We start from the raw sequence: 57,671 nt of genomic DNA, 5'->3' as shown, positions 1-57,671 counted from the left end.
AGCGCCCTATACCAAGCATCTCGTGGCCAAGGATGGCGTAAACCAGGCTGCGGCGGTGGTACTGACCAGTGTTGCACGCGCCCTGGAGTTAGGGGTTCCCAGGGAAAAAATGGTATTTCCGGTAACGGGCAGTAATGTGCATGACCGATACCTCGTGCAGCGTCCGAATCTGGCTTCATCTGAGGCGATGAGGATTGCCTACCGGGCTGTTCTCGAGTCTTCGGGCGTGGCGCCGGAAGAGATATCCCTGCTGGACCTGTATAGCTGTTTCCCCATAGCAGTGTTCAATGCCTGCGAAGCCCTGGGCATTGATCCACTTGGTGGAAGGGCACTGACCCTGACCGGGGGGTTACCTTTTTTTGGGGGGCCAGGTAATAACTACTCAATGCACTCTATCGTGAATGTGGCTTCACAGTTGCGAGAAAGACGAACTGGTTACGGGCTCGTGGGAGCCAATGGCGGAGTTCTTTCCAAGCATGCGGTGGGAATGTATTCAGCAGAGCCCCCTGAGAATGGGTGGTCATCCTGTGATCACAAGGCTCTGCAGTCACTGTTCAATAGCGAGCCCTGCCCGGAGGTAGACCCACACGCGTCGGGCCCGGCGGTGATAGAAACCTATTCCATCGATTATAAAAAAGGCATTCCAAAAAAAGCCTATATTGTTGCGAGAACCATAGAGGGTAAGCGTTTTATTGCCCATTCGGATCCGGGCGATGCTGAGACACCCCAGAGAATGCATGCCGATGACCCGATCGGAAATACCGTCTATGTAACCAGCGCAGGCCCCGGTACCCGGTTCAGCTATCTGCAGTTTCCCCCACCTCCGTGAGCTGCAGTATGCAACTCCTCAGCGAGACCGCACAAATAGCCGATACAGTTGAGGCAGTGCGTTTCCCCGCTGATGCGATAAACCGCCTGCTAACAAGCCAGGATATGCAGGAAGGTGTTGCGGCATTTGCCCAGAAACGCAAGCCTCGGTGGCGGGGGAGGTAGAGCCTGTATCTTGTAGGAGCGCGCTATTCCAAGCTTGAGGTGAGACGTGAACAGACAACAGAAAATTCAGATGGCACCGCTGGATGCAATGTGGAGGGTTATGGAAACACACGAGACCCCAATGCATGTCGGCGTGCTGGCACAGTTCAAAATCCCCCCCCGAGCGGCAGAGGGCTACCTGGAAGAACTGGCGGAATACCTGCGGAGCTTTAACAGGCCGGTATACCCCTGGAATCAACGGTGGAGTGCGGGTCCTGACTTTGTCGCGAGATTTGAAAAGATCCGTGACTTCGATATCGAGGAGCATTTCAGACATCACGCCTTGCCAAAACCTGGCGGTGAGCGACAGCTGGGACGCCTGGTGTCTCGGTTGCACAGTATAGCGCTTGGGCCGAACTCGGCCCTGTGGGAGATACACCTGATCGAAGGGCTGGAAGCTCACCGGTTTGCAGTGTATCTCAAAGTGCACAGGGCCTTGGCCAGGGGTATTACAGCAGTGCCACTATTGATGTCCTTCCTGGGCGACAATCCCAGGAAGCGCAAGATAAAACCCTTCTGGACGATTGCCCACACGCCCGACCAGGCATCGGGTGAGGAAGAATATGTTTCCTGGCATTCCCAGGGGGCAAACGACCTGCTTCGATCCACTACCCGGATTGGAAGGGATTTGTTCAGGAGCGTTCAAAACCCCAGGGAAGCTGCGAGCTTTTTGTTACCGGGCAAAACCCCGAGATCGACGCTTAATCGAAAAATCAATCATCAGCGACGCATCGCCACACAACAGTTCGGTATCCAGAGGCTGGCTCGACTCGCCGAGGCCGCAGATAGCTGCATCGAAGATATTCTGATGTATCTGTGTGGTACTGCGCTGAGGCGTTTCTTTATGGAATACAACGCGCTGCCGACGGAGTCACTGATTGCCGGGGTCCCGGTCGAACTGCATGATGAGGATGAACTGGGACCCAGCAATGCGATAGCGGGACTGAGGCTTTCCTTGAATACCCATCTCGGTGACCCAGAGGAGAGGCTAGATGCAATCAAGGGCTCCATGCAAAGCCTGCGTGAGGAAGTGGAGAATCTGCCGCATCATGCGGTAGCTCCGTACACGTTCACTCGCTCACTCCCGATCTACGGTAGCCAACTGCCGGTGGTGGGGAACCTGGTGCCTCCGCTGTTCAATTTATCGATATCTGGCATAGTCGCGGGCCCCAAACATGCCGTCTTTCTTCGAGGCGCCAGACTCGAAGCACTGTACTCCCTGAACGTATTAATGCAGCACAGTGCCCTGAGTATTGATGTCATTCGCTATGGCGATACCTTGAATGTAGCCCTTACCGGTGCGAGGGATACCTTGCCCCGGCTGCAGCGTATTGCGGTTTATATGGGCAGGGCGCTGGATGACCTGGAGAAATTGTACGCCTTGGTAGACGGAGGTCTTCGTGAGTGACATTGATAAGCTTTTATTGAAGCAGTTTAATGCTGCGAACGAGCAGTTTTCCACGCGAGCAGCAAATACGGTTGACTGGCTGTTCAAGAGAGACACCTTGATCAAGTCGGGCCGAACCTGGTTCGAACTGGTTCACGACAGTGACCTGATGACAGTGCGTTACTATGAGCTGCCAGATGATGACAAGATAAGGCTGGCCGACGGCTCCACCAAAAAGGTGGAGCGCAAACGCTATCGCTTGCCCCTGGTACTGGTGCCACCCATCGGTGTGCCCACGGACACCTTCGATCTACTTCCCCAGCGCAGCCTGGTGCGGTACATGGTCGCCCATGGATTCAAGGTATATCTGATTGACTGGGGTAAGCCCACAAAAAAGCATGCCCATCTGGGCATGAAAGATTATTCATACGATATGATGGGAGCGGCACTGAGTGCGGTACGAGAGCACTCGGGAGAGAGAGATATCTCTGTCATGGGATGGTGTATGGGTGGACTGTTTACGCTTTTTTACCAGGGGATGGTGGAAGACAAGCACCTGCGCAATATCATCACGGTCGCCAGCCCTTTCGACATGGCGAGCGGGGCGGGTGTTTTCGCGCAGGCGGCGCAGGTATTGGGTGGGCCGTTGCACCTGGTGGGCAATTACGCCAAGCTGCACAATATCAGTTTCAAGTCCGAGCACTTCTCTTTCCCTCCGTGGCTTTCGAAACTGATGTTCAAGGCCACCAACCCCGTTGGCAGCATGACGACTTACCTGGATTTGGTCACGCGGATGGCAGATCGCCAGTCCCTGGAAGATTATTCAACGACCTCCGATTACATGAATAACCTGCAGCGCTTCCCGGGTGGCGTTGTCCGTGAGATGGGCTCGAGTTTGCTCGCGGAGAACAGCTTGGCGACAGGTGAAGTCAGTGTCGCAGGGATGCCAGTACGCCTGAATCGGATTAAAACCAGTCTGCTGGTCTTTGCCGGCAAGTCAGATAATCTCGTGGCCCCCGAGGTCGCCCGGCGCAGTATAGACGTGACCGCCTCCAAAGACGCTGAATTCCGAATTGCGCCTGGCGGGCATATGGGGGTCTTTATCGGCAGCCGGGCCCAGGGCGCCATGTGGAAGGATGCCGCATCCTGGTTATCCCGTCGCTCTGGCGGGAAGTCGCATTAGGCACATCGGCCCGGGCCCAGGCAATACTGTGGTATTTCAATGAATTTCAACATCCTGATGCTAGCAGCCTGCCTGGCCGTCATTGCCGTTATGGTATACCGGCGGCGAGCTTTTGGCTCCCTGGACGAATCCACCATCCGACAACTTAATCAGGGCGAGATTGTCGGAATTAGATTAGACCGGGATACACACTGTTGGCGTGGTATCCCGTTCGCTGAACCACCGGTTGGCGACTTGCGCTGGTGTGCCCCAAGGCCGGCAGAGCCCTGGGCTGGAACGTTCAAGGCGGGTCACTTCGGCAATAAACCAGTACAGATTGCCGGGATCGGTGGAGGCTATTCCTGGCGAGAATTCGGCGTGCCGTCGGGATCGGAGGATTGCCTGTATCTCAATGTTTGGGCGCCGGTGATGACCGTCGATGAGGTGGCGAACTTGAGCCATCCACTGCCCGTGATGGTATGGATCTATGGTGGGGGAAATGCGGTGGGTGCAAGCGATGTTCCGCTCTACGCACAGTGCTTCCGGGCGGGCATGCAACAGGCAATTGTGGTTTCAATGAATTACCGTCTCGGTGTTCTCGGCTGGTTTCACCATGAAGCGCTGTGCGCTGACGGTGCTTCGGAGGAAGATCAGTCGGGCAATTACGGCACTCTGGATATTATCCAGGCACTGCGTTGGGTGCGGGACAATATCGCCGCCTTTGGCGGCAATCCAGATAATGTCACCGTGTTTGGCGAATCTGCCGGGGGAATCAATGTCACCAGCCTGATGTTGTCGCCACTGGCAAAGGGCCTGTTTCACAGGGCCATTGCCCAGAGCCCGGTCATGAACTCCTACTCAGTGGGCGAGGCGAAAAACTTTGCAGATGACGAGGTCAGGGGGCATCGCAACAGTTCTGGCGAAGTGGTCAATCGCCTGTTGATCCAGGCTGGACTGGCAAGTAGCCGCCAGGCCGCCAAAGACCTGCAGCGGACAATGAGCCAAGAGGAACTGCGGGATTTCCTTTACGCGTTGACTACCGCAGACCTGCTCGCTGTTTTTGACGGGGTTGAGGCGGGGTTGTATTCGACGCCGCGACCAATCGAGGATGGGTACGTCCTTCCCGATGTGTCCTGGCACCAGGCGTTCGCCAGCAGGCGTTGGGTGAATGATGTCCCCTTCATGATCGGTTGTACTGCCGATGAGCACAAGGCGTTCATATGCTGGGACACTGCCGACTACATAGACTTACGGTTTGGCTTAATACCCAGGCCCAGGAATCCGGGGCAGTATGAGTCTGACGCACGCTATGGTTCTCTTTTATGGCAGGCCGTATCCGTGGCGGAACCGGTAGTAAAGTTGAGCCAGTCGATGGACTCCCCCGTATTTGTCTATCGATTTGATTGGCGCGATTGGCCCAAATGGCCCGGTCTGGATTTAAGGGAATTGTTGGGTGCCTTTCACGCTTCTGAACTGTTTTTTCTTTTCGGACTTTTTGCTCGTTACCCCTGGCTCTGGCTGGTCTTCGGCAGGCGGCGTTTTCGGAAGATGCTGGAGTTAAGCCACATATTGCAGTCCTATTGGCTCCAGTTTGCCCGCACCGGTAACCCGGGAAAGGGGGTGGGGGGGGAGCTGCCACACTGGTTGTCAGTCTCTTGCGGGCAGGACAATCTTCCGAATGTAATGCGCCTGGGGGAGAGTGTGGAGGGCCAGGTTCGTTTGAGTGACAGGCTGTCCAGTATTGAAGGTCTGAGAAAACAGTTTCTTTCTGACCCGGAACTGGATTCGCCAGAGCGAAGGGCCAGGCTGTACGCGCGGGTCTTCGCTTATGGATTTCACGGTGCATGGGATGCACCCGATGACGATGCCCTGAAAGATTTTTCTGAACAGGGAGCACAACGTCAACTGGTAGAAGATTTCGCCCAGGATATACGGTTTCTCCCATGATACTGAACCCGAGACAGGAAACTCCAGATGGCAATTAGGAAGCGCTACAAGCTGAATAAACTACAAGGAAGTCTCAGGGAGGCCATGAGTCACGCTGAGTGGTTGTCACTGGCCACTGAGATTGATGAACTGAATGGGGCCGGCCAATGGCGATCATCGGCCAAAAGTCGTTTGTATGACGCCCACCAGATAAAGGTAAGAAGTGATCGCCTGGTGGAATTTCTCGCCGGCAAGGACCGCCGGGAACTCATCTATCATTTAAACGAAGGCCTGCACGGTAATATGGGCGGCATGGGCAAGGATGTCCTCTACCAGAGGGCCTTGACCGGCACCAAGACGCTGATTCAGGACTATATCGAAACGCTGTGCAGGGCGCTTCGAGAAGTGGCCGCTGCCTCCGACACTGAGATACCTTTTGACCAGAAACTGGACTTTTTTCGCAGGGCCAGCCACTGCTACGGCCGCTCTGCCCTGACCCTGAGTGGAGGCGGAGGGTTGATTTATTTCCATCACGGTGTCGTCGATACCCTGTTATCGGAGGGTTTGCTGCCTAATGTGCTATCCGGTGCGAGCGCGGGGTCGTGGATGTGTGCCCAGATCGGTACCCGAACCGATGAGGAACTCGTCGCTTACTTCGATGAAAAACGCTACGACGCAAATGTTGGCGAGAGCAGCCTGAAGCTGTTTTCTGGCATGGCCCAGGAGGCGGCAGTTTCCAGCCGTGAGCGCACGGTTGACGCCTTTGTCGACAACATCACTTTTCAGGAAGCCTTCGAACATACTGGAAGATATATCAATATCTCAATTGCACCTTTCGAGCGTCACCAAACCTCCAGGCTGATGAACGCGATTACATCGCCCAATGTCACCATACGTTCAGCAGCCAAGGCATCGTCCTCTGTGCCGGGACTGGTGACTCCCGTGCAACTGGAGGCCAAGGACTCGCACGGTAACATTAAACCCTATCTCCGTGGGCGATACTGGGTCGATGGCTCCATGAGTGAGGACCTCCCCTTTAAGCGCCTGTCGCGATTATTCGGGGTGAATCATTATATAGTCAGCATGATCAACCCGTTGGCCATACCTTTTCTACGGCACTTTAAGCGAACTCCTGAGGGTTCACTCTCTCAGTCTGTTATGGAAATGGCGGCAGTAACCGCAAAGCATGGCGTCAAAACGGCCAGGCGGTGGTCAAGTCCCATTCCCCACCGCGGCCTGGATCGGGCGCTGAGCACGCTCTACCAGGTACTGGACCAGAGCTATATTGGAGATATAAACATCCTTTTCGATTATCGCCAGGCCAGAAGTGGCAACGCGATCTTCCAGTACAACAACGATGAGGAAATCCGCGAGATGATTCTCAATGGTCGCAGGGCTGTGTGGCCGAAGCTATGCCAGATTCGCAACGCGGTTAAGGTGGGTCAGGCTATCGATGAGATTCTCGCCGAACTCGAGCAGGAATCTGTGATCAAGCCCCACGAGAAGAAACTGGCACATATCACCCAGTAAGCGGACAGCTGGACCCTCCCGACAAATTTGATGAAAGGACCCGATAATGAACAATGAAATCTGCAGAATGCTCGGTTGCGAATTCCCCCTGTTCGCGTTTAGTCACTGCCGCGACGTGGTGGCGGAGGTAAGTAAGGCAGGCGGATTCGGGGTATTGGGTGGAAGCTCATTTACGCCCGAAACCCTGGAAGAGGAACTCACCTGGCTCGATGAACACATTGATGGAAAGCCCTATGGCGTCGATATACTGATTCCGGAGAACATGGGAGATCTAGCGAGTGATGTGTCGATTGAAGAGCTTCAGTCCATGGTGCCAGGGGCACAGCGGCGGTTTACTGTAGATCTTTTGCGAACATATGGTATTGAGGTGCCTGAAGACGAGCTTGTCCAGGCGGAGCTCCCGGGCATTATAGGCGATGTCGGTGAGCAGCTAATGGATGTCGCTTTCAGGCATCCAATCAAAATGATAGCGAACGCCTTGGGGATTGCTCCTCCATCCATGATTTCGAGAGCTCGCGAACACAGTGTTCCGGTTGGGGCGCTGGTTGGCGCTAAAGAACATGCCATTCGCCAGGTCAATGCAGGTGTCGATTTCCTTGTAGCCCAGGGAACTGAGGCGGCGGGGCATTGCGGTGAGGTGTCTACTCTCGTATTGGTTCCGGAGGTAATTGACGCCATCAAAGATATCCGGCCAGTGCCTGTGCTGGCTGCCGGAGGCATCATGAACGGAAGGCAGATGGCGGGGTGTATGGCGATGGGCGCTCAAGGCGCCTGGACTGGCACTATTTGGTTGGCGACACCCGAAGCGGAAACGTCTGAGGCCATTCGCGAAAAGATGGTTGCCGCTTCCTCCCGCGACACAATTCGTTCAACAGCTCGTACAGGCAAACCGTCGAGGCAGTTGCACTCTGCTTGGCACGATGCATGGCACGGCCCCGACTCTCCGGGAACGTTGCCCATGCCCATGATGTCTATGCTGGCGTTGCCATCTTTTGAAAGGATTGATAGGGCTGTGGAGAATGGTAATGAAAAGGCTCATGACCTGGTGAGCTACTGGGTGGGGCAGGGCGTCGGCCTGGTTGGCTCGGTGAAATCTTGTCGAACCATCATGCATGAGTTCAAAGAAGAGTTCGGGGATTCAGTTATATCTATGAATGATGTGCTGGGTATCTAGGTATTTATCGGAAGCTATTGAGCCAATAACTACTAATTTCCAATCAGTTGAGGCGCGCAATAAAAAACAAACATAAATGGTTGAAACGAACATAAATGATTGGTAGTGTTGTCTGCACACTGAGATAAGTCTTCAGTACATGAAGCTCCAGGAAATATAAACACAACAGGAGAACCGTGATGAAATATGCCAAAAGCCCCCTTGCACTTGCTATTGGGTACTTGTGCGCCTCGTCGGTCGCTTCACCCTCACTTGCGCAACCGATGCTTGAAGAGGTGATTGTTACGGCGCAAAAGCGCGTAGAGTCACTGCAAGATGTACCTATCTCCATTGCAGCAGTGTCGGGCGATAATATCGAGCGGGCAGGTATTACGGACCTGGAAGAGCTCAGCTTTACCATGCCGAATATCACGATCACCCAGGAGCAAATCTCCGACCGGATAAATATCCGTGGTATCGCCTCAGGCGGTAATCAGGGCTTTGATCAGTCGGTGGGTCTATTCTCAAATGGCGTCTATCTCGCCAGGGGCACGCAATTTCGCTCTGCCTTTCTCGATGTCGGCATGGTAGAGATCTTGCGCGGGCCACAGGCCACGTTGTTCGGCAAAAACACGATTGCCGGCGCAGTGAATATCACGCCCAGGCGTCCTGACTATGACCTGAACGGCGAAATTCGCGGCAGGTATGAGGCTGAGTATGGTGGTTGGAGCACTTCGGGACACGTAACCGGAGGACTGACAGATACTTTGGCGGCTCGGGTTGCTGTCAAGTACAAGGAAGATAATGGCTGGGTCGACAACGAGCTCATCAATCGCGATGAGCCCGAAGCAGAGGCCACAAACTATCGAGTATCGTTCTTGTGGGAGCCCTCTGCAGATTGGTCGATTAACCTGTCTCACGAAGATTATAGTCTGGAAAAAGATGGGAAGGGATGGGAGGTACTGGGCGCAGAGGTGATCGAGCGCGGTACAGGTGAGGTTCTGGATCCTAATGGCTGTTCGGCACTGGGCCTCATCGAATGTAAGGGAGATTATGTGACCCATGCAACGAATGTCGCGGCTGAAGGTGACCTAAGTAACTATACCGAAGAAGAGTGGTCCGAGGTCGACACTGATCTTACTGCCCTAAACATTGAGTACCAATGGGGTGAATACACGGTTAACTCGGTGACAGGTTGGGCCAATTCTGAGGTAAACGAGCTTAACCCGAGCGCGGCCACACCGATTCCACAGGCGAATACTGTGCAGGAGGAAGATTTTGAGTCCTTCAGCCAGGAACTCCGAATTACCTCTCCTACCGGTAGTACTATCGAATGGCTTGCAGGTCTCTACTATGAAGAAAGCGACTACGATCTCACAGAGCAGATCAATGTCAACGACTACTACTTGTTAGGGCCGTTTGCGACAGGCAGCCTTGGAACGTTTTTAGGATACAACCCAAAAGTTGTCCAGGACTTTGAGCAGGAAGCGGAGACCTGGGCTGTATTCGGCCAGGCTACATGGAATATTTCAGATACCTTTCGGGCAACCTTGGGTCTGAGGTACAGCGAAGAGGAGAAGGAAGCCGCACAAACCTATGTCACCGACCTGCCGCGCCCATTTGACCTCGCATTCGGGGCGGAAAACCATGAAATACCTACCCAGAAGTACGAACAGGATGACTGGTCCCCGTCGCTAAACCTGCAGTGGGACATAAATCAGGATATCATGCTGTATGCCAGTGGGAGCATCGGATACAAGTCGGGTGGATTTGATGCGCGGATTTCCAATGATGGCATCGTGGATGGCCAGATAGACCAGGAGGCATTGGAGGAAAAGTTCGAGTTCGACCAGGAAAAAGCAACGACGTATGAGCTCGGCTTCAAATCCGTTTGGCTCGATGGCTCTGCCGAATTAAACGGCGCATTGTTCTATACCGAATATGAAGATCTCCAGTTCTCGATCTTCGATGGCGGGCTGGCCTTCCAGGTGGACAATGCTGCCGGTGTCGATCTGACTGGTTTCGAGTTTGAGGGGCGTTGGCAATTGTCCGACAATCTTTACCTTAGTGGTGGCGGTGCTTGGCTCGATTTCGAATACACTGACTTTGAAGACGGCCCCTGCGATATCTATCAGCAAACTGCACAAGGCGGGAGCCTGGTCGGGTGTACAACAGATCGCACAGGTGATGTAGGTCCGAATACGCCGGAATTCAGCTTCAATGCGACTTTGGATTGGAGGAGAGCGATTTCAGCAAACCTGGAACTGCAACTGGGTGGAACCGCCGTGTACGAGGATTCATTCTACGTGGCCCCCGATCTGGACCCGCTGCTGGAGCAGGATGCCTATACCAAATTGAATTTGCGGGCGGGCCTGAACAGTCTTAACGGCAATTGGAGTATTGCGATAATCGCCAACAACGTAACGGACGAAGAAACCTTCCATTACGGAACCGATGTTCCTCTGCTGGCCGGCGCTAGATTTGGTCGCTTGGATGCGCCCCGCACCATTACTTTCGAAGGGGTCTATCGATTCTAGGTCCTTCCCTTCACCGATGGGAGCCAAGCGCACCCATCGGATTTTCTCAAAATCTGACCTGCTGTAGACGTTACCAGTCAAGCTTTACAGCCGCACCCCTGGTCGAAGGGAGTCCGCGGTTACTTGGGAAGCAGAACTCGGAGAATCTAGATGAGTGTATCCCCTTACCCCACTTGTGAAGAGCGTATCATGATACGCCAGGCGATTCGCTCGCTAGTGAGCGAGTTTTGGGCGCTCGAGAACATGGAGCACATGACCGAGCGTGCGAATGATCCTGGCAGGTTTCATGAGCTCAACCGGATGCTGGCTGAGCAAGGCTCTCTATTGATGGGCACGGAGCCCGCTTATGGAGGTTGGCGAGACATACTCGCGGTGATGGAAGAGATGGGTCGGGTCGGAGTCCCTTCGGCGTTTCTTTCCGCGGTGCTGGCAAACCTGGCACTAGCTGGATGTGAAGCGGCGGTGCAGCTGGTCGAAGACATTGGCACTGGAGTCGCCGTCGTAAGTTGGGTATTGCCCATCGGCGCCGACACTGTATCGGTAGAGGAATACGGTGGTACCTGGCGCGGGAAGGCCGAGTGTGTCGAGCACGCAGGTGTGAGCAGTCATATTGCTGTGCTGCAAGCAGGTGGTCGATTGGCAGTATTTGACCGGGACAGCGACGCAATCGAAGTTTCAACTACCCCCAGCCTGTCCGACCCGCACTGGTCGAGTGTTACCATGGAAGATGCAAAGCCACTCTTCGAAATCGATCTTGTAGACGAGCGTTCTACAGAGTTATTGCAGTTGGCACAGCTAGGTATGCTGGCCCGCGCGCTGGGGGCTGCAGCGCGAGGTTTTGAACAGGCGACAGATTACGCAAAGGAACGCAGGCAATTTGGCCAGCCGATTGGCCGGTTCCAGGCGGTACAGCACAAGCTGGCAAACAGCTTCATAGAGCTGGCGGGTGTGCGCCTGTTGCTGGACGGCGCGGCACAAAGCCACGACGCGGGAGAAAGCTGCTGGCTGCCACTGGCGCAGGCCGCCCAAGCCTTCGGCTCATCGGCCCTGCGCCAGGTTGCCCTGGAAAACCATCATGTGCTTGGTGCCATCGGCTACTCTGATGAACACGAGGCGACACATCAGTTTCGTCGAATACACAGCGATACCCTGTGTTTGGGTGGCCCCCTACAGGCCAATGCCGGCCTCGCCAGTTACCTGCTTGATCAGGGCTGCACCATGCCCGATTACGATCTTGGAGAAGCGGGTAATGCTAAACGAGAAGAGATCCGGGCCTGGCTCAAAACCAACTGGGACGCCGGTCAGGGTGGTTCCGATTCAGATGCTCGTAAGCTACTGGGCAGCAACGGATTGATCAGTTTCGCATGGCCCACGAAATTTAGTGGTACTGGTGCAACGCCTGTGGAGGAAATGGCGTTACTGGAAGCTTTTGAGGAAGCGGAAATTCCAGAAACCGCGTACGCGAGCCCGCAGATACAGGCACACGCGATTATGGCCTATGGCTCTGTCGAGCAACAGGCCGAGTTTCTACCCAAACTCGCATCTGGCGAAGTGCAATTCTGCCTGGGTTATAGTGAGCCCGGCTCCGGTTCTGATCTGGCGTCACTGCGCACCACAGCCGTTTTGGACGGTGATGAGTGGGTGATCAACGGTGAAAAAATCTGGACTACGTTGGCCGAATCTGCAGATTACATGTGGCTCGCTGCGAGAACCGATCCGGAAGCGAAAGCGCCCCACGCTGGCATCAGTATCTTTATCGTGCCGATGGATTCGCCGGGCATGACCGTCAGGCCGTCTCTGGCGTTGTATGGAAAAACATTTTGTCACGAGTTTCTGGATGATGTTCGCGTACCGGGTGATGCGCTGGTGGGTGAGTTGAATGGCGGCTGGACTGTCCTCACTGCAGCGCTGGCTGTGGAGCGCTCAATAATGGGTGGCTATGTATCCAAGGTGCGAAAAAAGTTCAGCTATCTCTGTAAGGCGGTACGCGACAACCCCAGGCTGGCTTCCAATTTCCAGGTGCGTGATCGCATTGGCCGGATGGCTGCGGAGATAGAGGTGTCCCGTCGCCTGTACGTGGCAGCGCTGCAAATCGCGGAGCAGGGTAACGTACCAATTGTCGAGGCATCCGTGAGCGGCGTTTTCAATAGTGAGTTGATGGAGCGACTCGGAGAGATGGCGCTGGATATCCTCGGCCCGCGCGCCGTGCTGAGTAAGGATAGCGACGGTGCTGTAGCCGGCGATCTGGAGCAGATGCTGCGTCATGCCATTATGATGGTAGTCGGTGGTGGCACCAATGAGATCCAGCGCAACCTGATCGCGCAACGAGGCCTGGGCCTACCACGCTAATAAAAGAGCGGCGAGCTTCGCTGCAGTACGATCAGGTGCCACCAGTCTCTCCCAGGGAATAGGATCATCCATTTCCGCCAAGAACTGGTCTTTGCGAGTTTTCTTGTGGTGTTTTTTAAAGCCATATGCCTAGAGGCATTTGCCGCAGAACCTCTTGCAGAAAAAACATAAGAATTAAGCGCAGATTATGAAGATTGGTAAACCTGGACGGACACTTATAATTGCTAACCAGTTTTAGCAGCGCTGTTTAGCGCGCTTTGCAGATGTTTGCGCAGTCGTCGAGGTAGCTCGTGTAAGGTTTCGCAGCGAATATAGGCGGCGTTGCCGAAGGTTCTTGTTAGCGCCTGGTCGCTTTTATCAGTGCCGATGCTGACACAGGCGCAAACGATACCAAGGTTACGGGCTTCTTCCAGTGCCTTGACGGTATCTGCTTCTGCGTAATGGTCTTCGTAGCCATCGTCATAGGCAAAACCATCGGTCACAAACAGCAGCAGCCGATGATGGGTGAGCCGCTTTTGGCTGATCAGGTAGGTGGCATGTCGGATAGCTGCACCCAGGCGGCTGTAACCGGAAGGTCGGAGCTGTCTGATGCGGCGAGCAACCTGACTGCCGCCACGCTCAGTAAACGCCTTAATGCGCATGAATCGCACCATGCGACTGCCCCAGGAATGAAAGCCGTACATAGCGACCTGATCGCCCAGCTTATAGAGGGCTGTCGCAAGAGCATCGACAAAACTGGCTTGCTGCTCGTGAATACTGACGCCGCTGTCGTTGAAGTCTTTAGTTGAACCAGAGATGTCCAGCAACATCAGGGTGCTGAGATCGCGCCTGCTCTTTCGGGACATACGGTAGATCGACTCATCCGGGCTGTTGCCGCTGTTCAGTGTGATGGCATAGTTTACGATCGCATCAAGGTCAAAATCCTCGCCAGCGGGTTGATGGGAATGGCGCTGGTATTCAACGCCTACACTGCTCATCTGGTGCTGCAGTTGACGGGCGTAGTCGGCGCCATAGCGTTTGAACTCCGCAGGTTCTTCCCAGGGATCGAGCTCGGTGATTAGTGTGAAATCAGGCTTGTAGTGCTGACGACTCTCGTCCCATTCGGGGTACTGGAATTCGGCTGTCGACGGTTCAAACACGCTGGGAAGCGGTGCGTGGTCGCCGGGCATGATCTGGGCGTTGCTCTGGTTGGAGAGAAGTGTCTGCGCCCCGCGTTCCATCGGGACACTGCCATAGCCTTCATCATCGTCGCCCCCTTCGCCTGAGCCGTTGGTGCCGCTGCCTAGAATTTTATTCAGAGTACGGCTAAGTGCATTATTGCCATCGCTAAGGGGGTTTTTGAACATCGCCAGAATACTGGAGGTTTCTGTCTCGGCATCTTCATCGTGTTCGGCCAATTCAGCAATACTAAAGTTTCCCGACAGCTCAGCTTGGCTGAATCTACCGCCCTTGGCGAAACCCTCGTAGGAGCGTATTTTCAATGGGCGAATACGACCAAACTCTACAAGCGGCTTAGGGATATTGCGGCGGTTCTTTGTGGCCAGTACCAGCGAGCCTGCGGGGTTACTAGCTAGCTCCAAACTATCTGGTTTCGGGTAGCGGCTAATCAGCTGTGATGGAAGTTCGGCTTGGTACATGTCCAATGCTCGGTAGATTTCCAAGACCAGATAGCTGCGGGTCAGACCTGGCTGGCCGAGCAACGCTCTGGTGCGCTGTTTTTCGAGGCTGCCGGCTCTGAGTAGTAGAGATTGAAACAGCACTGCGTCCACTTGCTGTACGGGTGTTAGCGATGAATTGATATAGAGGTAGTGTCCATCGGTATAACTGGCATCGTCTTGGTGCAATTCCTGGATATCCAGTGCTTGTCCGGCAATGCCACTGGCGACGAAAGCGAGGCGATGCATAGGCTTGAGTACCTGCTGGCGGTTACCGGAGGGATTCCGGCAGGTAGTTATCAATCATCTCGCTCAGGCCGGCAATGATTTCCAGATCATCGCTCAGCGCAGAGGCAATGCAGGCGATAGCAGCGCGGCGCGGACTAACCCCGCCATTAATGAGGCGAGCCGTTGCGACAATAGTGCGAGTCGAGGCGGCTTCCGAAAGGCCGCTACTGTCGAGACGGCGAATAGCTCCGGCCAGTTTGACTAGATCCAGGCATACGCTCTCATTCAAGCCGGTTTCGCAGACCAGTATATTTGTTTCCACGTCGGCACCTGGGTAATCGAAATCGATTCCAACCATACGCTGGCGGGTCGATTCCTTCAGGTCTTTGAGCACGCTCTGATAGCCGGGGTTGTAAGACACAACTACCATAAAGTCGTCTGGGACGTTCAGGGTCTGGTTGAGCCGATCGATGTGCAGTTCGCGGCGATGATCAGTCAGTGGGTGAATGACCACGATGGTATCAGAGCGAGCCTCTACCACCTCATCAAGATAACAGATGGCGCCCAGTTTAACGGCCCGAGTCATCGGGCCATCTTCCCATACGGTTTCTCCCCCCTTTAAGAGGTATCGACCCACCAAGTCAGCCGCGGTCAGGTCTTCGTGGCAAGGGATGGTGATCAAGGGGCGGCCCAGCTGCTGTGCCATATACTCGACAAAGCGAGTTTTGCCGCAGCCGGTCGGACCTTTGAGCATGACTGCCAGTTTTTGCTGCGCGGCCGCCGAAAAAATTTCCACTTCATCCGCGGTGGGGAAGTAACTAACGGGTGATGCCGACGGCATTAGATCGATCGATACTTGAGTCATTGCTGGTTCATTCCCGGGGTCTGTGGACGGACACTTGATTTGAGGGTTTTCAGTTTGCCGTAGAAAAGGGAGTAGATCATATCGAAATGATTGCAGTTTCGGCCATTGAGATGGCAAGCATAGCCGAGAGCGCCGGGATAGCGGTGTGTCCACCAGGCATCAGGGTCTCAGCGGCGAAACAAGGTCATTTGGGGGGTCCTGGATCAGGTTTCGGTTCGAAAATGGCCGTTCCGGCAATCAATTGTGCTGTTTTTGCACTACCGGATCGGCTGCTTTATTGACTATTCTCCGTGACTCCTTAGTGGCTATAACGCGTAATTTTCAAAATGATATCAGGAGAATAAGATATGGGTACTTCCGTTGCTCAGCCTCTGCCAATTGAGGGGGAAGAGTTTCCAGTAGTAAAACTCTGGGCGTGGGTTGGTGTGTTCTGGCTTTTGGTAATGACGTATACCTTGGGTACCTGGATCGCCACCGGCAACGCCACTCCTGTCGATCCCGGCGCGGATATCCCTGCGTTTGAAACCACGCGTTGGATAATTACTCTGGATATACTCGGCCCGATTATTGCTGGTTGGGTGTTTTGGCGCTATGTCATCAATCCCAAAATTAGAACCGGAAAATTGTCATCCGATGGCATCCTGTTGCTGGTATTCCTGTTCATGTTCTGGCAGGACTCTATGCTGGTGTACTCATCCCCCTGGTTCTTCTATAACAGTCTGCACTTCAATCTGGGAAACTGGGTGGAGTTTGCGCCGGGCGCATTGAGCCCCAATACCCGGTTTGTAGCTGAGCCGCTGTTGACCTGGACCACGGGGTATATCTTTTTCATGATGTGGCCGATCGTCTTTGTGTGTTGGTGTATGCGCAAGTGGAAAGAACACAAGCCAGCAGCTGGCATCATATCCCTCATCTGTGTGGCACTTGCTGCTGGCTTTGGCTTTGATCTAATTATGGAGGGAGTGTATCTACACACGGGGGGTTATGCCTACGCAGGATCCATTCAAAGTATCTCCTTGTTTGGTGGCGAGATGTGGCACTTCCCGCTGTACGAAATTGTAGCCTGGGGGGGCACATATGCCGTATGTGGTTGTTGGCGTTACTTTAAAGACGATAAAGGTCATATGATGTGCGAAAAAGGGATCGATAAGCTACAGACTGGCGATGGTAGCAAGACCTTTATTCGTTTCCTGGCGATTTCTGGACTGATGCAGACCACGATGATGATCACCTACAATTTGCCCATGCAGTGGTTTAGCACTCACGGTGACGCCATGCCTGAAGGCTATCCGTCTTATCTGACATCCGGTATTTGTGGCGAAGGCACCCGATATGCATGCCCGGCCCCTAGCATTCCGATTACGCGCACTATTGAGGGGATCAGTGTCGATCCCAATCTGGAGCTGCGTTACGGTACCCTGCCTGCCGAAAAAATTCTGATTCGCGATATTACTAACTAGTGGGGTCGATCATGACTAATTTTAAAAAACAGTCTGGCCTCAGCCGTATCGAAAAAATTGTCGCCTGGGCCATTGGCTGTCTGGTGGTTTATGTGACCCTGCCAGCCATCGCTGCCTATACTGGCCGTGCTCAAGGCGTTGAGCCCCACACGTTGATGAAACCAGTGCAAATGGCCGTTAATACTTACCTACAGAAAAACGGCAGTTGCCCAGCTCCGGGTGTGGCCGGTGTGGGGGTGAAAGTAGCCGAAGGTCGCTATGTGGAGAATGTTCGCCTGGAATCCAATTGCGTGATCAAGGCAACGTTTAGGAGCGATGCCAGAGAAAGAATCGCTGGTAAAGAGTTTGTTTGGTATGCCGGTGCAGATAGTGAGGGCAATATTCGGTGGGCCTGCGGTACGGCAGAGCCAATTAGTTTGGGTGACAGTCCACGCATAGCCTATGCCGCCAGCCCGGCAGATACTACAGCAAATTACGCGCCATGGTTACCTACGCGCTGCCATCCGCCTCGTTCTCTGGACGAACGTAAGCCGTCACTGGTGCTGTTTCTTGAAGACTTGATCGGTTAGTCCGTGAAAAAAGCAGAAAGATCTACATGAAACGGTTTTACTCGTGTCGATTATCGCTGATACAAGCTCTCGTTTTGAGGTAGCTCAGTGCGGTATTGATTGACTGTCTTTCCAGTCCAGGCCTTAAATGCTCTGCGGTATGAAGTGATGTCGTCGAATCCCACTAGATAGGCTATCTCCTTGGCGCTCAAACTGGTGGTCTTCAGATATTGAATACTCAGGTCGCGGCGAAAATCGTTTAGCAGCTGCTTATAAGACAGTTCTTCTTCGCTCAGCTTGCGCCTTAGATTTCTCTCGCTATACCCCAAATGCTTGGCCAACTCATTCATTTTTGGAGGCTGTCGAGAGCGGCTGATAAAAATTTGACGAATTCTTTTGCCTAAGCCTTCTGATGCCTCAAGCTCGGCCAGCACATGCTTGCAGTGCTGATTGAACACCAGGTAGGTTTCTCGATCTGCATTGACAATGGGGCGTTGCAGATCTGCTTTGTCAAAATAGACCATGTTTCTAGCACAATTGAACCGGACCGGGCATTGAAAGTGGTCCTGATAGGCATGGAGTTGCTCCGGTGATTGTGGCTGAGGATAGGAAAGTTCTATGTGCTGGAAGCGGACCGGCTTGCCGGTGAGCTCTTCAAACAGCGCCAAGGTGCTGGACATCGATTGCTCGATACAAAAGGGCAGTGCCTCATCCAGTGGGCACGCCTCGACGAATTCTATGGTGCACTGCTCTTCGTCGAGACTCACCGGGAAGTTAATCGCGTTGCCGATTAGTGCATTAAAGTGGTTCCAAAAAGTGCAGACACTCAACATGGTCTCGCAACTCGCCAATGCGTGACCGATCAAGCCCAGTTGTTTGAGTGAAAATCCGCGACCTAACTGGAATGACAGTGTATCGTCAATATCTAGTGCGATGATATTGCTAATCAGTTGCTTTAGCTGTAACAGGTCTATCGTATAGTCACTGTCGTTAATGCGCTGATAGTCAATGTCAGTATCCTTTAACAGAGCCGGTAATGCCCCCCCAATTTCGAGTACCCGGAATAGGTAGAACCTGACGTAGGTTGCCCTAACCATAGATAACTCTCTCTTTGCTATCTCCCCTCTATGGAAGTGTGCGGCTTCAAAGATAATATTTCAATCGCTGGCGGAAACGCCCAAAAAGTCGATATTACCCATTCCGATACAGAAGCACTTTACCGGCCATTATCGGTATCGCACTGATTATCAGTGGTGTCGTTGTCCTGCGGGTATTTTCCAGCATAAAAACTTAAAGAATCTAGCCGACGCGCTGCCGAGACCCGATACAGGACAACGCCTATAAAGCTCCACATCAGCACTATTGACCATTCATAAGGCCAGGTGAGTGCAGAGGGACTGCCAGGCATGTACAGAAAAGCGATACCCAGCGACAGCGCGAGTGCCGTGTAACCTACCAGTTTGCCGCTGGTGACCCTGAATGGGCGTTCCATATCGGGTTCCTTTCTGCGCAACACAAGGAACGATATAGCTACCATGGCATAGGCTGTGACGATCCCAAGGCCGCCAGCGTTTACCAGCCAAACTAGCGCATTACGGCCGAACAATGGCGCAATAAATGAGAGCGAACCGATCATCAGTATGGCGTTGACCGGCGTCCCGTAAGTCGGGTGCAGCCTGGCAAGAAAGGCGGGGAGCATCCTCGCCCTGGCCAGGGCGTACACGGCTCGGCTGCCACCGACAAGGAACGCATTCCAGCTGGTAATGATTCCGCCGATGCCAACAAATACGAGTGCCTTGCCTGCAGTAGAGGTGTTGAACACGGCGCTCATCGCGTCCGCTGTTGACAGGCCCGAGGAAGAAATCTGCTCGGGCGGTAAGGCGAGGGATACTGCGAGAATCATAAGCACATACCAGGCTACAGCCATCACCACCGCAACGATCAGCAATGTTCCGATCTGCTTGAATGGAAGGTCGATTTCTTCTGCGGTCTGGGGTATGACATCAAACCCCACGAACATGAAGGGCGTCATGATCAACACCATCAGCAGCCCACTGGGGCTATCGACGAAAAACGGACTCGCGTTTTCAACAGACCCATTGCTGAAAGCGCCCGCCGCTAGCAGCAGGCCGGCGAGAAGTACAAATGCCGTGATGGTTCTCTGGAGCAACGCTGATGCACGAATACCGCGAATGTTCAGCCAGGTCATCAGCGCAGCACCGCAGCTGCCGACCAGGACCCAACTTAAATACACATCCTCGTCGGCAATGCTCCAAAGCAGGCCGACCTTGTAACCGGGAAAGAGATGCTCGAGCACAGTCGGCAAGGCCACCGCTTCGAAAGCGACTACGGAGACATAGCCCAGGATGATCGCCCATGTGCACAGGAATGATGCCCCCGATCCGAGTGCGCGATGACTGTAAACGTGTTCGCCGCCAACCTGCGGCATGGCCGAAGCAAGCTCGGCATATGTCAGCCCAATGAGTATCACCATCACGCCACCCCCGATGAAGGCGAGCATGGCGCCCAGTGAGCCAGCCGTCGCCACCCAGTCTCCGGTGAGTACGACCCAGCCCCAGCCAATCATTGCGCCAAAGGCCAGCGCGAGCGTATCCCTCGCGCCCAGCACCCGCTGGAACCGGTGGTCGTTCATTATCAGGCCTCTGGCGAAGTGAAACTGTCAATATAGGAGGAGATCATCTGTCGCCACTCGCGTTGGAACCCTCTCTTTTGCAAGTGTGGCTGCACTGCAAGTGTGTCGAGTCCCCAGTAGATTGCCCGAAGCAGAACCGAGCTGATGAGCCGAGCGCGCGCTTCGCTGATTTCGGGATGGCGTAATCTGAGCTGTTCAGTCATCACTGTGGTTGAGCGTCGCTGCTGCTCTAGTTTTGGCAGCTCATAATCAGGGCTTAACATGTTACTCGCGTAGAACTCCACGAGGTGGCTATGCTTTCGCCAAACCGCTTGCAGGCGACTTTCGACTTTTGACACGTAATCTGCGAAATCCAATTTTTCCTCGCCCGGTAGCGGATCTGCCTGCTGGTCAATGTCCAGCAGTGCTCGATGCATGGCCGCCAGGAAAACTGCGCGCCGATTTTTGAAAAAGTGGTACAAAGTACCTTTCGCCACGTTCGCTGTGTCTATTATCTCTTCCAGGCTGATATCGTCGTATCGCTTCTGCCCCAGTAGGCTTTCGCAAGCGTCAAGAATTGCAAGGACGCGATCCATCCCACGGGCCTGCGAAGGCTCTTTCTTCATTCCAATGAGTTTTATCGGTTCCATTTTTCGAGAGCCAAAACTATTCCGATTAGGGTTGCCGGGAATGTTACGCCGATCGCCAATAATTTTCCAGCAAAAACTAGACAGTTGGTTTAGTTTAGATTATAAAGTAGACCGCTGGTTTAGAATAAATAACATTGGATGGGAGGGCTATCATGCCAAAGCAACGAGTAGGACGTCTGTCTGGTAATTGTGTTCGTGGAATTGCAGCACTGTTTATGGCGCAGAGCACGATGGCGGGCGCGCAAACGGTTCTTGAGGAAATCACCGTCACAGCGACGAAGCGGGAAGAGAACGTGCAGGACGTTTCCATTTCGATGACCGCCATGACAGGCGACATGATTGAGGCCTTCGGTTTTCAGGATGCACTTGAAGTGTTCAATCAGATACCGAACGTGTTCGCGGACGAGGGCTCGTTCTCTGGGGCACTCACGATAAGAGGTAACGCAACGCTAAATCCGACGCTCGCCGGTGAAGGAAACGTCGCGTTGTACTTTGATGACGTTTACCGGCCACAGGCCTATTACGGCGGTAACAATCTGCTGGATCTGGAGCGTGTTGAGGTTCTGCGAGGTCCGCAGGGTACCTTATTTGGGCGCAACTCGACCTCCGGCCTGGTGCATTTCATTTCGCGCAAGCCCACCGAGGAGTTCGAAGGCTACGCTACTCTCGAAGTTGGTTCTTACGATACCCGCATTATAGAAGCGGCAATAAGCGGCCCAATTAACGATACGATAAGTGGACGCCTGGCAGTCCAGTATCACGAGGACGATGGTTTTCAGGAGAATCTCGGGCCGGCTGGTGGAGACCTGGCGAAGACCGATCGGTTGACTGGCCGCGGCCACCTGAATTTTGAACTCGGCGAGCGCGCAGACCTGTTGCTCACGGTGGAGGCAAGCGATCGGGATGACGTCGGCAAGGGCTTTCATTACTGGGGGCTTCTGGATCCCGTGACGCTGGCGCAGTGCGATGCGAAGCGAATCCGTGCGGGGGCCTGTGTTGGCGGTGGCGGCTACTTCGGACTTCCAGCTTTCGGCGACCCAGATCTGGACCCAGAGAAAGTCTACACCGAGCTCGACCCCGACAATGGCGAAAATAGTTATACACTGGAGACGTCGACAGGAATCGCCAGACTCAACTACAGCCTTACGGAAAACATAGGTCTGGTCTCGATAACGGCTTACGAAACGATGAGCCGATTCTTCAACCCCGACGAGGATGCAAGCGCCACAGGTGTGTTCGGTGGGCAGTTTCAGTTGAATGACCATTACTCGCAGGACTCAGACCAGTTCACTCAAGAGTTGCGGTTGGAAGGTGCGCACGATGGGCTGGAATGGACCGCAGGGTTCTTCTACTTCGATGAAGATCGTGACGCCACAAGCACTGTCAAAGACTTCGAGACCGTTCAGTCACCGGACACCATTGTTGAGGCCAGCACAGAGTCGTGGGCGGTGTTCGGGCAAGCTGCAGTTACGCTCGGCGAGCAGTTTCGGCTGATCGGCGGACTGCGCTACACCGAAGACGACAAGGAGACCGAAGTGCTCACGGCGGGCGTCCGGGGTTCGGATGAGCTGTCCTCAACGAGTACGGATGGCAAAATCGGACTCGAGTGGCGCCCCCGGGAAGACTGGATGTTTTACGGGACCATCTCTACTGCATTCCGCTCCGGCAACTTCAACACTGACTTACTGTTCGGGGACATCAGTCTCCTGACGTCAGTCAAGCCGGAGGAAGTGGAGAATTACGAAGCTGGATTCAAGTTAAAGCTGGCGGATGGAAGAGCAATCGTGAATGGCGCGCTGTTCTACCAGGAAGTCTCGGACAAGCAGGGGATATCTTACGACAATGCGCTGGGGGCGCCGGCTGCTCGCCTGATTAGTATTGGCGATGCCAAAATACAGGGTGCAGAACTTGAGGTGTTGGCCGCGCCCATAGAGCAGTTGGAGCTTAGCCTGGGCGTCGGCTGGCTCGACGGTGAGTACGAAGCGCCGGAAGATTTCTATCTCCTCGCGAATTTCGGTACCGGCGATAGAGCATTTCAGGGGGATCAATACTTTATTGATGGGAGCAGTCTCGGCGCAAGTGCACCGGAATGGACTGTCAATGGCGTCGTTCGCTACCACCTTCCCACTGGGGATTACGGCGCTTCGACACTGCAGTTGGACTTCAACTATCGCGACGCTACCGAAGGGATTGGGGGCAATGACATCACCTACAGCGAGGATCGCCTGCTGACCAATTTGCGTTTGTTCTGGAACTCGCCATCTGAGCGCTGGCAAGTGGAAGCTTACGTTGAAAATATCTTTGAAGAAGAGTACATCGACAATATGTACGCGCTATCGGGCGTGGACTATGCCTCCGGCAACATGGGGCGGCCCCGTTGGTATGGGGTTAAGCTCGGTGTGAACTTCTGACGAATAAGAGAGGCAGGAATGAAAATAGGTATACACCGTTTGTGGGAGAGGGACGGCGCTGGGCAGGTGACAGGAGGCTCGCCCGCGAGGCGATGCTGAAGTTCATTAAAGACAAGTATGGAGAAAAAGGTGAATAACGAGTTATCTATGGATTACCAGGTTAACCGGCTGGGCTTGTGCTGCGTGGCTGTAGTAATTGTGGCCGGGGTGGCGGCCATGTTCCTGCCCCTGGATGCCCCAGCGGCCTATGATGCGGAACATGGCGAGCGCATTGCCTGGCTCAATGCCAACCGCGGCAGCTTTATCGCGGGGTGGGTTAACCAGATTGCCGCCATGTTGACCCTGTCCGGCGTCTTTTTTGCCATTGCCTGGCAGATACGACGCAGGAATGGCTTGCGGGCTATCCTGGCGGCGATGGTCACTCTGATGTCGGTTATGGCCTTTATCATTCCGAAATTTATCGCCGTCTGGAGCATCCCGTTGTTGGCAGAAACCGCCGCCAGTGGTGCGGTCGGGGCCCAGATGTCTGATTCATTGCTCCTGCTGCTCAACGTCTCCATTCCTTTTTCGCTTTACACGTCCTTCGATTACCTGGGCTTCTGGCTGTATGCCGTGTTTGCCCTGCTGGTAGCAGGGCCGCTCTACGGCGAATCTATGAGTTCAAAAACTACAGCGGTGACCCTTGGAGCCTTCGGACTGATCTACCAGGGCATGCTGATCGTCCTCCTGGTGGGTGGAATAGGCGCCACTGACATCCACCGCTACTTTGTTGGAGCTTCCATGTTGCTGTTGATCGTTGTTATCGCAGCGGCGTTCGTTTTCAAGAATGCCATGGCCAATGCCCAGGGGGGCGCAGAATGACCGACGTCGACATGCAGTCCCTGCTGACGACCCAGCGCCAGGCGTTCCTGGACGACGGCTTTCCCTCGGCCAAAACCCGAATAGACCGCCTCGATCGAGTCAAGGATATTCATATCCGTTACAAGGACAAGATTGTTGAGGCGCTGGAGGCGGATTTCGGCAGTCGGCCCCGAGGCCAGAGCCTGGCGACCGATGTGGCCAGCATCATCATGGAGGTGAAGGAGACACGGGGCAAAATTCGCCAGTGGATGAAGCCGCAGCGACGCAAAACCCCCTTGATGCTGCGACTGACCGGGGGCAGGGCGGAGCTTCAGTTCCAGCCGCTGGGGGTGGTCGGAAATATCTCACCTTGGAATTTCCCGGTGGAGCTGGCTTTCTCTCCCGCCATCGGCGCATTGGCGGCGGGCAATCGCGTCATGCTCAAGCCGTCGGAGGCTACGCCACAGTGTTCGGCACTGATCGAGGAGATGGTCAGCAGTGCCTTCGACCCGGCGGAGATGGCCGTCGTGACAGGCGGCGTTGAGGTCGCGCAGGCCTTCAGCCAACTGCCATTTGATCACCTTGTGTTTACCGGGGGTCCGGAAATTGCCAGACATGTCATGCGAGCTGCTTCGGATAACCTGGTGCCATTGACGCTGGAACTCGGCGGCAAGTGCCCCGTCGTGGTGGGCCAATCCGCCGACGTTAAAACTGTCGCGGACCGGGTGATAAGCACCAAGACGATCAACAGCGGCCAGTTGTGCCTCACGCCGGATTACATCTTTCTCCCTGAAGGCAAAGTGGAAGCCTTTATCGAGGAGGCACGTAAGGTTTTGGCCAGTTGCTACGACTCATTGGTGGATAACCCGGATTACACCTCGGTGATCAACGAGCGGCACTGGCAGCGCCTGAAAGGCTATATCGATGACCTGGAGGAACGTAAGGTTCGAGTCGAGGTGTTCAATCCAGCCGGTGAATCCTTTGATGACCCACAGAAACACAAGTTGCCCTTTATTTTTCCCGTCGAGCCCGATGATGAGGCGCTCATCATGCAGAATGAAATTTTCGGGCCCATGCTGTCGATCAAGACCTATCGGTCCCTGGACAAGGTTGTCGAGTTCATCAACGACAAACCACGCCCTCTGGCCCTTTATTACTTCGGTAAGGACAGGCAAGAAATCGACGCCCTTTGCCAGCGAACCACCTCCGGCGGCGTCACCATCAACGATTGTGCACAGCATGCGGCCTGCTATGACCTGCCCCTGGCAGGTGTGGGTAACAGCGGTATGGGGGGCTATCACGGCCACCACGGATTCCTGCAGTTCAGTCACAGCAAGGCGGTGTATCACCAGGGGTTGTTCAGCCTGGGCAAGTTTCTGCGGCCGCCCTATACCCCCCGCAAAATCAAGATTATTGATTCAATGGTTTAAACCCCAGGAGAACAACAATGAAAATGGGTAGGCGCACTGCGCTTTCAGATTTCAGTCCCTTGATAGCTGCGGGTATCGCGATGTTCGCGCTGAATGCGTTTTCGCAGACTTCTGATTACCGTGCAGTCTGGGAGTTTCAGGAGTACTGCGCCGCATGCCACGAAACTCCTGCGCCGGGCACCAGGGCCCCCTCGCGAGCTGAACTCAAGGCGATGTCGCCGACGAAGATTTATCACGCAATGACCGTCGGAAAAATGCAGCCGAATGCCGAGAAACTCAGCGATAAACAAAAGCGCCGGGTCGCTGAATGGTTGAGCGGGCGACCGCTGGTTGAGATCGACAGATCGGCTGCGGGCATGGCCAATGCCTGTTCCAGTGAAGCGCAGTTGGATAATCCGCTGGCAGGAAGTGGTTGGGTGGGATGGAGCCCCGATGCAACCACGAGTTCCAGGTATCAGTCTGCCGAGGCTGCAGGTTTGAGTACTGCAGACGTGCCAAAGCTGAAGTTGAAGTGGGCCTTTGGCCTTCCCGGCGCCGGGACGCTCCGAAGCCAACCGGTTGTAGGAGGCGGGTGGCTGTGGGTAGGGAGTGATAACGGCATGGTTTACGCGCTTGATGCGGGTACGGGATGTGTGCACTGGTCATTCGAAGCTCAGCGCCCCGTGGTCAGCTCAGTCACTGTTGGCCCATTGCCGGGCTCGCCTGGCCATTACGCGGTCTACTTCGGGGATTTTGGCGCCAACGTGTATGCCCTGGATGCCGAGAGTGGCGAGCAGCTCTGGACTACACGGGTTGATGATCATCATGCGACGGCGATCAGCGGTTCTGTCGTTCTTACCCCCAGCGGCGACCGCCTCGTTGTCCCCGTTGGTTCCTGGGAAGAGCCAATGAGCGCTTCCCCTACCTATGAGTGCTGCACATCTCGTGGCGCTGTAGCTGTTCTTGATTCAAAAACAGGTGCTCAGCTGTGGAAGACCTATACATTGGCCGAGCAGCCGAGGCCGGTGTGGAAGAATAGTAGCGGTGTCCAGCAGTACGGACCCTCGGGCGCGGGGGTTTGGAGTTCACCAACGATTGATACCCGGCGGAACGCCGTGTACGTAGGGACGTCGAATTCATACATCCCGGTGCCGGACGGCGGTGCCAGTGATGCTGTTCTCGCGTTCGACCTGGATGACGGAAAAATGCTTTGGTCGCGACAACTTCTTGAGAACGACGCAAATGATTTCAGTTGCGGTGATGCACCGGAGCAATATCAGAAGAACTGCCCGGGAAAGACCGCAGGGCCGAACGACGATATTGGCGCCCCTCCCATAATCCACACTCTCCAGAGCGGGCGGCAAGTAGTGATTGCCTCGCAGGAGAGTCGAAGGATTAGTGTGCTCGACCCGGATCGCAATGGCGACATCATCTGGCAAGGCATTCCGTCGGCGCGCGCTACATCAACTGGGGGCAACCTTGGCCCCGCAATCGATGATAAGTATCTTTACGTGCCTCTTGGCTACAAGGTCTACAAGGAGTTTGAAAGCGCCAAGGGCCTGGACGTCGAAGGAGGGCTGGTGGCGGTCGACCCCGAAACCGGCCAGATACAGTGGACTACGGTAGTTCCCAGGCCGTCCGATTGTCCGGATCCGGCATCGTCATACTGCACGTCCGCTAACCAAGCTGCTGTAACTGCTATTCCAGGTGTGGTGTTCACGGGTTCAGTGGACGGTACTATGCGAGCCTACTCAAGTGCCGATGGCGCCATGATTTGGAGCTATTCGAGCAATCGCCCGTTCGACACGGTCAATGGTATTGAGGCGCGCGGCGGGTCGGTGGGCGGCCCTGGGCCCACGATCGTCGATGGGATGGTCTATTGGGGTTCCGGATACGCGATTCTCGGGACCACTGCGGGAAATGTATTGCTCGCGTTCCATGTTGCATCTGAGTAAGCCACTCTGTCTGTAGTGGTTGGCCCAAACACGCTGGAGAAAGCAAAATGAAAAAAACGATTGTGTTGAAAATGATCCTTGGTGCCTTGTGTCTTGTCGTGCCTTTGACAGTGGTCAGCGAACAAAGCAAGCAGCAGGGTGCGGCTGTTCCGCTGCGGCTCGAGCCTACCGAAATTCCATATTCGAGGATGCGGACGGATATGCCCCCCTGGCCAGACGAGGATGTATTGTCGGGTGTATCGGAGCACCGATATGAGCTTCTCTATTCGGGAGATATAAATGTAGCGATATACGAAGCCAAGCCAATGAATTTGCGCCTGGAAGATTATGAGATCGACGAGTTTGTGATGGTTGTCAGTGGAACACTGATTCTTACTGCCGACGGCGGCTCCCCGCAGAGATTCGATGCGGGGGAAAGCGTCCTGGTACCGAAGGGTTTCACAGGCACCTGGGAGATGCAGGGAAACTTCAGGGAAATGGTTGTCGTGATGAATGGATCTAAAGGACAGTAATTGCCCTGGATTCAACAGGGCTGGACAGTGTCGTGTTGATCACCGTTACCGAGAAACCCTTTATGCAGGTCGTTGCTGGCGATGATCCAGTGGCAGGTAGCTCGTCAGTATCATTTTGAAGAAGTACTAGAATATGCGTAAATCAACCTCCAGACGCGAAACCCGTTCCACCAGGAATGGTGTAACGCGACGTGACTTTTTGAATGGAGTCGCGATTGGTGCGGGTGGCTTGATGCTGCCGGCGTGCGGCAGTGGGCCAGACTCCTCGGCCAGCGTGACAACACAGACTTCCGCGAGCTTAAGTGCGCCAGATGCGGGAGTCCACTACCCACCCACGCTCACCGGTATGCGGGGTAGTCATGATGGTTCTTATGAGGTCGCCCACGCTTTGGCCTGGGATGGCGAAAAACCCGATCAGTACGAAACCCTGGATGAAGACTACGATCTCGTTGTAGTCGGCGGGGGTATGAGCGGTCTGGCGGCAGCCTGGTTTTACCGAGATAAGCTGGGGCCCGAAGCGCGCATACTGATCCTTGATAATCACGATGACTTTGGCGGCCATGCAAAGCGCAACGAGTTTCATCACCAAGGAAGGATGGTCTTAAGTCTGGGCGGCGCGCAAAACCTGGAGAACCCGGGAAGTTACAGTGAGTCGTCAACCGCCCTACTGAACGGGCTGGGTATAGATCAGGCCGCCCTGGATGCCATCGCTGCCGCAACACCAGATGATTTTGCACTGAGCGCCAACCCGGATGCCGCCAATGGCATTGTGCTACCAGGTCCTAATGGACACGTGGTGCAGGGTGGAAACTGGTTCAAGGTCATGCTCGGCTTTGATGGCTACGCTGACACGTTGCGCGGTCTACCACTGCCCAAGAAAGAGCAAGACAAGTTAATTGCTTTTTTGGGTGGTGATCGTGACTACCTTGATGAACTGTCCCTGGGTGAGAAATACGATTATGCCCAAACCGTGAGCTACAACCAGTTCCTGACCGAACGTGTCGGTCTGGCGGAAGACACGCTGACCTTGTTTGACAACTTGCTGCTGATCTATCGCGGCCTCTCCGGCTGGAATATGTCTGTACTGGAAGCGGTAGGCTCGGGTGCACCTGGGCTGCGTGCCATGGGCTGGCTGGGTAATCTTGCACAAACGCTGGCCATGCGCTTTAGCGACAGTCTCATGGAGGTGAGGATGTTTCCGGATGGGAATGCCTCGATAGCGCGCTTGCTCGTCCAGCAGTTGATTCCAAATGTCGCGCCCGCTATGAAAGGTGTGGAAGATGTCGCCGTCGCGCGTTTCAACTACGCGGCTCTGGATGCGGAAGAACAAACTATCCGCCTGAGGTTGAACAGCACAGTAGTCGGAGTGCGCGAGACCGATGATGAGCAGGTGTGGGTTGACTATGTGCAAAAGGGCAAACCTGTGCGTGTAAGTGCCAAGTCCTGCATACTTGCTTGCTACAATGGATTGATTCCGCACCTTTGCCCCGAGATGCCCGATGCGCAGAAAGAGGCACTGAAATACGGTGTTAAAACACCTTTCGTCTATGCCAACGTATTGCTGGATAACGGGCGCGCTTTCCATAAGCTCGGGGCGACCATGTTTCAGTGCCCTGGAGATCCGTTTCAATTCGTCAGCGCAGCGCCCACCATGTCGGTCGGTGGTTATCAACCGCCCCGCAATGCGGATGATCCAATGGCAATTTTCATGATGTCCTTTCCCGTTCAGGCGCCCCAGAAGGGCGTCAAAGCTCGGGACCTGTTCCGATATGCTAGACACCTGATCTATTCGACATCTTTTGATGTCTATGAAAAACAGGTTCGCGAACAGTTACAGGCCATTTTGGGTCCACAGGGGTTCGATCATGCAGTGGATATACGAGCGATCACGGTGAACCGGATATCTCATGGGTACGCCTATCACTACCTCGCTCTGGAGGACCCTGAGTGGCCCGATGGACAGGCTCCTCACGAGATTGGAAGAGCGCAATTTGGTCGTATTTCCATAGCCAATTCCGACTCGGAGGCAAGGGCTTACATGGATTCCGCCTGGGACGCTGCCTTTCGTGCCGTTGAAGAGCAGACAGTTTGATTGTCATTAGATATCAATTCGAAACTGATCCTTACTGCCGACGGCGGCTCCCCGCAGAGATTCGAAGCGGGGGAAAGCGTCCTGGTGCTGAAGGGGTTCACAGGTACCTGGGAGATGCAGGGCAATTTCAGGGAAATGGTTGTCATGATGAATAAACCTGAAAGTTAGCGGTTTCGCAAAGGAGAATTGTAATGAAGAAACTTTCCACCTTTTTATTCTCTGCCGCTATGTTGTGCGGCATCGTCCTGGCTGAGGAAGAAATGATGCATAAGACTATAGTTTCCCTGGATCCTTCAGAAATGGAAAATGTCGCCTTGGATGCAGTTACCGAGCACCCCTACATGCAGGTAATCGCAGGAGATAATCCGGTGGCAGGCAGCTTGAACAAGTTCCACTCAAATGATGGCAAGTTCGAAGTTGATTTCTACCACGGCTCAGAGGTCACTTTGAAGCTCGCCGACTGGCCGGTGCATGAGGTGATGTACTTTGTTGAGGGGCAGGTAGAGATTACGGATGAAAGTGGCTCCGCCAGGATCTATGGGCCCGGTGATGCGTTAGTAATGCCCAAGGGGTTCAATGGCACATGGCGTCAGCTCAGCCCGATCAAAAAGATCAGTGTCTCGTATCCGCACGATTAGCCACGCCCGGTGAGTCTGTGACTGCCGAGAACACACTTCCTGTTGGAGGCAGGGACCGTATGGCTCAACATAGCACTGTTTGATGGGGCACGACCACAATTGCTTTACATGTCGTATGACAAGTTCTAGCATCCCGTACGACATGTCAATTGAGGGTCTAGAGAATGGCGGGTGAACGCCGGCGGGAAATTCTGCAGATCGCCATCGAAATTATCGCGGACGAAGGCTATAGCAGTCTGACGATGCGATCACTGGCAAGAGCAAGCGGTATGAAACTGGACGCTCTTCAATATCATTTTCGAACCTGGGAAGAGCTGTTGCGGGCCCTGGTAGGCTTGATCGAGGAGCAGATCAAGAATGCCTGGGCACATAGAGGACTGGACGATGGCCCGACTGTCTATGATATTGCGGTCTTTATGTTGGAAGAGACTTCCGCGCCGGGAGACGCATTGCTTAGTGACAGGCTCTGGCCGCAGTTGTGGGCGATGGAGCAGGTTGAGCCGCTGGTTTCTGATCTGCTCGAAGAAGTCTATGCCGAGTACATGAAATTGCTGGTGAATGCCATGGAAGAGGCCGGGGTCGATTCGTCACACGGTGAAGCCCTATGCCTTATGTCGTTATTGGAGGGTGAGTCACTTTTCACCGGCGAGGGAAGGCGATGGGAAAAAGACCGTGGCCTGGTCCGGGACACGATTCTCAAATTTGTTGAGAACCGGTATGGAAAAAGTCATTGAATAAGCATCTGTCGCTCGACGGCCAGGTCAATCGGCTTGGCGCCTGGTTCCTACTGCCGCGGTGAGAGTTTTATCTGAGCTCGTTGGCGACCGAGTTCGCTCCTCAGATCGCCAGCCCTTACCCCGCCGCTCAGCTTTGCATCTCCTATGATAAACGAAGGCGTGCCTGTTATGTGGAGCGCTTCCGCCAGCGCTCGAACCTCCTCCAGGTATTGATGGACCAGCGGGTCGCGCATATCGGCCTGTAGTTTCTCAATGTCGAGTCCGGCTTTTTCAGCTGTGGCGAAGATCACTTCCATGTCCAGCGCCGAATCTGTCGTCATCAGGGCGTGATGAAATTCCTCGAATAGACCCTGGCGGTGAGCGGCGACGGCTGCCCGAGCAGCCATGATCGAGTGGCTGCCATAGATGGGGAGTTGGCCGTATAGGTAGCGAATACCGGGCTCCGTGGCTCGGGCCTGTTTAAGCTCGGGGTAACTGGCCCTGCAAGGGGCGCATTGATAGTCGTAAAACTCGATTACGGTGATGTCTGCGTCTGTGCCGCCTGAAGAGGGCGTGAGTGGTGATTGCAGCAGGTCGGAGTAAGCTTTCAATAACGACCGCCGTTCCTCGGCAGCGCGTCCCTGTTCACGTCGGAGACCTGCTTTGCGGATCGCATCGCTCACTTCCGCGTCATCGAGCACTATTTCAGGGTGCATGAGGAGGTATTCCTTTACCTGTTCAGGGTCAAGACTACCCGTAGAGGAGGGGCCGGGGTCGCTGGACCCGCAGGCTGCAATCGCAAGAACAAGGGTGAGCGCAACCAGATTTCGTAGAGCACAGTACATGCAGTCTGTTGCCTCCAGGCAGTACGCTTCTATTTCGCTTTTATTATAAAAGAGTGCTGTTCACGCAAATCCGTTGTGATGAGCAGAGATCCGTCATCCTGCCATTGGGTGCCGGACGGTAACTGACCTTTTTCGCTAATATTGCCCAGAGTCTTTCCATCCTTGATTAATGCGTATGTCTTCGCTTTATCCAATTGACGAACGGTGAACGAAGTGGAGCCGCTCTCCACGGGCCCCGGTGAAAGAGTTACGACCAGAGCGTCCTTTGCGCTATCGAAAACGGCTTGCGTGACACTGGCCTCAAGGTAGTCGATATCGGTAATGTGCGGGCTTGCGAAGTGTGATGACTCAAAGGGCCTGTTGTAAATGTGCCACAGCCCGTCCGCCGGATTGATACGAGAAAAACCAATCAGTACGTTACCTGTAACCGGTCCTACGTTCTGTATGAGCCCATTTTCGTCGCGGGAGAAGTTATATGAGTAGTCCGCGGTGGACGGGTAATAGAGCCCCCCATCGATCCACGTTGGGCTGAAGTTTGCATCCGCGTAATCGGTCATCAATTGAACCGTCTCTTTATCACCGACCTCTGAGGCAAGAAGAGCAAACCAGCCGAAATCGAATGATGCAGTCCAGCCCATGTTGTCCCCTGGCGTGCCTTTCAGCATCGACGGTATGTAGCGCTTCTGCTGATATGGGTAAAGGCTCTCAATGTACTCCTTGTCCCATACGTGTTGAGCGTGGCCGTTCCAGCCATCGGCCCATGCGTAGGTTGCTGGCACAACCTCGTCCTGCTTGACCTTCAGGAAATACATCGTGGTTCTGGTTTCGGGGTCTATATAGTGCCGCTTCTGCATCACCTGCTTGAACTTGGTCCTGACCTCGTGTGACAGCTCTGTGCCGTGCTTGAGGTCATAGGACATGAGGCCGAGGATAGGGTGCTGGTTGCACTCGGCGTAGACGGCGTTGCGCTCGCACTCGATCCCGCGAAAGTGATCTTCTACAAACTGATCGTAAATCACCGTTGTCAGTCGGTTGTGGTCGTACTTTATCTCTACGGGGGGCTGGCCGTACTCAACTGGCGCATAGCGAAACGTGAGAGACCCCGGTTCATCGTAGCGGTGATCGTCAAACAGGGACTCGTGCAGGCCAACCATTTGCAACAGGTGGCCGCTGTACATGATGTTCTTCTTGATGTTGGGATCGATCCAGCCGTACCAGTCATCCTCGGTATAATTGACCATGACCTCGCCCGCTTCGGTTTCGGTTCTGTCTGTCAGGTCAAACTTGCTCACGTGCGCCCAATAATCCCATACATCCTTGTAAATCATTCTTTTAATCAATTTGGCCGACGTGTCTTGATAGAGATCGCGATGGGCGGGGGTGTAGTGATAATGAGCGGATGCCAAAGCGTAATGCGCAAACGCGAACTGAAACTGGTAGGCATGGAAGCTCATATAGTAAACGGGGTCCATCTCTCCCAGGAGTTCAAAGTCACCGGGAAGGTCGTTCGCTATATTGATCATGTGGCGCACGTGGCCCACTTGTTCAGTGGATAACGCAGGATAGTCCGCGGGATCCGGATCAGCGGCAAAGCCGACACCGGGAATAACAAGTGCGGTCACCAGGGCCGCTGACGCTATCAATGCTACCATTGCTCTCTCCGAATACTTTACACAGTTGATTATAGCGATACTCGGATGATAATATGCTACATGTCAAGTGACATGTAAAGTATTGAGGCGGACTTTCGATTCGGTAGATGAAGGTTCAATTAACTGCCACGGGGAGAAAACCATGCCAGGCGAAGCATCAGTCGACGTTAAAGCAGCAGTCATCCGCGAGAAGTCTGGGAAATTCCTTATCGAGGATCTAAGCCTTGAGGCGCCACGCAGTGATGAAGTCCTGATACGAGTAGCGGGTGTCGGGGTCTGCCACACGGACCTCGTGTGTCGAGATCAGTACTTCCCAGTACCCTTGCCCTGTGTGTTTGGCCATGAGGGCTCCGGGATTGTCGAGAGCGTTGGGAAATCAGTCACCAAGGTGAAGCCTGGCGACCGCGTCGTGCTCAGCTTTCTCTCTTGTGGCCACTGCGAGCCTTGCCTCGAACACAGTCCGGGTTACTGCCACGAGCTCTACGATTGCAACTTCGCCGCGACCCGTCTCGATGCCTCCACAACCCTGCGTAAGGGTGATGAAGTCATTCACGGCAACTTTTTCAATCAATCCTCTTTCGCAACGCATGCCCTGGCCACTGAAAAGAACACGGTAAAGGTACCGGATGACGTTCCGCTTGATCTGTTAGGGCCACTGGGCTGCGGCATTCAGACAGGGGCCGGCGCCGTAATGAACTCGCTCAACCCACGACCGGGTATGAGCATCGCGATATTTGGCTGTGGTTCGGTCGGGCTCGCCGCAGTGATGGCGGCAAAGGTCGCAGGATGTGGTCAAATCATCGCCGTCGACCCCAATGCTTCGCGGCGTGAATTGGCGCGTGAATTAGGTGCTACCCATGCAATCGACCCGACTCAGGGCGACCCCATCGAGGGCATCCATCAAATCAGGCCGACAGGGGTTCACTATACGCTGGAGTGCACGGGAATACCCGAGGTTCTCCGGCAAGCTGTGGATTCGCTGACGTTGACGGGGGTATGCGGGCTGATCGGTGTATCGCCTGTTGGGACGGAGTGCGCGATCGATATGAACAGCATTATGTTCGGACGGAGCCTGCGTGGCATCATCGAAGGCGACAGTGTTCCGGATGTGTTCATTCCAAGGTTGATAGAGCTCTACAAACAGGGCCGCTTCCCTTTTGACAAGCTGGTCACATTCTACAAGCTCGACGACATCAATAAAGCGGTCGAAGACACCGAGCAGGGGAAAGTGATCAAGGCTGTTTTGCGGCCTTAAAAGCCATTTTTGATCCAGTTTTTTCCGGAGGACAATGTGGGCTATTGGTACCTGACAATCGCAATAGTTGCTGAAGTGCTGGCAACCAGTGCGCTGAAGGAGTCACAAGGTTTTTCCAGGCTGGTGCCCAGTCTGCTGGTGGTGGCGGGATATGGCGCTTCTTTCTACTTCTTGTCGCTTGTCCTCCAAACGATTCCCATAGGCGTCGCCTACGCACTATGGGCTGGCCTTGGCATTGTACTGATAACCATCGTGGGCGCAGTGATGTTTGGCCAGAAAATGGACTTACCGGCCATTTTGGGTATCGCGCTGATTATCAGTGGTGTTGTTGTCCTGCGGGTATTTTCCAGCATAGAAACTTAAGGACGCTCCTGAGGCGGAATATAACATGAGTAAGATCTTCATTATTGGAGTCACCGGGGGCGTGGGCTCCCGGCTTGGTCCAATGCTTGTCGATGCAGGGCACGATGTAGCTGGTCTGCACCGGAAGCCTGAACAGGCAGGCAAGCTTGAAAATGCGGGTATTACCCCCCGACTTGGTGACATCATGACTCTGACCGTAGAAGACCTTACGGAATTCACGCGGGATTGCGATGTTGTTGTATTCTCTGCCGGCGCCGCTGGCAGTGGACTCGAGCGCACCACAGCAATCGATGGGGAGGGCGTCATAAAAACCATTCATGCGGCCAGGGCGAATGGTATAGCGCGTGTCTATCTGGTCTCCGCATTTATGGATGCGGGTCGCGCTCAGCCGAGGAAAGATGGCTTCGAGCACTATATGAAAGTGAAAAGGCAGGCCGATAATGCTTTGGCTGCGTCGGAACTGGACTGGGTCATTCTGCGCCCTGGAACGCTTGTCAGTGAGGACGGTAACGGCCTGGTAAACGCAGGACTGGCCATCAGCTACGGTTGTGTGGCTCGAGGCAGCGTCGCAAAAATGTTAGCTGCGCTCATTGATACCCCCGCGATTCGTCGAGAGATTATAGAGCTTACAGACGGTGATATTCCGGTGCCGGATGCCGTGATGTTGCTTCAAAGATAATATTTCAATCGCTGGCGGAAACGGCCGAAATGAAGCTCAATAAAGTACACCCTGACTATCAAAGTTCGGCGCGCTGGATCCCGGCGCTGCCTTATCATTGGCCGCCGGTTCGAATGTTGGTGAACGCTCTGGTCAAACTGATACCCCCCTTTAAAGGGGACGCAACTACCACGGTTCGTTGGGCAGCGCATGGACCATCACGTAGCAAGATATACCAGCCTGCAAGCCCGGCAAGCGATGCCGCGCTGTTGTGGATTCATGGCGGTGGTTACTTGTGTTTTAGTGCCAATACTGACGATGCTACCTGCCGCCGCATCGTGGATGCCCTGGGTATAACCGTGGTATCGGTGGATTACCGCCTGGCGCCCCAAAGCGCCTTTCCCGCGGCGCTGGATGATTGTGTGGCTAGCTGGGAATGGCTGCAACAGCACAGTGTAGAGCTAGGTGTCGATCCGCAGCGGGTCGTTGTCGCCGGTGAGAGCGCCGGCGGTGGGCTGGCCGCGACACTGGCGCAGCGGTTACTCGATGAGGGTGGCCCACAGCCCGTGGCGCAATGGCTATTGGCCCCGATGCTTGATGATCGCACCGCCACACGTGCGGACTTAACGGCGGAGCAGCATTTCGTGTGGAACAATCGCAACAACTGGGGGGGATGGCAACGGTACCTGGGGCAGGATCCCGGTTTGCCCGAGGCCCCCACCCACGCCGTAGCGGCACGCCGGGAATCGCTCGCCGGCCTGCCCGAGACCTTGCTGGCTATTGGCGATCTGGATTTGTTCTATGAGGAGTGCGTGACCTACGCTGAGCGGCTGCAATCCGACGGGGTCGCTTGTGAGTTGTTTGTCACCGAGGGAGGGGTACACGGTATGGAAACACTGTTACCGGCGTCCTCACCGGGCCGGCTGCACTGGGACTCGGTGTTCGCTTTCCTGGGACGAAAGCTGGATCTGAATCAAGGTCGCAGTACCCCTAATTAGTTGATCCTCCCGGTCATTTACAAGGCCGCGATGAGTGTCAGGCCGGTACCGGCGAGCAGAGCGGCGATGACTGCATAGGGAATTTGCGTTAGTGCATGTTCCATTACTCCACAACCGCTGCCCTGGGCAGCCAAAACAGTAGCGTCAGAATAGAAGCAGGCGTGGCTGCCAAAGGCGCTGGCTGAGACCAGCGCGCCGATGGCCAGTTGGGGGCTGACCCCCACGCTGTCTGCCAGCGGTAGCACGATGGGGATGGCAATGGCAAACACGCCCCAGCTGGAGCCGGTGGCAAAGGCGATCAGTGCTACGGTCACAAATACCACCAGGGGCAGTAGCGTGGGTGTCATGTAGGGTGTCACGTTTTCGATTACGAACTGGGCCAGGCCCAGTTGGTCGTTGACCTCCTTGAACATGAATGCGACTACCACGATGATCAGGGCAGGTACCATGATTTTGATGCCTTCCAGTACCGCATCAAACATCTCGGTCCAGGCCATCAGCCGTTGAACCCCATACAGCACGATTGTGACGACGACTGCCATTAGCACGCCGACCTGTACGTCCAGGTCGTACCAGAGGCTGAACCCGATCAGTGCAAATAGTGGAAGCAAGAAATGATAGATACGGACCCGCTCGGGGTTATTACTCGCGGCCACGTCGAATTCATCGTCATGTGAGGCGTTACCGTTCTCTGCTGCCTGGGCCTGGGCGATTTTCATCATGCCCAAAGGTGGTATGCGACCGGTGGCAACCAGTGGCACCATCAGGCCCGCTATCCAGGCGTAGAGCATGTAGGGAATGGAACTGATGTAAAGAGCCATGCCTTCGCCCGGCTCTGCCACGTCGGAGACTTCCAGCACCCCGGCGAAAAACACTGCCCAGGTGGAGACAGGTATCAGGACGCAGATCGGCGCTGCGGTGGAATCCACCACATAGGCCAGCATTTCACGTGACACCCGGAACTTGTCGGTCACCTTGCGCATGGCTGAGCCCACCGCCAGGGCATTGAGGTAATCGTCGATAAAGATCACCAGTCCAAGGCACCAGGTGTACAGGAGCGAACTGCGGGCATCCTTTGCCCTTGAAGCCAGGGCGTGACTGAAAGCGTCTGCGGCACCCACTCGCATCAGTAGGGCAATCAGGCTGCCCATCAGTCCACAGACGATAATCACCCAGGCGATGGTCTCATCCATCATCACCTCCAATAGAATGGAGGAAAAATTGACAACTGCAGAGCCGGGGCCAAGCAGTAACAGACCGGCAAATACACCTGCCAGAAGCGACTCTATCGGTCGGCGGCTGAGTACCGCAGTTACGATGGCTACAGCCGCAGGTATCAGTGATAGCCAGGTCGATTCAGGTGTCATTGGCCAAGGTCCGCGTATTAGTCAGGAGATTGAGTGAGTTGTTCAAGTACCGTCCGGGCCTGAGGCAGGAAGGCCTGGATAAGGTCAGCACCGTCTTGCCAAGTGCCGTCTACCACCGCCTGACTAGCGGCAAGCTGAACCTCTTCCTGGGCGATAACATAGTCGAAGAACAGCCGGTGTTGCGGGTCTGACAGTGATCGCATCTCCTCCAGCTTGGGAAGATAGGGTATGACCATGTCCACAAACCATTGTGCGTCGAGGAAGCGCCAGCCCAGGTAGCCAATTGCTTTTATGCCCATACCGACGAACCAGTTGACCTGGTAGTCGACGTCAAGTTCCTCCTTCATGTGGCCATAGATTTCCCGGTTGAGCGTTTCCATTTCATAGTACGCCTGGAAGAAGGGGCCTCTGTCTGAGTCTCTTGATGCTTTTGCGGCCACTTCCATGCCGATGTAGGTACGAGCCCGGTTGCCGTACTCGTATTCCAGGTGACTGAAATAGATCTCGTGCTGGTCTGGTTCTTCGGAAGTGGCGGGCATTGTGATAGCAAGAAGAGCTAGCGTGACGGTGAATAGTAGACTGCGATGCATGGGGATTCCTGAGGCCTGTTATTCGATAAATACATGAAAAAAGTGAGCGTATACTGTCTCTTGAATATTTTACATGATTGTTAAGTTATATATAGTGTGACGGACTAAATTGGCAGTTTAACGGAGTGCAGGTTGGCGCGGTTTTCTCTAAATTTTTCGGGGGCAGGAGGTCGCCCATCGTCCCCTGGGGGATTTCACTGAAAAACCTTCGCACAGCTGGGCTGTTCGCTATGCTGGCCTTGGTGGTGTATTTTTCACTGGGCGTGCTGGATAGTCTGGGAGGTAGCGCGGACGCTGGCCTGCGGGACAGATTCCTGCAGTCTGGTAACTATGACTCCGTCCGAGGTAGCTTTGTTAACCCAAACCAGTCAGAGATGGATGATGCCCAGCGCAGGGCGACCAATTGGCGAAACATTCGCGATTACTTCCTCACCGAAAACCAGCGTGAGCCGGCCCAGGCCCTGCCGCAGCAGATTCCTGACTATGGGCGTTTTCTGGCTGAAGGCGATGGGCTCAAACTGATCTGGTTTGGGCACAGTTCATTCCTGTTGAATATGGAAGGGACGGTTATTCTGGTGGATCCTGTGTTTGGTAACGCCAGCCCATTCAGCTTTTTCGGGAACCGTTATATGCCGCCGGTATCCACTGTAGAGCAGTTACCGGAGATCGACGTCGTTCTCATTTCTCACGACCACTATGATCACCTCGAGGCGGATACAGTGAGATACTTCGCGGACAAAGACACAAATTTTATAGTCCCGTTGGGCCTGGGATCCCACTTGTCAGCCTGGGGCGTTGACTCGAATCGTGTCATTGAGCGCGATTGGTGGGAATCGGTGGAGCACGGGGCAGTCACATTTACTGCGACGCCGGCGCAGCACTACTCCGGGCGCCGTGGATTTGGCGGCAATCAGTCACTCTGGGCCTCCTGGGTGATGCAATCGGGCCGCCACAGCGTCTACTTCAGTGGCGATAGTGGCTATGCCCCGCATTTTAAAGAAATTGGTGACCGGTTCGGGCCGTTCGATATTGCCTTCATCGAAACGGGTCAATATAACGAGGCCTGGAAAATGATCCACATGCTGCCGGAAGACGGTGTCATGGCGTTTCGCGATCTGAACGCCCAGAGATATTTTCCTGTGCATTGGGGGATGTTCACTCTGGCATTGCACAGTTGGTTTGAACCGATTGAAACAATCAGTCGACTCGCCGAGAAAGAGGATTTTCCTCTCGTTGCGCCTGTTATCGGCCAGCTGGTCGATGTTTCCAGTGATACCCATTTCCCCAGGTGGTGGGAGCGAAGACCTGGGCGGTGAAACCCATATGTAATGCTGCCCAATTCTAACTACAGTTTCTCTGCCAGGGCAGGGCGTTTGTCGAGGTGGTTGGTAGCCGCTTCGTAGGCCATTGCGAATTCCAGTACTTTGCGATCCTGGCCCATGGGCCCGATAAACTGGATACCCATCGGACGCCCGTCCGAATCAAACCCTGCGGGCAGATTGACCACAGGGAGCCCCGCCAATGTGCCGCCGATGACAACCTCCATCCACCGATGATAGGTGTCCATAGATTTGTCGTTGACGGCTTTTGGCCAGTGGATATCCGCTGAAAAAGGGAAAACCTGCGCAGTGGGCAGGGCGAGCAGGTCATGGCGCTCAAACAGTTTGTGCAGCGCCCGATACCAGTCTGAGCGGGCCTTGTCCGCCTCGGAAATTCGCGCGGCTGTCATATCAAAGCTACCTTCGATCTCCCACTGCAGTTCCGGTTTCAGCAGCTTCCTGGTTTGGGGGTTATCGTAGAGTGGCCTGGCGTCACTCCAGGACCAGTGGCGCAATGTCAGCCAGGTTTTCCATAACCTGGCCATGTCATAGTCAGGTGTGCAGTTCTCGACGACCGTTCCGTTAATCGACAGTTGTTGCATGGCCGATTCACACAGTGGCAATACGCCGGCTTCCATGGGGAGGTAGCCCTGGTAGTCCCCCATCCAGCCAATACGCAGTTTGTTGAGCTCAGCCGGCCGGAATTCCTCGTAGGGAGGTATCGTGTCCCGCAGTGAAAGCGGGGCACGCGAATCGTAGCCGGCCATCGTACCAAGCAGTCGGATGGTGTCTTCCACGTTGCGGCCCATGGGGCCGTCAGTCGCCAACTGGTCGTAGTACAGTTTCGACTCCGCCGATGGGCTTGGTACTCTTCCCTGGCTCGGGCGAAAGCCGATCACATTGTTGAAGCCCGCCGGATTTCGCAGTGAACCCATCATGTCGCTGCCATCCGCGACGGGTACCAATTGCGCTGCAAGACTGACTGCGGCCCCCCCGCTACTGCCGCCCGCAATCAATGCGGGGTTGTAGGCATTGCGCGTAGTGCCGAATACAGCGTTGTAAGTTTGAGAGCCCAGGCCGAACTCCGGGCTGTTGGTTTTGCCGATAAAGATGGCACCCTGGGCGCGAATCCGGGCGATGGGGAGGCTGTCCTGGGTGGCGACTGTCCCTGCGAAGATCGGTGAACCATAGCTGGACGCCAATCCTCGCGCATCGGCCAGGTCCTTCACCGCGTGTGGCATCCCGTGCATCCAGCCCCAGTACTCGCCCTTCTGCAGTGCTTTGTCCGCTAGCCTTGCCTGGCTCAACAAATCCGCATCATCTACCAGGCTTACGATCGCGTTATAGACAGGATTGTACCGGTGAATACGCTGCAGGTAGGCCTGCATCACTTCTTCACAGGCGACTTCCCGGCTTCGAATGGCCCGCGACAGGCTGGAGGCGCTCAGACTGGTGATTTCCTCGGCCATGGTCTTCAACTCCAGCGATCTGGTGGCTGGTGAAGCCAGTGACAGCCCGAGAACCGTACTCTTCTTAAGGAAATCTCTTCGATCCATGCTTTTCTAATTCCTCGTCGCTGCGGGTTTTATTCCAGAAAAACATAGTATACAGCACTGTATAAAATATATACTTTACATTAGTGTCTATTATATATTTTAGCAATACAAAACTTGGATTATGAAGATGGTTTCTGATAGTGAAGTGATTATTGATATCGACAATGGTGTATTGACGTTAACACTTAACCGGCCAAAGGCAAAAAATGCAGCCAATAAGGCGCTGGCTGAAGGGGTGAGCGCTGCGATCGATCAGTTGGAAAGTGATCCCGATCTGCGAGTGGCTGTAATTACTGGCGCGGGTGGTACTTTCTGCTCGGGTATGGACCTTAAAGGTTTTGTCAGTGGTGAATTGCCTTATATCGAAGGCCGAGGATTTGCGGGTTTAACCGAGTATCGTGCTAAAAAGCCAATTATTGCGGCAGTAGAGGGTTATGCGCTGGCCGGCGGTATGGAGATGGCCATAAGCTGCGACATGATTGTCGCCGCCGATGACGCCAAATTTGGTATACCCGAAGTCAAGCGAGGCCTGGCAGCCGGCGCTGGCGGCTTGTACCGACTGCCCAGGCAGATGCCGGAGCGTGTCGCCATGGAACTGGCCTTGACCGGAGATTTCATTTCAGCGGAGCGTGCCTATGAGCTGGGCCTGATTAACCGTGTTGTCGAGAGTGGTGGGGCTTTTGCAGCTGCGCAGGAAATGGCCACGAAAATTGCGGCAAACGGACCAATGGCTGTGGCTGCAAGTATGATGGTCGTGAGTCAGGCGCAGGACTGGACACTGGAAGAGGCTGCGCAGAAGCAGGGTGAGTATCTCGATCCGGTATTTTCCAGTGAGGATGCCATTGAAGGGGCGACTGCCTTTGCTGAAAAGCGCGCACCTGAGTGGAAGGGGAGGTAATTAAGCGCTGGTTTGTCAGGTTGCATGGAAATCTGAATGAATTTGGTGGCTCAGGCGAAAATGGAGGTACATATGGGTATGTTTGAGGGCAAAACCGCCATAGTCATGGGGGCATCAACACCAGGAGGGATGGGAGCCGCCACGGCGCGCCGCTTGCGCCGGGAAGGCGCCCGGGTTGTTGTTTCGGGACTCGGTGAGCAGCCGCTTAAGGAACTCGCGCAGGAGATCGATGGCCTGGCCTTTGAAGCGGATATCACCTCGAAGCAGGCGAATGTCGATCTGGTCAATTTCACGCTCGAGAACTTTGGCCAGATTGATCTCGCGGTTAATCACGTGGGTCTCGCCACCCGCAGCCCTATTGTGGAGGAGACCGAAGAGCACCTCCTGCTAATGACCGAGGTGAACTACTTCGGTACGTACTGGTTCGTCCGTGCGGTGGCCGATGTGATGGAGGAGGGGGGTGCGATTGTCACCACCTCGTCTCTGGTGGCCTATGACGTGTCAACCGGGATGTCTGCTTACGCCTGTGCCAAGGCCGCGGCGGAGCGCTTTGTAGAGGCGGCTGCGGTTGAATATCGGCAGAAGAGGCTGCGCATCAATTCCATCATTCCATCCATCAATGATACGGCGATGCTGCGTAAAGGCATCGAGCAGCGGGGTAACGACTTCGATGAATTTGTTGGCCTCTACAAGGAACTGACACCGCTGGGGCGGATCTCTACCCCCGAAGATATTGCGGGAATGGTGTGCCTGATGCTGCATCCCGAGTTCTTTGAAACAGGGCAGCACATCCACTGTAGTGGCGGGAATTCCCTGCTAGGACAACCCAGGCTTCTTGTTACTCAGGACCTGAAGTAGCCTCCAGGGCATGAGTAAAATTTCCGTTACATGCGTGCCAATGCGGAGCGTGGCGTGATCTGGCATGCCGATACTACCCATTACGATACACAAGCATTTTCTCAGGGGACGCCTGTTTTAACCCCTGACGATGGGGAAGAGGTGTAAAACATGGATAAGAATTTTTCAGATCACAAGTCAATTTCCGATAAGTTATCTTTGTGGTGTTTATGTGTTGATAACAAAAACTTAAGTTCTTTACCTGATATATTTGCTCCAGATATCGAGTGGGATTATGGAGGAGGCACTGCTGATATCGGTCTGGAGAACGTTATTAACCGAATAAAATCGCACCTACTGGAAGATTCTTTTTGCGGTGCAACTCAACATGGCTTATCCAATACACGAATCGATATAGATGGCGACAATGCCGAGAGCCATGCATATTTCTGTGCCGCCCATGCAGGTACTGGTGAGTTCGAGGGCAAAACCCTGGTGCAGTGGGGTATTTACCACGATTTCTGGCAGCGCACAAAATCAGGCTGGCGCATCAATAAGCGGAATTACACCATCACCATTTCTGATGGACCACTGGAAATTGTGTACGCCAATGTGCCGATGACGATGTGGAAAGAGGATGATAAGCGCAATCTTTCCTCTGATTAGTTGGAGAAGTTCAAGCTGTTGTTGAACGTATCACTCCCTTAGTTGCCTTCACTGAATAGCGGTGTGGACACTGCCGGCCTAGCCGGCCATGCTATACCCGCCGTTGACGCTTATAACCTGGCCCGTAGTATGGCCAGCACATTTGTTGGGCTGAGACCCTCTCGTCTCTATTAACCCACATGCTATGCGTACTGATATCGCGCCTGTCGTGACAATGATTGTGGTATTCGTGAATGACATCGCAGGTCCTGTAGGCCAGTACCGGCCTATTTGCGTGGGCACCCATTAGCCTGGTCTGGCGATATATATTGACACAAGTGTAAACAATAAAATAATCTATGCATAGGTGTAAAGCATGATGGATTGGCCCTGAGGTTTTCCTTCGGCCAGTCCTTTGTGGAGTGCAGTTTTAGCAGTCCGACTACTTACAATAAAGTTGGGATGGCCCATATGAAACCGAGAATTAAACAGTTAATTGGCTTGTCTGGATGTCTGACACTTTCCCTTGGGGTGGCCGAGCATGCCCTTGGGCAGCTCGAGGAGGTGATGGTAACTGCGCAAAAGCGTGAGCAAAATCTCCAGGATGTGCCCATTTCGATATCGGTGCTAACGGCCGAGAATCTGGACCAGCAATCCATTACTGAAACTGTTTCGCTTGCGCAGGCGGTCCCGTCTCTCAACTTTCAGGCAGGGTTTGCGCCTTCATCCACCAACTTCAATATTCGCGGTGTAGCCTCCTACACCTTTGAAGGGGGGATTCAACCGAGCGTCGCCATGGTTGTCGACGGCGTGTCTCTGGCCAGGGCGGGTGAGTTTATCTCTGAGCTGGCAGATGTGGAGCGAATCGAGGTGTTGCGGGGCCCGCAAGGCACCCTGTTCGGACGTAATACCACAGCCGGTGCAATTAACATTACTACCAGGCGGCCAAGTACAGAGTTGGAGGGTTATGTAGAGGCAAGCTTTACCGACGATGACGAGCAGTTGTATCGGGCAAGATTGAGTGGGCCGCTGACGGAGACAGCCGCAGGATCACTGAATGTGTTCTACCAGGACAGGAAAGGCCATCTCAAGAACATTTATCCGGGTGGAGACGACGGTGGTGGTATTGAGTCATGGGGCGCCCGGGCGCAACTTGACCTGAATTTCTCTGACTCAGTGAATCTATTACTGTCCGGCGACTATCGCGACGCTGAGCACGGTTTATCTCCACAAGTAACACTCGTTGCTGAACCTTCGCTTGATGGTATTCCCGCGCCGGGGTTGAATTTGCGGGAAATCCAGCAAGGTGATGGCGATCCGGCGCTTGGTCAACGCGTGATCGACGATATGTTCAAGATCAATCTCAATGATAAGGATTTCGCCGAGCAAGAGCTTGATAGTTGGGGCCTGTCCGCCCACCTCACCTGGGAGATCGACGAAACGCTTAGATTTGTATCGATATCCGCGTACAGAGAGTGGCATGAGGCGGTGAATCCCGATATAGATTCCGGGCCAGGTCAGCTCTCCAATGGCGGTTATGGCTTGCCCATCGCGTTGGCTCATACCAGCAATACGCCGTCCAGTAATATTCCTCTTTCTCGTCCATTTGAAAATGAATATTTCACGCAGGAGTTCAGGTTAGAGCAAACTGGCCAGTCACTCGATTGGACTGCAGGTGTGTTCTATACAGATTTTGAGGAGAACGTTAAAGAAGGTTTTGCATTGTATATCCCGTTTGATCCTGCCTTTGGAGAGGGTTACACCACTTCCGTACAAACAGATAACACGGATGAATTGACAGCGTTTTCAGCATTCTTTGATGGTACCTACCATGTTTCGGATACGCTGGATATTTACGGTGGTTACCGCTGGACCTATGAAGAGGTCGACGTAAGCTACGATAGTCCAACCTATCTGGTTCTAGATAGTGCAGGCGTCTCAGAGTTCGATCTGGACAACAATATTGTAAACTTCACGGACCCTGTACCGCCCGCGGTGCATACCGTCGGTGAGGCGGATGCCGACCACACAGACTGGTCTGCTAGATTGGGTGCATCCTGGCAGTTCATGGACAGTTCCAATTTGTATGCCACGGTAAGCCGAAGCTTTGTCGGTATCGGGGCGGACATTTCAAGAACGGGAAACCTAGACGCAGCTTTTCTTGAGCCCACAACGGCTGAGGCTGTTGAGTTCGGGATGAAGACCATGCTCCTGGATGATAGCTTACAGCTCAACGGCGCGGTTTTCTGGCAGGATGTGGAGGATCTGCAGACCTCAGCCTTGCTGCCTGGAACAATTCAGACTGTGAACCTTAACGCGGGTGACCTCGATATATTTGGTGTTGAGGTCGACGCGATCTGGGCGTACTCTGACTATGGACGTATTTCCGCGGCAGTCACCTATCTCGATGCGGAAGTCAGAGATCTCTTGCAGCCTTGCTGGCCCGGGCAAACCATAGAAACTGGATGTAATATTGACGTGAACGGTAGCCCGGTCACCGATCCGGACGCGGCGGTGCAGACCGATATGGACGGCTCGGATGCGCCTAACACGCCTGAGTTGGCCTATAACATCGGCATCAGTCACATTTTTCCCTTGGATAATCTTTCTTTCGACATCCATGGCAGTGTGAACTATGTGTGGCAGGACGAGGTAAATTTCCCACTGAATGGTGACCCGCTTCTTGTGCAGGATTCCTTCGGGCTTTTGAATTTCTCGCTGAGCATGGTAGACAAAGAAGACCGCTACGAGGTAACGCTGTTCGGCAGAAATATCAATGACGAGGAGTTCTATAGCGATTCATCAGAATCCAGTGGATTTATTGCCAGGCAATATGTGCGGGTGACAAGAGGCGCTCAGTCATTCTACGGCGTCAGGCTTAAGTATAACTTCATGTAATCCAACCAGGTTTACAGGGTGAAGCTGGCGTTGGGGACAAGAGCGGAAAATTAAGTGGGCGAGGATAAATACCCGGAGTTTCGCCTGGGCTGGCCAACGCTGCTGGTTGCGCTGAGTGGAGTAATCACCTCAGCGCACTTTCTTCCCTTGTACAGCTTCGGGCCAATGGCACCCGATCTTTCCAGGGCGCTGAACATACCGTTGGGGGAACTGCAGCGCTGCATTACCCTGAACTTCGCTGGTATTGCTGTAGGATCTCAGTTAGCCGGCTGGCTAATGGATAGATTCTCGCTTCGCAGCGTCACCTTGTGCTCATTAGTGTTGTATGCACTGACATACATCACGATGAGCACCATATCTCTCAGCCAGAATCTTCTCTACACCTTCTATTTTCTGCTGCCGATCGTCGGAAGCGGTTCGCTGCTGGTCACCTGGACAAAAATCGTTTGCGACAAATTTGAGCGACAACGCGGTCTCGCATTAGCTATTCTGCTGTCGGGTTCGGGCGTGGTAAGCACTGTCTCTCCACTACTGCTGGCGGGCTATGTCGGCACCGCAGATTGGCAGCAAGGCTTTCTCGTTATGGGTATCTTGCCGCTGGCGACCTTGCTGGTCTGCTTCTTTACCCTGCCTACAGGCAACCCAAGTTCGAACCAGCAGAGCTCTCTATCAATTAACTCTTCGGAGCCCGAAAATGGCCGAGTTACCAGGCAGATATCTGGAATCAGCTATCGAGAGACTCTACGTAGCCGCCAGTTCTGGACGATCATTGTCGCATTGATATTGGTTGTCTTCGTCGTGGTTTCAATGATTACCAATATTGTTCCTATGCTCGTCCAAAAGGGTCTATCCCAGTCGGGCGCAACAGTGGTATTTAGTGCGTTTGGTTTGGCCCTGGTCGCCGGCAGGCTGGCAGGAGGCTTTTTCCTCGACAAATTCTGGGGCCCGCTTATCGCGTTTTGCGCACTGGTGCTGCCCTCAATCGGATGCCTGATATTCCTGCTGGCGCCCCCGGACATGGTGCTCATGGTGATGGCGACGGTTTTGGTAGGTGTGGCTGCCGGTGCAGAATTCGACATTCTCGCCTATCTCGTGTCGCGATATTTTGGCCTTCGATCCTATGCCAAGGTATTTGGAACGGTTTCAGGCACTGTCGCTCTCGGCAGCGGTATGTCCCCACTCATCTTTGGCCCCTTGATTGACGCCACTGGTAACTACGACAGTTTGCTTCTTATCTGTATTGTTATTGCGGCGCTCGGCGCCTCGATGTTTTTGACGCTTGGGCCATATCCAGATTTCGAAGAGGCGTTGGCCCAAGAGTAAGTTTCAGCGAGCCGCCAGCACTGAACCGGGCATCTCGATGCTGATGTCTACCTATGGCTTAAGCACCGTCCTTGGCGCGGCCGAGGTTCGGGGTTTAGTCGTCTACCGCAGCTCCCTCACCGGCGAACAACTTCTGTACCTCACCAGAGGTCATGCGTCCGGAGCGGTCGGAGATATTGGCCGAGTTACCCCCGCCCGATTTCTCAGTAGTATCTACACCGGCTTGTTTGGCTTTTTCTCGTAATGCGCCCACTGTGCAGTTTTCTCTTCCAAGAATGGCTATAGGATCATAGTTGAAGTGCTTGATGGCATTGAGGTGGGTGACCTTGTCAATTTCTTCATCACTCAGGCCCACATTGTCCAACTGCCGGAACGTGTTTTCGGGCGTCATGGGCCAGGTGCTGTCGGAGTGGGGATAGTCACATTCGAATAGAATGTTTTCGATACCAACCAGGTCGCGATTGCGCAGGCCGCTCTCATCCTCAATAAAGCAGGTAAGGAAGTGCTCCTGGAATACTTCCCGGGGGCGCTTGTCGCCAAAGTTTGACTTCGTCCATGCTCCGTGGTGATCCAGAGTGAACTCGGCGCGCTCGAGGAAGTAGGGTACCCAGCCCACACCGCCCTCGGTCAGGGAGATTTTCAGGTTGTCATATTTCAACAGGAACTCACCGTAGAGCCAGTCCGCCGCGCTGTTGGCAATGGACATGGGGAAGGCGGCAATCCAGGCGTCGATAGGGGTTTCAGGCGATGAGTGGGGCGGCTGTGCCCCGGTGCCAATATGGCAGTTGATCACCACGTCATTCTCGGCGCAGACCTCCCACAGCTTGTCCCAGTGGGCGTTGTGAATGCTGGGGAAACCGTGGAAGGTTGGGTTGTCCGGGAAGCTGATCGCCTTGCAGCCCTTGGCGACCACGCGCTTGACCTCATTGACCATCAGTTCACTGTCCCAGATGGGCAGCAGGGCCAGGGGAATGATGCGACCTGGGTGGGCGCCGGCCCACTCGTCAATGTGCCAGTCGTTATAGGCTTCGATGACGCGTTTCGCGCCCTTCTTGTCTTTTGCCTGGTGGAACAGGTTGCCGGCAAAGGTCGGGAAGGTTGGGAAGCAGATAGAGGAGAGAATGCCATTGGCGTCCATGTCACCAATGCGTTCATCTATCGAGTAGACTCCCTTGCGCATATCTTCATAGCGCAGTGGCTCCATGCCGTACTCTTCCTTGGGGCGGCCTACCACCGCGTTGAGTCCCATATTGCCGATCTTGTGGCCCTCGTAAAGCCAGAAATTCTTGCCATCTTCCTCCACGAGGCGGGGTGCAATGGTTTCCAGTTCTTTCTGGGTCATGTGCTGGTCGAACATTTCCGGGGGTTCGACAACGTGGTCATCCACACTGATCAGTATCATGTCTTCGAGGTTCATGGTGTGCTCCTATGTTTCTGTGGCAATAGGTCTTATTGGATGAGTTAACTGACCAATACTTTACACAAGTGTATAGATAAAATAAACAAAAATCGATGCGTTAGGCGAGACCTCCGGCCTGGATAGAGAGTGCCACTAGCCAGGTGGCATATGCGTGGTTGCCCAGTCTGCAAAACGGGTCAATCTGCTCTCTATCAAGCCATTTGCCAGGGCAATTTTATGCGTACCATGGGGGCCGAAATAGTGGTTTTCTTCCCAGAACGCCATCATATGGCGAAATTCCCTGGCGCTGGGGAAAAAGCCGTCATATTCCTCAGCACAAACCCGCTCATAGTCGAGTTTGTGCCCCTGGGCGTTCAGGATGTCGACCAGGTCTTGCCAACATACATAATCGCTGGCGAGTGCCAGATACTGACCGTTGCCGGCTTTTTCGGGTTGAGTTAGCGCCGCAGCCACAATCTTACCCAACTCATTGATATCGCCACAGGGGAAGCGGCACTTGTCTTTATCGGCTGGATAACGCCACAACTCGCGTCCGTCGGGAGTCTTTCTCGGCGCATGGAGGGTAAGAAAGTTCTGGAAATAGAAGGGGGCTTCTACAAACGTATGATGGCGGAATCCAGCCGTTTTCACCTCTGTATCAACGCGAGCTTTACTGGTGAAATGAGGAACCGTGTATTTGCCCGCTGATAGAGCTTGGTAGTCCGGCAGGGTTGACCAGATAAAGTGTTGGATGTCCGCTTCCTTTGCCGCACGGACAAGGTTCCTGCCTTGCTCGAACTCGCCCATTCGGGTGGCGCGATCCCAGAAATTGGTTACTGCAAACAAGCCGTAGGACCCCTGCAGTGCCTCGAGCAGGGTGGCAGGGGTATTCAGGTCGGCTTCTGCAACTTCACAGCCCAGCTCCGCCAGGCGCAGTGCGGCCTTGCTGCTGGAATTTCTGGTTACCGCACGTACCTGCCAGTCTTGCTGGTCAAGCAGTGCCCTGACAACGCCGCCCCCCTGAGCTCCGGTTGATCCAAGTACTGTGACAATCTGTTTTCCCATGAGTGTCATGCTGGTTCGTCCTGATAGCTTGAAGGGTTGTCGTTAATCTTCAACCCGCGATCGGGCAATTTGCATGGCGCTCATATCCCCCTCACTGGCGGCCACGCCCATATGGACTTTATGGAACAACCAGTCACCGTCCGGCTGGCGCGTCAACCAACCCTCCCAGGTCATTTGCATATTGCAGTGGATACTGGCCGGCGCGGACAACTGTTCGGTCTGGGTGTTGTCCTGTGGATTAATATAGTGGCAGGCGTACATTCTGGTCTCGATATGTGCCTGATCCCCGTCAATGGTAATCAGTTGATTGGTATTCAGGTGGGCGGTTGCTTCAAACCCTGGCAGGAACTTCCCGGGCGCCATTTCGATGTACTCCTGGGGAGACAAGGTGCAATCGATATCGAGCATTTCTGCGTGCAGGTGGAAGGGATCCGTCAGTACGGAGGCAACCAGGTCCCAGTTGCGAGTATCCAGTCCTTTGGCGTATCGATAAAGTTGGTCTGAAATCAATGCCCTGTCGCTGAGGGTTTGAAGGCTAAGTTGTTGCATGATCGGTCCTCCAGCTGGTGTTAAATCGACTCTATTGGCGAAGCGTCGCCCGCCCCGCATAATTTTTGTGGTGACTCATGGGATAACAGCTTCCCGAAGGATAAGTTGGAGTTCTTTCTGCAACTTGTTAAGAGTTATGAGCTCTGCCTCTGCCGTCAGTGGCACAGCTTCACCTACAACGTCTATTAACGCGTTTATAAGCTCCTCCAGATAGGGCAGAGGAACCATCAGCGTTTGAATATGGTGTGGCACAGTTTCCCTGAGCACTATCTGCACCTCCATGGGCCGTACAAACCACGTCATCAGGCAATACAGGGCCTGCTCGACCATGCTGTGTTCCAGCTCGCCACTATCGTCGTGTCGCGCCAATTCAGCCTTGGCGCCGGGGAGTCGGTCGTGATATTTCTCCAGGACCGGCGGGTGCAGGTCTCCAATCTTATCTGCGGCAAACGCCAGGCAACGATCAATGAGTTCGGCATCTGTTGATTTTTCCATGGTGTTTTCCTTGCCAGGTGCCGCTATTTACAACTGTCATGCGCGATTTTTCTGGTCGTTAAGACTGGAGAGGCCTGAGGAGATAGCCTCCCCGTCATCCGCTCCAGTTAAAACTATACATACATGTAAAGACAAAATATACTGGTGCGTAGCTAAATATTCTCTAGTCAGCGAATAATTAATAGCGAATAACAACGCTTCACTCGCATTGTTTTTCGCAGGAGACAAATATGTACCAGGATATGCAGGATAAGGTAGCCATTGTTACCGGAGCGGGATCGGGGATCGGTCGCGAAACTGCCCGGTTATTTGCCAGGGAAGGTGCCAAGGTTGTGGTCGCCGATTGGTCCGAAGACGGCGGCAATGAGACGGTTGCGATGATTGAGGAAACCGGTGGGCAGGCCTCATTTTTTAAGGTGGATGTCACTGACGAATCTATGGTTAAGGCGATGGTCGAATTTGCGGTCAGCCATTACGGTAGGCTTGATTATGCCCACAACAATGCGGGGATAGACCAGATTGGACGAGACCCCATACATAAAGTGGAAGAGAGTGTTTGGGACAAAGTATTGGATATCAACCTGAAGGGCGTTTACTTCTGCATGAAGCATGAGCTCGCCCACATGGTGGCACAGGGGAGTGGGGCGATCGTCAATACATCCTCGGGTGCGGGTCTCAATGGTGTGCCAGGTATGACAGCCTACTGTGCGGCAAAGCACGGTGTGGTAGGCCTGACCAAGTCCGCAGCCCTGGATCATGCTCGGGAGGGCGTTCGTATCAATGCTGTCTGCCCTGGTTTGGTTGATTCGCGTCTTCTGGAGGAGACCTTTGCGCAGGCTCCCGAACTGAGGGAGGTCTACACCGGGCTCCAGCCGATGGGGCGTATGGGTTTACCTCACGAAATAGGTGATGCGGTGCTCTGGCTCTGTTCTGATTCAGCCACCTTGATGAATGGTTCGATAGTGGCGGTTGATGGCGGATTCTCGGCGCAGTAGCTGGATGCAGCACCGCTTGGAGGGTGCTTCAGCTAGCCCTGCGTAATATCTCCCTCGCTCTGGCCGCAACCGGAGCGTCGACCATCGAACCCTGGAACTCTACCGCGCCCTTACCTTCGCTAAGGCCCTGCTCATAGGCGTCAATCAGCGCCTGTGCGCGCTCGATTTCTGCTTCACTCGGTGCGAATTTCTCATTGAGTATGGCAACCTGGCTTGGATGGATGCACAGGGCGCCCACAAAACCGAGTTGCCTGGCAAAGTGTATGGTATTCCTGAACCGTTCGATGTCGCTGAAATCAGCAATCGATGCGGGGAAACCAAAGGGTGATATGCCCGCGCGCCGGCAGGCAAAAACAATGGCCTGGTTGGGCGCCAGTAGGCCCTCTGGCGTTGGCTCCATACCAGCGGAGGCGGAGAAATCCTCCGAGCCCAGGCTCATTCCCAGTAAGCGCTTTGAACTTCCGGCAATGTCATCCAGGTTGGCCAGTCCGTGGACGCATTCGATCTGCGCAATCAGTCGGGTGTGCCCCTGGGTGATGCTGCGTTTCGCTTCCAACTTGTCGATGTGTTCACTCAGTTCCTGGAGCTGGGATCCGGATACCACCTTGGGAACCACAATGGCCTGCACGCCAGGGTGGACGCAGGCCTCCAGATCCGCAGTGGCTTGACTCAATCCCTGGTTGATACGTACCAGTGCTGCCGCGCCGTCTTGGGCCACAATATCAGCGGCGCTGACAACCGCCTCCCGGGCTTCATTTTTTAGCGCCTCTGGCACGCTGTCTTCCAGGTCCAGCACGTAGGCGTCTGCGCCTCTTTGGCTGGCCTTGCCGACAAAGTCGTCCCGGTGTGCAGGTATAAAGAGCATAGAGCGCCACAGGGGAAAATCGGATTTCATGCTACACCTCGTGCGCTATCGTTGCCTCTGCTTTCATGCAGAGGTAGCCTTCATGGTCTTCCGACCACAGCTGCAATTGATTACCACTGCGCCTGCCGCAGAGGGTGAAGGGATGGCTGTCGAATGTCGGTCTTACCGCGCGAAACTTGAACCCGTCAATTCTGGCGCCCGGGAAGTTTTCATAGACCAGGTCGAGCAGCAGGGTGGCCAGCAGAGGCCCATGCACCACCAGTGCTGGGTATAGTTCTGTATTTACCGCGTATTCCCGGTCGTAGTGAATACGATGCGAGTTGAAGGTGAGTGCCGAGTAGCGAAACAGCAGAACCGGGTCGGGTGTCACTTCCCGTGAGAACTGTGGTCCTTCTGTCGCCATCTCCCCGGGTGGTAACTCGGTTCTTTCCCGGGGCGCCTCCCGGTAAACCAGGTTCTGTTCTTCGGTAATGCAGAGATTGTCTCGCTGGCTCAATTCGTGTCTCAGGTTGACGAACACCAGCGGTCCCGAGCGTCCATTCTTGGCCTCCACCGAGGTGATCGTTGAAACTTTCTCGGTGGCCAGACCCAGCACCATTGGTTGCGCAATGTCTAGCGTTCCGGCTGCCCACATCCGGCGCGGGAGGGGCACCGGCGGCAGGAATCCGCCCTTGCGGGGATGGCCATCCTCGCCGGTGCTGTCACGGCGGGTAGGATCGAGAAAGTACAACCAGTGCCAGGGGAGGGGCAGTTCGTCACCGGGGCCGGGAGCCTCTGTGTGATTGATGGCGCCAGCCAGCGCCTGTGCGTCAAAGACTGGCAGGTCACTGTGAAGCGTTTTCGTCCGGCCAATCCAGGATTTCAGTGTGTTCAGTGTTGCGTCGTCCATGGTGTTAGCTCTTGATAAAATCCGCTGGCCGTTTCTTCTGCAGGGCGGTCAGGCCTTCCGCGAATTCTTCGCTGAGAAAGCAATTGGTCTGGTGGCTCTCCTCGGCCTGCAGTGCAGACTCCATAGCCAGGGGTGATTGTCTCATCGTCTCCTTGAACTGGCGCAGGGCCAGCCTGGGCAGTAGCGAAAATTCGCGCGCTTTGTCGACGGCGCACGCCATAACCTTGTCGTCTTCGACGATTTGCTCCACCAGGTTGAGATTCAACAATTGCTCACCCTTGAGGGAGGCCCGGTCCAGTACCAGGCGTCTGGCTGTGCCCCAGCCTGCCTTGCGCACCAGGGACTGGGTCGAGCCCCAGTCCGGTACCAGGCCCAGGTTGAGGAAGGGAAAGTTCATGCGGGCGGTTTCGCCGGCGATGATGTAGTCCGCAACCAGGGCCAGTCCGGCGCCTGCGCCGATGGCAAATTTTTCCATGGCCACGACAACGGGAATGTCGGCATTCCAGAGCAGCTGAACCAGGTTGTGGCCACTTTGCATGCGTGCACGGGCCTGCTCTTCGCTCATGCCGCGCATGCTGGCGAGATCCCCGCCGGCACAAAAAACACCGCTGGTACCACAGAGCAACAGCGCGCGAACCGACTCATCAGCCAGCGCCGCCTCAATGGCCTCGATCAGGGCAAGGCGGGTGGTCTCGTCAATGGCATTTTTGGCCTCTGGCCGATTGATGGCGACCTGGGCGACATGTGGGGTGGGGCGGGTGACGATTACAGCGGTTGTTGTATCTGTTGTCATATCAGCCCCTGGCGGCCTCCCCGGTGGTCAGGCTTTCTCCCAGTTGTGCACGCCGACGCAGCCAGTGGCTGGGGCGGTAGCGGGGGTCTCCTGTGACTCTCTGCATGCCTTCCAGTATTTGCATCACCCTGTGTGGGCCAAGACTGTCCCCCAGGGCCAGGGGGCCTGCCGGATAGCCCAGGCCGATACGAACAGCGTCATCGATATCTTCTACCGAGGCAATACCTCGCTGCGCGATGTTGGTACCGATGTTCACAATGGTTGCCAGCATACGCTGAACGACAAACCCTGGGCTGTCACTGATGATGGTATAGGGGGCGTTGTCTGCGCCCAGTATCGCTGCTGCATCATCCCGGGACTGCGCACGGGTAATGGGGCTTAACATCAGGGTGCGACGCATTTCCAACGAGGGGAGGGGGTCTACCGCGACACAGCGGCTGGCATCCAGGTCCAGGTCGGCGCAGGCCTGTGAGACATCAATACCCCAGGGTTGGACAAGAAGCAGGCTGGCATCGTCGGGTGATTGCGCCAGCCGCGCGCCGGCCTTCTGGCTAAGCGCTGACAGTTCGGCGTGGTCCTCGGCCTCGGGATCAATCCAAACACTGCAATTATCCGATAGCGTGGGGCAGGTCTCTCCGGCGCCTGCAGGCTCAAGTTTTTTGCCATCGGGGTACTGATACCACCCCTCACCGGTTTTGCGCCCAAACAGGCCGGCGGCAACTCTCGGCGGAATGATGGAGGACGGGCGGAAGCGCGGTTCCTGCTGAAACTGGTCGTAGATCGACTGCATGACTTTGGAAGATACATCCAGCCCGGTCAGGTCCAGCAGTTCGAAGGGGCCCATGCGAAAGCCAGCGGCTTCGCGCATCAGCAGGTCGACCTGGTCGTGGCTGGCGGCCCGCTCTTCAAGGATGCGCAATCCCTCAGTGTACAAGCCGCGCCCGGCGTGGTTAATGAGAAACCCGGGCTGGTCCTGGGCCAGCACTGCGCGGTGTCCGGTAGTGTCTATACAGGCCTTAAGCCGATCCACGGTAACGGCTGCGGTTCTCACGGAGGAAATAATCTCAACCACCCGCATCACCGGTACCGGGTTGAAAAAATGCAGGCCGGCTACTCGCTCAGGATGTTTGCAGCGTGCCGCGATATCCGCAATCAGCAGGGATGAAGTATTGCTGGCAATGACGGCGGAGGGAGAAACCACTGTTTCCAGTTCGGCAAACAGGCCCCGCTTGACCTCGAGGTCTTCGAGCACCGCTTCCACCACGATATCGCAGTCTGCAATATCGCCCAGTTGGGTGCAGGGAACGAGGTTGGCAAGGGCCTGGTCTGCTTCCTCACGACTGACCCTGCCCTTGTCCACCTTGCTGTCAAACATGTCTGTAACAAAGGCGTGAGCAGCCGCGACAGCAGCCTCGGAGGTATCGTAAAACTTTACCCGGTGCCCCGACTGGGCGAACAGTTGCACAATGCCCCGGCCCATGGCTCCCGCGCCGATGACTGCGATCGTTTGATTTGATTCAGTTGTCATTGTTTATGTCCGGCTCAATTTCCGGTGAATTCTGGTTTGCGCTTTTCCAGGAATGCGGTCATGCCTTCGGTCTGGTCGGCGGTGTCAAACAATTGCAGGAACTCGTCCTGCTCGAGTTGCAGAGCCTCTGACAGGGGCAGGTCACCGCCCTGCTTGAGGGTGCGCTTGATCGCAAGCATGGCCCTGGGCGGCATCCGGGTTA

Annotated in this window: 49 protein-coding genes (2 of these 49 cut by a window edge); 30 read left to right on the top strand and 19 right to left on the bottom strand. The window is 54.6% G+C overall.

What is annotated here, in order from left to right:
* The 8 genes from F0M18_RS08405 to F0M18_RS08370 form a co-directional block, all read left to right on the top strand.
* Positions 1 to 829 carry the 3' portion of an acetyl-CoA acetyltransferase gene (locus F0M18_RS08405; RefSeq protein ID WP_149610954.1) on the top strand. It extends 773 nt beyond the left edge of the window, so 829 of the gene's 1,602 nt are visible here — the last part of the coding sequence; its start codon lies beyond the left edge, outside the window; its stop codon occupies positions 827 to 829.
* Positions 830 to 1,039: 210 nt separating this feature from the next.
* Complete coding sequence (locus tag F0M18_RS08400; RefSeq protein ID WP_149610953.1) at positions 1,040 to 2,440, top strand: wax ester/triacylglycerol synthase domain-containing protein; 1,401 nt, start codon at positions 1,040 to 1,042, stop codon at positions 2,438 to 2,440.
* Positions 2,433 to 3,602, top strand: coding sequence for an alpha/beta fold hydrolase (locus F0M18_RS08395; protein WP_262500878.1), 1,170 nt, complete (start codon positions 2,433 to 2,435; stop codon positions 3,600 to 3,602). The genes F0M18_RS08400 and F0M18_RS08395 overlap by 8 nt, the downstream gene beginning before the upstream one ends.
* A gap of 39 nt (positions 3,603 to 3,641) precedes the next feature.
* A complete protein-coding gene (locus F0M18_RS08390) occupies positions 3,642 to 5,528 on the top strand; it encodes a carboxylesterase/lipase family protein (protein WP_149610952.1) in 1,887 nt (628 codons plus the stop codon).
* 27 nt (positions 5,529 to 5,555) lie between these two features.
* Entirely contained in the window at positions 5,556 to 7,037 is a 1,482-nt protein-coding gene (locus F0M18_RS08385) for a patatin-like phospholipase family protein (protein ID WP_149610951.1), read from the top strand.
* 46 nt (positions 7,038 to 7,083) lie between these two features.
* Positions 7,084 to 8,211: a nitronate monooxygenase gene (locus F0M18_RS08380; RefSeq protein ID WP_149610950.1), complete on the top strand. Its 1,128-nt coding sequence runs from the start codon at positions 7,084 to 7,086 to the stop codon at positions 8,209 to 8,211.
* Positions 8,212 to 8,390: 179 nt separating this feature from the next.
* Positions 8,391 to 10,727, top strand: a complete 2,337-nt coding sequence (locus tag F0M18_RS08375) for a TonB-dependent receptor (protein ID WP_149610949.1) — start codon at positions 8,391 to 8,393, stop codon at positions 10,725 to 10,727.
* Positions 10,728 to 10,877: 150 nt separating this feature from the next.
* A complete protein-coding gene (locus tag F0M18_RS08370) occupies positions 10,878 to 13,076 on the top strand; it encodes an acyl-CoA dehydrogenase (RefSeq protein ID WP_149610948.1) in 2,199 nt (732 codons plus the stop codon).
* Between the two features lie 224 nt (positions 13,077 to 13,300).
* On the opposite strand, the gene F0M18_RS08365 is transcribed toward F0M18_RS08370, so the two are convergent.
* Complete coding sequence (locus F0M18_RS08365) at positions 13,301 to 14,980, bottom strand: nitric oxide reductase activation protein NorD (RefSeq protein WP_149610947.1); 1,680 nt, start codon at positions 14,978 to 14,980, stop codon at positions 13,301 to 13,303.
* A gap of 22 nt (positions 14,981 to 15,002) precedes the next feature.
* The gene (locus F0M18_RS08360) at positions 15,003 to 15,824 is read right to left on the bottom strand and encodes a CbbQ/NirQ/NorQ/GpvN family protein (RefSeq protein ID WP_262500877.1); all 822 of its coding nucleotides are present in this window, start codon (positions 15,822 to 15,824) and stop codon (positions 15,003 to 15,005) included.
* A 347-nt stretch (positions 15,825 to 16,171) separates the two neighbouring features.
* Here F0M18_RS08360 and F0M18_RS08355 point away from each other — a divergent pair, with 347 nt between their 5' ends.
* Complete coding sequence (locus F0M18_RS08355; protein ID WP_149610946.1) at positions 16,172 to 17,284, top strand: spirocyclase AveC family protein; 1,113 nt, start codon at positions 16,172 to 16,174, stop codon at positions 17,282 to 17,284.
* Between the two features lie 11 nt (positions 17,285 to 17,295).
* Positions 17,296 to 17,853, top strand: coding sequence for a pilin (locus tag F0M18_RS08350; RefSeq protein WP_149610945.1), 558 nt, complete (start codon positions 17,296 to 17,298; stop codon positions 17,851 to 17,853).
* Positions 17,854 to 17,903: 50 nt separating this feature from the next.
* On the opposite strand, the gene F0M18_RS08345 is transcribed toward F0M18_RS08350, so the two are convergent.
* The 3 genes from F0M18_RS08345 to F0M18_RS08335 all read right to left on the bottom strand — a co-directional run bounded on the left by F0M18_RS08345 (position 17,904) and on the right by F0M18_RS08335 (position 21,114).
* Complete coding sequence (locus F0M18_RS08345; RefSeq protein WP_149610944.1) at positions 17,904 to 18,929, bottom strand: AraC family transcriptional regulator; 1,026 nt, start codon at positions 18,927 to 18,929, stop codon at positions 17,904 to 17,906.
* A gap of 119 nt (positions 18,930 to 19,048) precedes the next feature.
* A complete protein-coding gene (locus F0M18_RS08340; protein WP_149610943.1) occupies positions 19,049 to 20,485 on the bottom strand; it encodes an APC family permease in 1,437 nt (478 codons plus the stop codon).
* Between the two features lie 2 nt (positions 20,486 to 20,487).
* Positions 20,488 to 21,114, bottom strand: a complete 627-nt coding sequence (locus F0M18_RS08335) for a TetR/AcrR family transcriptional regulator (RefSeq protein WP_149610942.1) — start codon at positions 21,112 to 21,114, stop codon at positions 20,488 to 20,490.
* 152 nt (positions 21,115 to 21,266) lie between these two features.
* On the opposite strand from F0M18_RS08335, the gene F0M18_RS08330 reads away from it, so the two are divergent.
* The 9 genes from F0M18_RS08330 (at position 21,267) to F0M18_RS08295 (ending at position 31,705) form a co-directional block, all read left to right on the top strand.
* Complete coding sequence (locus F0M18_RS08330; RefSeq protein ID WP_149610941.1) at positions 21,267 to 23,525, top strand: TonB-dependent receptor; 2,259 nt, start codon at positions 21,267 to 21,269, stop codon at positions 23,523 to 23,525.
* A gap of 129 nt (positions 23,526 to 23,654) precedes the next feature.
* Positions 23,655 to 24,386 (top strand): hypothetical protein, encoded by a 732-nt coding sequence (locus tag F0M18_RS08325; RefSeq protein ID WP_149610940.1) that lies wholly within the window; start codon positions 23,655 to 23,657, stop codon positions 24,384 to 24,386.
* On the top strand, positions 24,383 to 25,795 hold the full coding sequence (locus tag F0M18_RS08320; protein ID WP_262500876.1) for a coniferyl aldehyde dehydrogenase: 1,413 nt from the start codon (positions 24,383 to 24,385) through the stop codon (positions 25,793 to 25,795). The genes F0M18_RS08325 and F0M18_RS08320 overlap by 4 nt, the downstream gene beginning before the upstream one ends.
* A 17-nt stretch (positions 25,796 to 25,812) precedes the next feature.
* Positions 25,813 to 27,729: an outer membrane protein assembly factor BamB family protein gene (locus F0M18_RS08315; RefSeq protein WP_149610939.1), complete on the top strand. Its 1,917-nt coding sequence runs from the start codon at positions 25,813 to 25,815 to the stop codon at positions 27,727 to 27,729.
* Between the two features lie 47 nt (positions 27,730 to 27,776).
* Positions 27,777 to 28,241 carry a cupin domain-containing protein gene (locus F0M18_RS08310; RefSeq protein WP_149610938.1) on the top strand — a complete coding sequence of 155 codons (465 nt, stop codon included), beginning with the start codon at positions 27,777 to 27,779 and terminating at the stop codon, positions 28,239 to 28,241.
* A 133-nt stretch (positions 28,242 to 28,374) separates the two neighbouring features.
* Entirely contained in the window at positions 28,375 to 30,333 is a 1,959-nt protein-coding gene (locus F0M18_RS08305; protein ID WP_149610937.1) for an NAD(P)-binding protein, read from the top strand.
* Positions 30,334 to 30,501, top strand: a complete 168-nt coding sequence (locus F0M18_RS20175; RefSeq protein ID WP_394349393.1) for a cupin domain-containing protein — start codon at positions 30,334 to 30,336, stop codon at positions 30,499 to 30,501.
* Between the two features lie 23 nt (positions 30,502 to 30,524).
* Entirely contained in the window at positions 30,525 to 30,971 is a 447-nt protein-coding gene (locus tag F0M18_RS08300; protein ID WP_149610936.1) for a cupin domain-containing protein, read from the top strand.
* 164 nt (positions 30,972 to 31,135) lie between these two features.
* Complete coding sequence (locus F0M18_RS08295; RefSeq protein ID WP_149610935.1) at positions 31,136 to 31,705, top strand: TetR/AcrR family transcriptional regulator; 570 nt, start codon at positions 31,136 to 31,138, stop codon at positions 31,703 to 31,705.
* Positions 31,706 to 31,755: 50 nt separating this feature from the next.
* On the opposite strand, the gene F0M18_RS08290 is transcribed toward F0M18_RS08295, so the two are convergent.
* Both F0M18_RS08290 and F0M18_RS08285 read right to left on the bottom strand, forming a co-directional pair.
* Positions 31,756 to 32,403: a DsbA family protein gene (locus tag F0M18_RS08290; RefSeq protein WP_188109651.1), complete on the bottom strand. Its 648-nt coding sequence runs from the start codon at positions 32,401 to 32,403 to the stop codon at positions 31,756 to 31,758.
* A gap of 158 nt (positions 32,404 to 32,561) precedes the next feature.
* Positions 32,562 to 34,184: a linalool dehydratase/isomerase domain-containing protein gene (locus F0M18_RS08285; protein ID WP_149610933.1), complete on the bottom strand. Its 1,623-nt coding sequence runs from the start codon at positions 34,182 to 34,184 to the stop codon at positions 32,562 to 32,564.
* Positions 34,185 to 34,326: 142 nt separating this feature from the next.
* Here F0M18_RS08285 and F0M18_RS08280 point away from each other — a divergent pair, with 142 nt between their 5' ends.
* From F0M18_RS08280 to F0M18_RS08265, 4 genes are read left to right on the top strand one after another with little or no spacing between them, the layout of a single operon-like run.
* Positions 34,327 to 35,439: an NAD(P)-dependent alcohol dehydrogenase gene (locus F0M18_RS08280; RefSeq protein ID WP_149610932.1), complete on the top strand. Its 1,113-nt coding sequence runs from the start codon at positions 34,327 to 34,329 to the stop codon at positions 35,437 to 35,439.
* Positions 35,440 to 35,475: 36 nt separating this feature from the next.
* Complete coding sequence (locus F0M18_RS08275) at positions 35,476 to 35,802, top strand: DMT family transporter (RefSeq protein ID WP_149610931.1); 327 nt, start codon at positions 35,476 to 35,478, stop codon at positions 35,800 to 35,802.
* A gap of 25 nt (positions 35,803 to 35,827) precedes the next feature.
* On the top strand, positions 35,828 to 36,481 hold the full coding sequence (locus F0M18_RS08270; protein ID WP_149610930.1) for an SDR family oxidoreductase: 654 nt from the start codon (positions 35,828 to 35,830) through the stop codon (positions 36,479 to 36,481).
* Positions 36,482 to 36,510: 29 nt separating this feature from the next.
* Complete coding sequence (locus F0M18_RS08265; protein WP_149610929.1) at positions 36,511 to 37,458, top strand: alpha/beta hydrolase; 948 nt, start codon at positions 36,511 to 36,513, stop codon at positions 37,456 to 37,458.
* Between the two features lie 17 nt (positions 37,459 to 37,475).
* Here F0M18_RS08265 and F0M18_RS08260 read toward each other — a convergent pair whose 3' ends face one another.
* Both F0M18_RS08260 and F0M18_RS08255 read right to left on the bottom strand, forming a co-directional pair.
* Positions 37,476 to 38,825, bottom strand: coding sequence for a Na+/H+ antiporter NhaC family protein (locus F0M18_RS08260; RefSeq protein ID WP_149610928.1), 1,350 nt, complete (start codon positions 38,823 to 38,825; stop codon positions 37,476 to 37,478).
* Between the two features lie 17 nt (positions 38,826 to 38,842).
* Positions 38,843 to 39,415, bottom strand: a complete 573-nt coding sequence (locus F0M18_RS08255; protein ID WP_149610927.1) for a hypothetical protein — start codon at positions 39,413 to 39,415, stop codon at positions 38,843 to 38,845.
* Positions 39,416 to 39,645: 230 nt separating this feature from the next.
* Between F0M18_RS08255 and F0M18_RS08250 the strand changes: the two genes are divergently transcribed.
* Complete coding sequence (locus tag F0M18_RS08250) at positions 39,646 to 40,731, top strand: MBL fold metallo-hydrolase (protein ID WP_149610926.1); 1,086 nt, start codon at positions 39,646 to 39,648, stop codon at positions 40,729 to 40,731.
* A 29-nt stretch (positions 40,732 to 40,760) separates the two neighbouring features.
* Here F0M18_RS08250 and F0M18_RS08245 read toward each other — a convergent pair whose 3' ends face one another.
* Entirely contained in the window at positions 40,761 to 42,290 is a 1,530-nt protein-coding gene (locus F0M18_RS08245; protein ID WP_149610925.1) for an amidase, read from the bottom strand.
* Positions 42,291 to 42,411: 121 nt separating this feature from the next.
* On the opposite strand from F0M18_RS08245, the gene F0M18_RS08240 reads away from it, so the two are divergent.
* The 5 genes from F0M18_RS08240 to F0M18_RS08220 all read left to right on the top strand — a co-directional run bounded on the left by F0M18_RS08240 (position 42,412) and on the right by F0M18_RS08220 (position 48,891).
* The gene (locus tag F0M18_RS08240) at positions 42,412 to 43,188 is read left to right on the top strand and encodes a crotonase/enoyl-CoA hydratase family protein (RefSeq protein ID WP_316838360.1); all 777 of its coding nucleotides are present in this window, start codon (positions 42,412 to 42,414) and stop codon (positions 43,186 to 43,188) included.
* Positions 43,189 to 43,224: 36 nt separating this feature from the next.
* Positions 43,225 to 44,046 carry an SDR family NAD(P)-dependent oxidoreductase gene (locus tag F0M18_RS08235; protein ID WP_149610924.1) on the top strand — a complete coding sequence of 274 codons (822 nt, stop codon included), beginning with the start codon at positions 43,225 to 43,227 and terminating at the stop codon, positions 44,044 to 44,046.
* Positions 44,047 to 44,196: 150 nt separating this feature from the next.
* Positions 44,197 to 44,691: a nuclear transport factor 2 family protein gene (locus tag F0M18_RS08230; protein ID WP_149610923.1), complete on the top strand. Its 495-nt coding sequence runs from the start codon at positions 44,197 to 44,199 to the stop codon at positions 44,689 to 44,691.
* 450 nt (positions 44,692 to 45,141) lie between these two features.
* On the top strand, positions 45,142 to 47,568 hold the full coding sequence (locus F0M18_RS08225) for a TonB-dependent receptor (protein ID WP_188109649.1): 2,427 nt from the start codon (positions 45,142 to 45,144) through the stop codon (positions 47,566 to 47,568).
* Between the two features lie 54 nt (positions 47,569 to 47,622).
* The gene (locus tag F0M18_RS08220) at positions 47,623 to 48,891 is read left to right on the top strand and encodes an MFS transporter (RefSeq protein ID WP_149610921.1); all 1,269 of its coding nucleotides are present in this window, start codon (positions 47,623 to 47,625) and stop codon (positions 48,889 to 48,891) included.
* A 94-nt stretch (positions 48,892 to 48,985) separates the two neighbouring features.
* On the opposite strand, the gene F0M18_RS08215 is transcribed toward F0M18_RS08220, so the two are convergent.
* The 4 genes from F0M18_RS08215 to F0M18_RS08200 all read right to left on the bottom strand — a co-directional run bounded on the left by F0M18_RS08215 (position 48,986) and on the right by F0M18_RS08200 (position 52,399).
* On the bottom strand, positions 48,986 to 50,308 hold the full coding sequence (locus F0M18_RS08215; protein ID WP_149610920.1) for an amidohydrolase family protein: 1,323 nt from the start codon (positions 50,306 to 50,308) through the stop codon (positions 48,986 to 48,988).
* Positions 50,309 to 50,443: 135 nt separating this feature from the next.
* Positions 50,444 to 51,364 carry an NmrA/HSCARG family protein gene (locus F0M18_RS08210; RefSeq protein WP_149610919.1) on the bottom strand — a complete coding sequence of 307 codons (921 nt, stop codon included), beginning with the start codon at positions 51,362 to 51,364 and terminating at the stop codon, positions 50,444 to 50,446.
* Between the two features lie 33 nt (positions 51,365 to 51,397).
* A complete protein-coding gene (locus F0M18_RS08205) occupies positions 51,398 to 51,904 on the bottom strand; it encodes a nuclear transport factor 2 family protein (protein WP_188109648.1) in 507 nt (168 codons plus the stop codon).
* A 75-nt stretch (positions 51,905 to 51,979) separates the two neighbouring features.
* On the bottom strand, positions 51,980 to 52,399 hold the full coding sequence (locus F0M18_RS08200; RefSeq protein WP_149610917.1) for a hypothetical protein: 420 nt from the start codon (positions 52,397 to 52,399) through the stop codon (positions 51,980 to 51,982).
* A 230-nt stretch (positions 52,400 to 52,629) separates the two neighbouring features.
* On the opposite strand from F0M18_RS08200, the gene F0M18_RS08195 reads away from it, so the two are divergent.
* Complete coding sequence (locus tag F0M18_RS08195) at positions 52,630 to 53,394, top strand: glucose 1-dehydrogenase (RefSeq protein ID WP_149610916.1); 765 nt, start codon at positions 52,630 to 52,632, stop codon at positions 53,392 to 53,394.
* Positions 53,395 to 53,422: 28 nt separating this feature from the next.
* Here F0M18_RS08195 and F0M18_RS08190 read toward each other — a convergent pair whose 3' ends face one another.
* The 5 genes in view from F0M18_RS08190 to F0M18_RS08170 are tightly spaced (at most 14 nt apart) and all read right to left on the bottom strand, a layout consistent with a single transcriptional unit that may run on beyond the window.
* Positions 53,423 to 54,289, bottom strand: coding sequence for an HpcH/HpaI aldolase/citrate lyase family protein (locus tag F0M18_RS08190; protein WP_262500874.1), 867 nt, complete (start codon positions 54,287 to 54,289; stop codon positions 53,423 to 53,425).
* A gap of 1 nt (position 54,290) precedes the next feature.
* Positions 54,291 to 55,148: an acyl-CoA dehydrogenase gene (locus tag F0M18_RS08185; RefSeq protein WP_149610915.1), complete on the bottom strand. Its 858-nt coding sequence runs from the start codon at positions 55,146 to 55,148 to the stop codon at positions 54,291 to 54,293.
* Between the two features lie 4 nt (positions 55,149 to 55,152).
* Positions 55,153 to 55,941 (bottom strand): enoyl-CoA hydratase/isomerase family protein, encoded by a 789-nt coding sequence (locus tag F0M18_RS08180; RefSeq protein ID WP_149610914.1) that lies wholly within the window; start codon positions 55,939 to 55,941, stop codon positions 55,153 to 55,155.
* A gap of 1 nt (position 55,942) precedes the next feature.
* Positions 55,943 to 57,469, bottom strand: coding sequence for a 3-hydroxyacyl-CoA dehydrogenase (locus F0M18_RS08175; RefSeq protein ID WP_149610913.1), 1,527 nt, complete (start codon positions 57,467 to 57,469; stop codon positions 55,943 to 55,945).
* 14 nt (positions 57,470 to 57,483) lie between these two features.
* A protein-coding gene (locus F0M18_RS08170) for an enoyl-CoA hydratase-related protein (protein ID WP_149610912.1) crosses the window boundary here: on the bottom strand, positions 57,484 to 57,671 show its 3' end. Its footprint extends 604 nt past the window's final position; only the last 188 of its 792 coding nucleotides appear in the window; its start codon lies beyond the right edge, outside the window — the gene reads right to left on this strand; the stop codon is at positions 57,484 to 57,486.

Origin of the sequence: Pseudohalioglobus sediminis, from assembly GCF_008370495.1 — a bacterium.
GTDB lineage: Bacteria > Pseudomonadota > Gammaproteobacteria > Pseudomonadales > Halieaceae > Halioglobus.
This window is presented reverse-complemented; position numbering and strand designations above follow the sequence as displayed.

Bases quoted from the DNA above. Each gene is read 5' to 3' on its own strand.
- F0M18_RS08385 (WP_149610951.1), top strand. From the start codon at position 5,556: ATGGCAATTAGGAAGCGCTACAAGCTGAATAAACTACAAGGAAGTCTC.
- F0M18_RS08310 (WP_149610938.1), top strand. From the start codon at position 27,777: ATGAAAAAAACGATTGTGTTGAAAATGATCCTTGGTGCCTTGTGTCTT.
- F0M18_RS08295 (WP_149610935.1), top strand. From the start codon at position 31,136: ATGGCGGGTGAACGCCGGCGGGAAATTCTGCAGATCGCCATCGAAATT.
- F0M18_RS08345 (WP_149610944.1), bottom strand. From the start codon at position 18,929: ATGGTTAGGGCAACCTACGTCAGGTTCTACCTATTCCGGGTACTCGAA.
- F0M18_RS08255 (WP_149610927.1), bottom strand. From the start codon at position 39,415: ATGCATCGCAGTCTACTATTCACCGTCACGCTAGCTCTTCTTGCTATC.
- F0M18_RS08290 (WP_188109651.1), bottom strand. From the start codon at position 32,403: ATGCACCCTGAAATAGTGCTCGATGACGCGGAAGTGAGCGATGCGATC.
- F0M18_RS08270 (WP_149610930.1), top strand. From the start codon at position 35,828: ATGAGTAAGATCTTCATTATTGGAGTCACCGGGGGCGTGGGCTCCCGG.
- F0M18_RS08175 (WP_149610913.1), bottom strand. From the start codon at position 57,469: ATGACAACTGAATCAAATCAAACGATCGCAGTCATCGGCGCGGGAGCC.
- F0M18_RS08330 (WP_149610941.1), top strand. From the start codon at position 21,267: ATGCCAAAGCAACGAGTAGGACGTCTGTCTGGTAATTGTGTTCGTGGA.
- F0M18_RS08365 (WP_149610947.1), bottom strand. From the start codon at position 14,980: ATGCATCGCCTCGCTTTCGTCGCCAGTGGCATTGCCGGACAAGCACTG.
- F0M18_RS08315 (WP_149610939.1), top strand. From the start codon at position 25,813: ATGAAAATGGGTAGGCGCACTGCGCTTTCAGATTTCAGTCCCTTGATA.
- F0M18_RS08305 (WP_149610937.1), top strand. From the start codon at position 28,375: ATGCGTAAATCAACCTCCAGACGCGAAACCCGTTCCACCAGGAATGGT.
- F0M18_RS08230 (WP_149610923.1), top strand. From the start codon at position 44,197: ATGGATAAGAATTTTTCAGATCACAAGTCAATTTCCGATAAGTTATCT.
- F0M18_RS08195 (WP_149610916.1), top strand. From the start codon at position 52,630: ATGTACCAGGATATGCAGGATAAGGTAGCCATTGTTACCGGAGCGGGA.
- F0M18_RS08355 (WP_149610946.1), top strand. From the start codon at position 16,172: ATGGGTACTTCCGTTGCTCAGCCTCTGCCAATTGAGGGGGAAGAGTTT.
- F0M18_RS08265 (WP_149610929.1), top strand. From the start codon at position 36,511: ATGAAGCTCAATAAAGTACACCCTGACTATCAAAGTTCGGCGCGCTGG.
- F0M18_RS08200 (WP_149610917.1), bottom strand. From the start codon at position 52,399: ATGGAAAAATCAACAGATGCCGAACTCATTGATCGTTGCCTGGCGTTT.
- F0M18_RS08335 (WP_149610942.1), bottom strand. From the start codon at position 21,114: ATGGAACCGATAAAACTCATTGGAATGAAGAAAGAGCCTTCGCAGGCC.
- F0M18_RS08190 (WP_262500874.1), bottom strand. From the start codon at position 54,289: ATGAAATCCGATTTTCCCCTGTGGCGCTCTATGCTCTTTATACCTGCA.
- F0M18_RS08350 (WP_149610945.1), top strand. From the start codon at position 17,296: ATGACTAATTTTAAAAAACAGTCTGGCCTCAGCCGTATCGAAAAAATT.
- F0M18_RS08375 (WP_149610949.1), top strand. From the start codon at position 8,391: ATGAAATATGCCAAAAGCCCCCTTGCACTTGCTATTGGGTACTTGTGC.
- F0M18_RS08300 (WP_149610936.1), top strand. From the start codon at position 30,525: ATGAAGAAACTTTCCACCTTTTTATTCTCTGCCGCTATGTTGTGCGGC.
- F0M18_RS08210 (WP_149610919.1), bottom strand. From the start codon at position 51,364: ATGACACTCATGGGAAAACAGATTGTCACAGTACTTGGATCAACCGGA.
- F0M18_RS08185 (WP_149610915.1), bottom strand. From the start codon at position 55,148: ATGGACGACGCAACACTGAACACACTGAAATCCTGGATTGGCCGGACG.
- F0M18_RS08205 (WP_188109648.1), bottom strand. From the start codon at position 51,904: ATGCAACAACTTAGCCTTCAAACCCTCAGCGACAGGGCATTGATTTCA.
- F0M18_RS08225 (WP_188109649.1), top strand. From the start codon at position 45,142: ATGAAACCGAGAATTAAACAGTTAATTGGCTTGTCTGGATGTCTGACA.
- F0M18_RS08245 (WP_149610925.1), bottom strand. From the start codon at position 42,290: ATGGATCGAAGAGATTTCCTTAAGAAGAGTACGGTTCTCGGGCTGTCA.
- F0M18_RS08240 (WP_316838360.1), top strand. From the start codon at position 42,412: ATGAAGATGGTTTCTGATAGTGAAGTGATTATTGATATCGACAATGGT.
- F0M18_RS08320 (WP_262500876.1), top strand. From the start codon at position 24,383: ATGACCGACGTCGACATGCAGTCCCTGCTGACGACCCAGCGCCAGGCG.
- F0M18_RS08180 (WP_149610914.1), bottom strand. From the start codon at position 55,941: ATGACAACAGATACAACAACCGCTGTAATCGTCACCCGCCCCACCCCA.
- F0M18_RS08340 (WP_149610943.1), bottom strand. From the start codon at position 20,485: ATGAACGACCACCGGTTCCAGCGGGTGCTGGGCGCGAGGGATACGCTC.
- F0M18_RS08380 (WP_149610950.1), top strand. From the start codon at position 7,084: ATGAACAATGAAATCTGCAGAATGCTCGGTTGCGAATTCCCCCTGTTC.
- F0M18_RS08370 (WP_149610948.1), top strand. From the start codon at position 10,878: ATGAGTGTATCCCCTTACCCCACTTGTGAAGAGCGTATCATGATACGC.
- F0M18_RS08260 (WP_149610928.1), bottom strand. From the start codon at position 38,825: ATGACACCTGAATCGACCTGGCTATCACTGATACCTGCGGCTGTAGCC.
- F0M18_RS08390 (WP_149610952.1), top strand. From the start codon at position 3,642: ATGAATTTCAACATCCTGATGCTAGCAGCCTGCCTGGCCGTCATTGCC.
- F0M18_RS08250 (WP_149610926.1), top strand. From the start codon at position 39,646: ATGCTGGCCTTGGTGGTGTATTTTTCACTGGGCGTGCTGGATAGTCTG.
- F0M18_RS08360 (WP_262500877.1), bottom strand. From the start codon at position 15,824: ATGACTCAAGTATCGATCGATCTAATGCCGTCGGCATCACCCGTTAGT.
- F0M18_RS08285 (WP_149610933.1), bottom strand. From the start codon at position 34,184: ATGGTAGCATTGATAGCGTCAGCGGCCCTGGTGACCGCACTTGTTATT.
- F0M18_RS08215 (WP_149610920.1), bottom strand. From the start codon at position 50,308: ATGAACCTCGAAGACATGATACTGATCAGTGTGGATGACCACGTTGTC.
- F0M18_RS08280 (WP_149610932.1), top strand. From the start codon at position 34,327: ATGCCAGGCGAAGCATCAGTCGACGTTAAAGCAGCAGTCATCCGCGAG.
- F0M18_RS08235 (WP_149610924.1), top strand. From the start codon at position 43,225: ATGAATTTGGTGGCTCAGGCGAAAATGGAGGTACATATGGGTATGTTT.